46 protein-coding genes and 2 pseudogenes (2 of these 48 running past the window's edge) are annotated in these 57,671 nt (G+C 35.5%); 6 read left to right on the top strand and 42 right to left on the bottom strand.

The genetic code is table 11. The features are described 5' to 3' along the window. The 11 genes and pseudogenes from OH814_RS04500 to OH814_RS04450 all read right to left on the bottom strand — a co-directional run. Nucleotides 1-2,363 carry the 5' portion of a hypothetical protein gene (locus tag OH814_RS04500; protein ID WP_308827273.1) on the bottom strand. It extends 1,717 nt beyond the left edge of the window, so only the first 2,363 of its 4,080 coding nucleotides appear in the window; its start codon is at nucleotides 2,361-2,363; its stop codon lies beyond the left edge, outside the window. 250 nt (nucleotides 2,364-2,613) lie between these two features. Continuing rightward, a complete protein-coding gene (locus OH814_RS04495; RefSeq protein WP_308827272.1) occupies nucleotides 2,614-3,471 on the bottom strand; it encodes a hypothetical protein in 858 nt (285 codons plus the stop codon). A 501-nt stretch (nucleotides 3,472-3,972) separates the two neighbouring features. Then, on the bottom strand, nucleotides 3,973-4,383 hold the full coding sequence (locus OH814_RS04490; protein ID WP_123887341.1) for a 5-fold beta-flower protein: 411 nt from the start codon (nucleotides 4,381-4,383) through the stop codon (nucleotides 3,973-3,975). A 1,041-nt stretch (nucleotides 4,384-5,424) separates the two neighbouring features. Continuing rightward, nucleotides 5,425-6,303 (bottom strand): immunity 49 family protein, encoded by an 879-nt coding sequence (locus OH814_RS04485; protein ID WP_308827271.1) that lies wholly within the window; start codon nucleotides 6,301-6,303, stop codon nucleotides 5,425-5,427. A 379-nt stretch (nucleotides 6,304-6,682) separates the two neighbouring features. Next, nucleotides 6,683-7,246, bottom strand: coding sequence for a hypothetical protein (locus OH814_RS04480; RefSeq protein WP_308827270.1), 564 nt, complete (start codon nucleotides 7,244-7,246; stop codon nucleotides 6,683-6,685). Between the two features lie 404 nt (nucleotides 7,247-7,650). Then, nucleotides 7,651-8,852: pseudogene (locus tag OH814_RS04475) on the bottom strand (IS256 family transposase). Nucleotides 8,853-9,020: 168 nt separating this feature from the next. Further along, nucleotides 9,021-9,560 carry a hypothetical protein gene (locus OH814_RS04470; protein ID WP_308827269.1) on the bottom strand — a complete coding sequence of 180 codons (540 nt, stop codon included), beginning with the start codon at nucleotides 9,558-9,560 and terminating at the stop codon, nucleotides 9,021-9,023. A gap of 6 nt (nucleotides 9,561-9,566) precedes the next feature. After that, nucleotides 9,567-13,607: a DNA/RNA non-specific endonuclease gene (locus OH814_RS04465; RefSeq protein WP_308827268.1), complete on the bottom strand. Its 4,041-nt coding sequence runs from the start codon at nucleotides 13,605-13,607 to the stop codon at nucleotides 9,567-9,569. Between the two features lie 435 nt (nucleotides 13,608-14,042). Further along, nucleotides 14,043-14,423 carry a hypothetical protein gene (locus OH814_RS04460; protein ID WP_123887329.1) on the bottom strand — a complete coding sequence of 127 codons (381 nt, stop codon included), beginning with the start codon at nucleotides 14,421-14,423 and terminating at the stop codon, nucleotides 14,043-14,045. A 58-nt stretch (nucleotides 14,424-14,481) separates the two neighbouring features. Beyond that, nucleotides 14,482-14,649, bottom strand: a complete 168-nt coding sequence (locus OH814_RS04455) for a hypothetical protein (RefSeq protein ID WP_164463166.1) — start codon at nucleotides 14,647-14,649, stop codon at nucleotides 14,482-14,484. 300 nt (nucleotides 14,650-14,949) lie between these two features. After that, complete coding sequence (locus OH814_RS04450; protein WP_159436372.1) at nucleotides 14,950-15,108, bottom strand: hypothetical protein; 159 nt, start codon at nucleotides 15,106-15,108, stop codon at nucleotides 14,950-14,952. Between the two features lie 904 nt (nucleotides 15,109-16,012). On the opposite strand from OH814_RS04450, the gene OH814_RS04445 reads away from it, so the two are divergent. Beyond that, nucleotides 16,013-16,675, top strand: coding sequence for a S24 family peptidase (locus OH814_RS04445; RefSeq protein WP_076560855.1), 663 nt, complete (start codon nucleotides 16,013-16,015; stop codon nucleotides 16,673-16,675). 67 nt (nucleotides 16,676-16,742) lie between these two features. On the opposite strand, the gene OH814_RS04440 is transcribed toward OH814_RS04445, so the two are convergent. The 17 genes from OH814_RS04440 to OH814_RS04360 all read right to left on the bottom strand — a co-directional run bounded on the left by OH814_RS04440 (nucleotide 16,743) and on the right by OH814_RS04360 (nucleotide 40,199). Next, nucleotides 16,743-17,654 carry a hypothetical protein gene (locus OH814_RS04440; protein ID WP_308827267.1) on the bottom strand — a complete coding sequence of 304 codons (912 nt, stop codon included), beginning with the start codon at nucleotides 17,652-17,654 and terminating at the stop codon, nucleotides 16,743-16,745. 89 nt (nucleotides 17,655-17,743) lie between these two features. After that, nucleotides 17,744-20,326, bottom strand: coding sequence for a hypothetical protein (locus tag OH814_RS04435; RefSeq protein WP_308827266.1), 2,583 nt, complete (start codon nucleotides 20,324-20,326; stop codon nucleotides 17,744-17,746). A 122-nt stretch (nucleotides 20,327-20,448) separates the two neighbouring features. Then, a complete protein-coding gene (locus tag OH814_RS04430) occupies nucleotides 20,449-23,691 on the bottom strand; it encodes an Ig-like domain-containing protein (RefSeq protein WP_308827265.1) in 3,243 nt (1,080 codons plus the stop codon). An 11-nt stretch (nucleotides 23,692-23,702) separates the two neighbouring features. Beyond that, entirely contained in the window at nucleotides 23,703-26,537 is a 2,835-nt protein-coding gene (locus OH814_RS04425; RefSeq protein ID WP_308827264.1) for a hypothetical protein, read from the bottom strand. A 24-nt stretch (nucleotides 26,538-26,561) separates the two neighbouring features. Continuing rightward, nucleotides 26,562-29,612 (bottom strand): baseplate J/gp47 family protein, encoded by a 3,051-nt coding sequence (locus tag OH814_RS04420; protein WP_308827263.1) that lies wholly within the window; start codon nucleotides 29,610-29,612, stop codon nucleotides 26,562-26,564. An 88-nt stretch (nucleotides 29,613-29,700) separates the two neighbouring features. Further along, a complete protein-coding gene (locus OH814_RS04415; protein WP_123887319.1) occupies nucleotides 29,701-30,111 on the bottom strand; it encodes a GPW/gp25 family protein in 411 nt (136 codons plus the stop codon). 153 nt (nucleotides 30,112-30,264) lie between these two features. After that, nucleotides 30,265-30,555: a PAAR domain-containing protein gene (locus tag OH814_RS04410; protein ID WP_201133783.1), complete on the bottom strand. Its 291-nt coding sequence runs from the start codon at nucleotides 30,553-30,555 to the stop codon at nucleotides 30,265-30,267. 2 nt (nucleotides 30,556-30,557) lie between these two features. After that, the gene (vgrG, locus tag OH814_RS04405) at nucleotides 30,558-32,303 is read right to left on the bottom strand and encodes a type VI secretion system tip protein VgrG (RefSeq protein ID WP_308827262.1); all 1,746 of its coding nucleotides are present in this window, start codon (nucleotides 32,301-32,303) and stop codon (nucleotides 30,558-30,560) included. A gap of 1 nt (nucleotide 32,304) precedes the next feature. Further along, nucleotides 32,305-33,024 carry a LysM peptidoglycan-binding domain-containing protein gene (locus OH814_RS04400; RefSeq protein ID WP_279197310.1) on the bottom strand — a complete coding sequence of 240 codons (720 nt, stop codon included), beginning with the start codon at nucleotides 33,022-33,024 and terminating at the stop codon, nucleotides 32,305-32,307. Beyond that, nucleotides 33,024-33,185, bottom strand: a complete 162-nt coding sequence (locus tag OH814_RS04395; protein WP_164462484.1) for a DUF5908 family protein — start codon at nucleotides 33,183-33,185, stop codon at nucleotides 33,024-33,026. Before OH814_RS04395 ends, OH814_RS04400 begins: the two co-directional genes overlap by 1 nt. A 194-nt stretch (nucleotides 33,186-33,379) precedes the next feature. Further along, entirely contained in the window at nucleotides 33,380-33,847 is a 468-nt protein-coding gene (locus OH814_RS04390; RefSeq protein ID WP_076560829.1) for a phage tail protein, read from the bottom strand. A gap of 2 nt (nucleotides 33,848-33,849) precedes the next feature. Then, nucleotides 33,850-34,281 carry a phage tail protein gene (locus OH814_RS04385; RefSeq protein ID WP_308827261.1) on the bottom strand — a complete coding sequence of 144 codons (432 nt, stop codon included), beginning with the start codon at nucleotides 34,279-34,281 and terminating at the stop codon, nucleotides 33,850-33,852. Between the two features lie 34 nt (nucleotides 34,282-34,315). Then, the gene (locus tag OH814_RS04380; protein WP_308827260.1) at nucleotides 34,316-35,668 is read right to left on the bottom strand and encodes a phage tail sheath C-terminal domain-containing protein; all 1,353 of its coding nucleotides are present in this window, start codon (nucleotides 35,666-35,668) and stop codon (nucleotides 34,316-34,318) included. A 24-nt stretch (nucleotides 35,669-35,692) separates the two neighbouring features. After that, complete coding sequence (locus OH814_RS04375) at nucleotides 35,693-36,124, bottom strand: phage tail protein (RefSeq protein WP_076560825.1); 432 nt, start codon at nucleotides 36,122-36,124, stop codon at nucleotides 35,693-35,695. A gap of 34 nt (nucleotides 36,125-36,158) precedes the next feature. Beyond that, nucleotides 36,159-37,742, bottom strand: a complete 1,584-nt coding sequence (locus tag OH814_RS04370) for a phage tail sheath C-terminal domain-containing protein (RefSeq protein WP_308827259.1) — start codon at nucleotides 37,740-37,742, stop codon at nucleotides 36,159-36,161. Nucleotides 37,743-37,819: 77 nt separating this feature from the next. Continuing rightward, complete coding sequence (locus OH814_RS04365) at nucleotides 37,820-39,586, bottom strand: phage tail sheath C-terminal domain-containing protein (RefSeq protein WP_308827258.1); 1,767 nt, start codon at nucleotides 39,584-39,586, stop codon at nucleotides 37,820-37,822. Nucleotides 39,587-39,629: 43 nt separating this feature from the next. Continuing rightward, a complete protein-coding gene (locus tag OH814_RS04360) occupies nucleotides 39,630-40,199 on the bottom strand; it encodes a DUF4255 domain-containing protein (RefSeq protein ID WP_308827257.1) in 570 nt (189 codons plus the stop codon). A gap of 712 nt (nucleotides 40,200-40,911) precedes the next feature. On the opposite strand from OH814_RS04360, the gene OH814_RS04355 reads away from it, so the two are divergent. Together OH814_RS04355 and OH814_RS04350 are read left to right on the top strand one after the other, a co-directional pair. Beyond that, nucleotides 40,912-41,226, top strand: a complete 315-nt coding sequence (locus OH814_RS04355; protein WP_308827256.1) for a hypothetical protein — start codon at nucleotides 40,912-40,914, stop codon at nucleotides 41,224-41,226. A gap of 50 nt (nucleotides 41,227-41,276) precedes the next feature. Next, entirely contained in the window at nucleotides 41,277-42,749 is a 1,473-nt protein-coding gene (locus OH814_RS04350) for a contractile injection system tape measure protein (protein ID WP_308827255.1), read from the top strand. A gap of 95 nt (nucleotides 42,750-42,844) precedes the next feature. On the opposite strand, the gene OH814_RS04345 is transcribed toward OH814_RS04350, so the two are convergent. The 14 genes from OH814_RS04345 to OH814_RS04280 form a co-directional block, all read right to left on the bottom strand. Beyond that, complete coding sequence (locus OH814_RS04345; RefSeq protein ID WP_308827254.1) at nucleotides 42,845-43,594, bottom strand: M17 family peptidase N-terminal domain-containing protein; 750 nt, start codon at nucleotides 43,592-43,594, stop codon at nucleotides 42,845-42,847. A 175-nt stretch (nucleotides 43,595-43,769) separates the two neighbouring features. Further along, complete coding sequence (locus OH814_RS04340) at nucleotides 43,770-45,140, bottom strand: alginate export family protein (protein ID WP_308827253.1); 1,371 nt, start codon at nucleotides 45,138-45,140, stop codon at nucleotides 43,770-43,772. Continuing rightward, nucleotides 45,141-45,566, bottom strand: a complete 426-nt coding sequence (locus tag OH814_RS04335; protein WP_308827252.1) for a DoxX family protein — start codon at nucleotides 45,564-45,566, stop codon at nucleotides 45,141-45,143. It lies immediately after the preceding gene. 141 nt (nucleotides 45,567-45,707) lie between these two features. Next, nucleotides 45,708-47,480, bottom strand: a complete 1,773-nt coding sequence (locus OH814_RS04330; protein WP_308827251.1) for an amidohydrolase — start codon at nucleotides 47,478-47,480, stop codon at nucleotides 45,708-45,710. Between the two features lie 66 nt (nucleotides 47,481-47,546). Next, a complete protein-coding gene (locus OH814_RS04325) occupies nucleotides 47,547-48,236 on the bottom strand; it encodes a hydrolase (protein WP_308827250.1) in 690 nt (229 codons plus the stop codon). Nucleotides 48,237-48,604: 368 nt separating this feature from the next. Further along, complete coding sequence (locus OH814_RS04320; protein ID WP_308827249.1) at nucleotides 48,605-49,480, bottom strand: pirin family protein; 876 nt, start codon at nucleotides 49,478-49,480, stop codon at nucleotides 48,605-48,607. 265 nt (nucleotides 49,481-49,745) lie between these two features. Next, on the bottom strand, nucleotides 49,746-50,330 hold the full coding sequence (locus OH814_RS04315; protein ID WP_308827248.1) for a Crp/Fnr family transcriptional regulator: 585 nt from the start codon (nucleotides 50,328-50,330) through the stop codon (nucleotides 49,746-49,748). Between the two features lie 9 nt (nucleotides 50,331-50,339). Beyond that, nucleotides 50,340-50,651: a hypothetical protein gene (locus tag OH814_RS04310; protein WP_123887291.1), complete on the bottom strand. Its 312-nt coding sequence runs from the start codon at nucleotides 50,649-50,651 to the stop codon at nucleotides 50,340-50,342. A 31-nt stretch (nucleotides 50,652-50,682) separates the two neighbouring features. Further along, entirely contained in the window at nucleotides 50,683-52,293 is a 1,611-nt protein-coding gene (locus OH814_RS04305; RefSeq protein ID WP_123887290.1) for a Na+/H+ antiporter, read from the bottom strand. A gap of 88 nt (nucleotides 52,294-52,381) precedes the next feature. Next, a complete protein-coding gene (locus OH814_RS04300; RefSeq protein WP_308827247.1) occupies nucleotides 52,382-52,729 on the bottom strand; it encodes a hypothetical protein in 348 nt (115 codons plus the stop codon). Nucleotides 52,730-52,799: 70 nt separating this feature from the next. After that, a complete protein-coding gene (locus tag OH814_RS04295) occupies nucleotides 52,800-53,420 on the bottom strand; it encodes a dienelactone hydrolase family protein (protein ID WP_308827246.1) in 621 nt (206 codons plus the stop codon). 4 nt (nucleotides 53,421-53,424) lie between these two features. Beyond that, on the bottom strand, nucleotides 53,425-54,378 hold the full coding sequence (locus tag OH814_RS04290; RefSeq protein ID WP_308827245.1) for a ring-cleaving dioxygenase: 954 nt from the start codon (nucleotides 54,376-54,378) through the stop codon (nucleotides 53,425-53,427). A 31-nt stretch (nucleotides 54,379-54,409) separates the two neighbouring features. Further along, entirely contained in the window at nucleotides 54,410-54,703 is a 294-nt protein-coding gene (locus OH814_RS04285) for a GNAT family N-acetyltransferase (RefSeq protein ID WP_201133764.1), read from the bottom strand. Nucleotides 54,704-54,762: 59 nt separating this feature from the next. Further along, on the bottom strand, nucleotides 54,763-55,695 hold the full coding sequence (locus OH814_RS04280) for a ring-cleaving dioxygenase (RefSeq protein WP_308827244.1): 933 nt from the start codon (nucleotides 55,693-55,695) through the stop codon (nucleotides 54,763-54,765). Nucleotides 55,696-55,860: 165 nt separating this feature from the next. On the opposite strand from OH814_RS04280, the pseudogene OH814_RS04275 reads away from it, so the two are divergent. The 3 genes and pseudogenes from OH814_RS04275 to OH814_RS04265 all read left to right on the top strand — a co-directional run. Further along, nucleotides 55,861-56,202: pseudogene (locus OH814_RS04275) on the top strand (alpha/beta fold hydrolase); the annotation flags it as partial. Between the two features lie 424 nt (nucleotides 56,203-56,626). Next, on the top strand, nucleotides 56,627-57,070 hold the full coding sequence (locus tag OH814_RS04270; protein WP_308827242.1) for a sugar dehydrogenase complex small subunit: 444 nt from the start codon (nucleotides 56,627-56,629) through the stop codon (nucleotides 57,068-57,070). After that, nucleotides 57,067-57,671 carry the beginning of a GMC family oxidoreductase gene (locus OH814_RS04265; RefSeq protein ID WP_308827241.1) on the top strand. It continues 1,459 nt past the right edge of the window, so the window shows 605 of its 2,064 coding nt (coding positions 1-605); the start codon lies at nucleotides 57,067-57,069; its stop codon lies off the right edge, out of view. The genes OH814_RS04270 and OH814_RS04265 overlap by 4 nt, the downstream gene beginning before the upstream one ends.

The raw sequence follows: 57,671 nt of genomic DNA, 5'->3' as shown, positions 1-57,671 counted from the left end.
TCAACTAATCCATCTTCGACAACTTTTATTCGGTTCACTTCCTGCTGAAGCGTAAGTTTATCGGCTTTAGATTCAAGATCGGCGGTGAAGGTGCCGAATTGCTCAAGAACTGTTGCTTTATCCGCTTTAATGGCAAGATTGGTACTCACATCAACTAACCCATCTTCGACAACTTTTATTCTGTTTACCTCCTGCTGAAGGGTAAGTTTGTCGGCTTTAGATTCAAGATCGGTGGTGAAAGTGCCGAATTGCTCAAGAACTGTGGCTTTGTCTGCTTTAATTGCAAGATTGGTATTCACATCAGCTAATCCATCTTCAAGAAATTTTATTCGGTTCACTTCCTGCTGAAGGATGAGTTTATCGGCTTTAGATTGAAGATCGGTGGTGAAGATGCCGAATTGCTCAAGAACTGTTGCTTTATCCGCTTTAATGGCAAGATTAGTATTCACATCAATCAATCCATCTTCAAGAAATTTTATTCGGTTCACTTCCTGCTGAAGGATGAGTTTATCGGCTTTAGATTCAAGATCGGTTGTGAAAGTGCCGAATTGCTCAAGAACTGTTGCTTTATCCGCTTTAATGGCAAGATTAGTATTCACATCAATTAATTCCTCTTCAATAACTTTTATTCGGTTCACTTCCTGCTGAAGTGTGAGTTTATCGGCTTTAGATTGGAGATCGGTGGTGAAAGTGCCGAATTGCTCAAGAACTGTTGCTTTATCCGCTTTAATGGCAAGATTGGTATTCACATCAACTAATCCATCTTCAACAACTTTTATCCGGTTTACTTCCTGCTGAAGCGTAAGTTTATCCGCTTTAGATTCAAGATCGGTAGTGAAAGTGCCGAATTGCTCAAGAACTGTTGCTTTATCCGCTTTAATGGCAAGATTGGTACTCACATCAACTAATCCATCTTCGACAACTTTTATTCGGTTCACTTCCTGCTGAAGGGTAAGGTTATCAGCTTTAGATTGAAGATCGGTGGTGAAGGTACCAAATTGCTCAAGAACTGTAGCTTTATCCGCTTTAATGGCAAGATTAGAATTCACATCAATTAATCCATCTTCAAGAAATTTTATTTTATTCAGTTCTGGTTCAATCGTAGCTTTATCGGCTTTTAATCCTAAATTAATATTAACACCATTCAACTGCTCAAGAACTGTGGCTTTGTCTGCTTTAATGGCAAGATTGCTATTCAAATCAACTAATCCATCTTCAACAACTTTTATTCGGTTCACCTCCTGCTGAAGCGTAAGTTTATCCGCTTTAGATTGAAGATCGGTGGTGAAGGTGCCGAATTGCTCAAGAACTGTTGCTTTATCCGCTTTAATGGCAAGATTGGTATTTACATCAATCAATCCATCTTCAACAACTTTTATTCGGCTCACTTCCTGTTGAAGGGTAAGTTTGTCGGCTTTAGATTCAAGATCGGTGGTGAAGGTGCCGAATTGCTCAAGAACTGTGGCTTTGTCCGCTTTAATGGCAAGATTGGTATTCACATCAACTAATCCATCTTCAACAACTTTTATTCTGTTCACTTCCTGCTGAAGCGTAAGTTTATCGGCTTTTAATCCTAAATTAATATTAACACCGTTGAATTGCTCAAGAACAGTAGCTTTATCCGCTTTAATTGCAAGACTGGAACTCAGATTGGTTAATCCGTCCTGAACAATTTTTATTTTATTAAGTTCGCTTTGAAGACCTTCTACCATTCCGATTGTAATATTCGAAAGCCCGGTTGAGAGATAATTACTTTTATCATTTTTTGCGCCGCCTTTAAATAGATAAAGAGAATAATTCTCATCATTCACCGGAATAGCAATGAAGTCGTTATCCTCAAAATTATAAGTGTCTGAATGGTTTGCAAAATCAGAAATTGTAGTCTCAACGGCTTCAATTAAGGTCGTTAAACCTAAAGCCTCTATCTTTTCAGCCAGTATATTTCCGTTGCTGTCTGTGTAATCTCGAAGAGATATGAATGTATCATGACTCTGGTTCTTCGTATAGACATTTCCAAATTCAGAAATATTGCCAAGCTCATCAAAATCATCAACAGTGGCAGTATTAGAAGGAAAATTCCCTACTTCAAGCATTGTTTTCCAGGACTGTACATTGTCACTATTCAGATTAGATGCGTCTCTTTTGGCTAAAAATAAAGTGTGCGCATTGGCATCTGCCAAATGGAGCTCATACCTGTTTTTGTCAACTTTATTTTGCAGCAAGCTATCTAATCCTGCAATTTTATTTGTAGGAACAGGCTCATCTTTATGCCAAAATGATGACCAAGATTCTTTAAACTGTTCCTGAGTCGGGAAATCACCGGTTTCAAAGTAGGTGTATATTGTATCTAAAGGTATTGACATATCGTTTATTAATTTTTGGTTAGTATTATAAAGTTGTGTTTCAGCAATAGCATACCCTCACAGGCTTATCGGTCGAGAATTAGCCATAATATAATATCGTCGAAATAATAGGGGTTTGCTGTTCCGGTATGGGTTGCTACAATTTCTATTTTAATCAAATAAAAGGGAATGCAATCTGAACAGCTTGTTGAATAATGACTGATTGTTTGTTATCTATACTTTTTGTTCCTGAGCTCTTTTTACCGTTTGTTTATTTTTCACCTGCAGAATAATAACATTCGATTCTTACATTTCTTACTTCCACTACCTGACCTCCATTCCAAGAGGTTTGATTTTGTCCTGCATGTAAATAGCCTGTCGTTAAGAGTTTACCATTATCCTCATCATAGATATCACACTGTATTGACTGATCGGCTTTCCTAAGATCTGCATTGTAATAAAAAGCTAAATAATCTCCAATATCATAATGATCGGTAACGGTGTCTTCATCTCTGTATCTATCACTCCATCCAGCGGCTTCAATTCTATATTGAATAGAGACTTCTGTCTTGTTAACGAACTTAACGCTTGTGTTTACAACGTTTATTTTCCTTCCATAATCTCCTTTTGAAATTTGTATGGGTAAACCAATATTATCCAGCTCTCCAAATTCAAATCCTTCAGGAATTGTATTAAGATTATTCCCGAACAATCTATAGATGAAATAATTCTGATTTAATTGATATTCCAAGCCATAATATTCTGTTTCTTTTAGATTTCCTTCTGAGATTTTTTTTGTTTTAAATGTATAAGGAGCACTGCCTAATAAGAATTGCTTTACCCTGAGACTATTGGTTTCTTGTATTGTGATCACCTGATCTTCTTCATCCTGTGAACTTATAACTATAGGAAATTTTAAATTTTCAATGTTATTTGTAAAATAGTAAATGAATGCATTATCAATAGACGCCAATCTATTGGCAAGAATTATCGCTTCTCTATTGATCATTACATCTTCTTTAAGTGTGAAAGAATCTATCAAATCCGAAAATTGGCTTTGTGTAGGATATTTACCTGTTTCAAAATATGTTTTTAACTGATCTCGTGTTGTTAATTCTTCTATTTCCATAATATTTTAATATTCTTTACCTCTTATTTTCTTAGAAAATACTGTTCTGTTCTTATTGTTATTTGTTTTTTAAGCTTAAAACTTATCTTTTTCGTTTACGTATAAAAATTGCGTTTCCGTTGTGTGGTTTCAGAAGATATATTCTTTTTTAAACAGATGAGTTTTTACTTAATTTTAAGGTTCAAAATTCACATTTTTTTTATTCTTAAAAAAGTTTTGAGGCCCCTGAGATCTGTAGTTTCAACAATCTTTATTGTATTCAGAATCAGATAAATAATTGTTAGATTTTAAAACCCCAAAATTCATCCTTTTTTCATTCTTAGGAAAGTTTTCGAACCGCTCTGATTGGTAGTTGCAGTAACTTAGCATGAAATATTGAAACAAACCATGCTGATTTTAAATTGGAATCTAATATTAGAATTACACGCACAAAAAAAGCCTGAATTATAAAATCCAGGCTTTACTTTTTAATTTAGTATCCCCAATGGGACAGTTTATCTTTTAATCTAATTTAAAAAAGAAAAAAGCTACCGCTGCCCACTCTTTTTTAATTCCACTGGCATAGCCAATAGTACCATGACTACTGCCTTCTACCGTTCCATTGTCTTTGATGTAACCAATGGTTGAGTGGCTGCTGTTTTCTACCGTACCGTCTTTTTTTACATACCCGACAGTAGAGCCACTTTTGTTTTCTATCGTTCCATCGCTTTTGATGCGACCAATCGTGCTGTGACTTTTATTTTCGATTGTACCGTCGCTTTTGATGTATCCTACTGTAGAATGACTCTTGTTTTCTATAGTTCCGTCACTTTTGATATACCCTGCAGTATTACGACTTCCGGATTCTATCGTTTGTGCGCTTACAATAGAGAGACTGAACAAAAGGGAACAGATGAATAGTGTTTTTTTCATGGTTTAAAGTTTTAATAAGTTTTTTTTATTGATTAAAATATTAATTAACTGAGTTCGGGTTAAGCAATAATGGTAAAATATTAATTTTGAGTCTATTATACATTTAACGCAAAGGTTGATTTTATTCTTTTATAATAAAGTTAGCAAAGAAGAACCAACAAATTGATTTTGTAAAGCTTTTGCTCAAGCTTTGCGAAGCGCATTTATTTGCCTTTGCTTTCTAAAATAAATAGTTTAATTATAAAATCTTTGCGTTTAATGATTTAAAAACATTATCAGAATCTCTTATCCCGAACTGAGGTTAATTAGGATTTTCGAAAGACAATGATTCAAAATGCACAACGTTTTATTTAGATATTATTACCTGTTTAAAGATAAAGAGTTTTTTGAATACACAAAACTGAAAATTCTAAAATGCAGATATTTCTCTTCAATAATTTTCGGACTGTTGGTCTGTACAATTAACAAGCATCATAAATAATTCATGCGACAGTTAAGAAAAAACAACGTACTCATCCGGGAAACCATCTGATCACTTCGAAAAATGATTGTACACCTTCGAAAAGTCATCTAACTAGTTCCGGAAATCATCTGACTGGGTCGGAAAACCTTCCTGCTGCTTAAAATAAACCTCTAACCGATCCGCAAAGCCATCTGAGTATTGTGGGAATTCAGCTGTCTGTTCCGCAAGATCATCTGACTGGTTCGGAAAGCCTTCTTGCTACTTAAAGCAAACATCTAACCGATCCGCAAAGCTTTCTGAGTATTGTGGGAATTCAGCTGTCTGTTCCGCAAAATCATCTGACTGGTTCGGAAAGCCTTCTTGCTGCTTCGGAAAACCATCTGACCAATTCGAGAAGCTGACTGTCTGATGCAAAATGTCAACTGACTGTTTTATATTAGAAAAATGTATTTAAAATACGGTTTTTCCTGATCTTTTGTAAAAATTGGTGCGGCAGGGTGGGAATTTAAAACGTCATATAATTTAACAATAAAAGCATCCCGATAACGAGATGCTTATTATTGAAATAAAAATAATTTTTACTTATTTATAGAGCCATCAATCATAAAACTTGGCATATAATCCGACTCAACTTCAAGTTTCCAGCCTTTATCATGAGCCATAGCTGCTAAAGCTGTACAGCCCCACGATAAAAACCCTTCGTTTTCTCTGCATAATGGAGTTCCACCACGATTTAAAGCTTTCTTTTGACTCCAGACCTCTTTATGTGCCTGAATTGCTTTAATTAAATTCTGATTGAATTCTGCTTCATTATCATCAACTAAAGATTTGAAAGCGATAACATATGGATGAATATAATATAACGTTTGATTTGTATCAACACTAATTTTAGCCTGAATACTATATTGGTTTTTATTATAAATATCAATCAAACTCTCGTAATAATCCCAATTAAAATTACCTGTTAAACTGTGTTCAATTTCTAATTTAGTCAGTATATTTATGTACTCATGGTTAAATGTTAAGTTTCTATCTAAATTTAATAGATCAAGTGGCAGGTTTGCAATTATCTTTTCTTTCTCCTTATCTCTTGCAATGCGAGCCAATTGAATTGGTTTTCTAACTCCTTGAAGTTCACCTAAACTTTCCACTTTAATGGAAAAAAAACCATCTTCATCTACCTGGGCTTCTCTTATTTCATTAGGAAAATGAGCTAAACGACAAAATTCACTAATGCAATTAAGACTATAAGTAAACAAGTACTTTTGTAGGGATAATTCAGGTTTCTCTAAAAAAGCCATTTGCAATAGTTCTGAAGAATCTCTATATACATAAAACAGAAACCTAAACATTTCTTTTGATTTATTAATAGATTTATGTAATTTTCCGTTTAACCAATCATAATTTTCTTTGATTACATCAGGCAAATCAACCTTATGCAAATTAATGTTTTCCATGTTTTATTTTGTTATATCAAATTCTTTAATTGTAATTGTCCTATATCATCAGCTTTTGTAAACCTTTGTTGTACTACCATGTATTTAACTTTTCCTCTCACAGCTACTGCACGAATCCTTTCGTGTGGTTTAACATTATAAGCCAGGCATTTTAAACAAAAATATAATTTAAATTTTTAAAAACATCCAGCTAACATACAAAAGCAAAATTGTCAAATATAATTCTTGAATAGTGGAACTTATGGTTGCAACTCATCAATTATATTTTTATAAAATAAACTTTTAAGAAAGTGATTAGAAAATAAAAGCCACACGAAAGGATTCGTGCGGCAGTATGGAAAACTTCTAAGAAATTTCGCTTTAAATAATATTTAGATTTTTATTTATCCTTTAAATACTCTTCAAGTGAAAAGTTATCTCGATTACCTGGTTCAGAATAACGTTCTGTTTCAATAAATTTACCTAGTTTTTTAATATCTAAATCTGAAGGATTATGAATACCAGCTTTCCAACCTGTTACAACCATATTTAGACGGCTAGTATTTATTATCATTTTTCCTATGATTTTCAATTCATTTTCAATTTCACAAATAATAAAACCTTCAAAAAATACACTTTTATTAATCTCTCTTCTCGGATTAGTATTTGAAACATACGCGACCCATATATCACCATAAATTTTGTTTTTATAGGCGCTTAATTTATATAGATAACGAGGTTTGTTAATTAATGGATTTTCTGTTATTTCTTTTTCAGTTCTCTTAAAAATGCCAAAATCAGTCCTTTCAGAAATTCCTAAATTTTTTTCAACTCCTTCTATTGCCATGTTACGGAACTCTCGCACCGATTTATTAAAAGCATTTAAATCATTCAAATTTAAATTAGTCCAGCATTCAGCTTCTTTGGCTAAAAATTCTTCAATAAATTCTTTAATTTTTTTCATAAGTCTTTTATTTAGTTCCAAATAGTAAATCTGATTCAGTTATATTAAAGGTTGACGTTTTAGTAATCTGTTTTGATCATCAAAAAGAGTTACAATATATTTTAACCCCGCTACCGAACGAATCCTTTCGTGTGGTTTAACATTATAAGTCAGACATTTTAAACAAAAATATGATTTAAGTTTTTAAAAACATTCAGCTAACATACAAAAGCAAAATTGTGAAATATAATTCTTGAATAGTGGAACTTATAGTTACAATCATCAATTATTTTTTTATAAAATAAACTTTTAAGAAAGTGATTAGAAAATAAAAAAGCCACACGAAAGGATTCGTGCGGCAGGGAGGAAAATAAAAAAGACACTATCCCACGAAGTGTGTAAGTTGAAAAGTCAGGGCTTAGATTTTATAATCTGAGCCTTTTTTCAAAAATAAGCATAAATTGATTTAAAACCAATCCCCAATTTTGGATTGGCATCGTCCACTTTTTAGTAGATTCTTTTAAAGCAAGGTAAACCGATTTTAAAACGGCATCATCGGTAGGAAAAGACATTTTGTTTTTGGTGTATTTTCTAATCTTCCCATTGAGATTTTCAATTAAATTGGTCGTTTAAATGATTTTCCTAATCTCGATTGGAAATTCAAAAAAGACGGTTAATTCGTCCCAATTATTTCTCCAGGATTGAATAGCGTATAAATATTTGCTTTCCCATTTGGTGGCAAAGTCGTCCAAAGCTGCTTTTGCCGCTTCTTTTGTGGGAGCGGTATAAATGTGTTTCATATCTGCAGAGAATTCTTTTCTGTCCTTCCAGACAACATATTTACAGGCATTTCTAATTTGGTGAACGACACAGATTTGGGTTTGAGACTCTGGAAAAACAGAGCGGATGGTCTGGGTAAATCCGTTCAGATTATCGGTTGCCGTGATGAGAATATCCTCAACACCACGGGCTTTTAAATCGGTTAGAACACTCATCCAAAAACTTGAACTTTCATTCTTTCCAAGCCACATCCCGAGCACATCTTTTTTACCTTCCCGATTTAAGCCCACTGCAAGATAAACCGTTTTATTGATGACTTTTGAGTTTTCTCTCACTTTAAAAACGATTCCGTCCATCCAAACAATCAGATACAGATCGTCTAATGGTCGGTTCTGCCAAGCCACAACTTCACTGGCAACCGCACTGGTTATTCGCGAGATGGTCGAGGTAGAAACATCAAAATCATACATTTCACGGATTTGTTCCTCAATGTCTGACACGCTCATTCCCTTGGCATATAATGAGATAATGATGTTTTCTAAACCATCAATAATATTGTGTCTTTTGGGAACTAAAACCGGTTCAAAACTGCCTTCTCTGTCTCTGGGTACTTTAATTTCAGATTCACCAAAAGAGGATTTTATCTTCTTGGTTCCGTGACCGTTTCGATAATTTCCGTTAGCAGTTTTTTCATGTTTTGATTATCCAGATGGCTGTCTAGTTCAGCATCAAGCATGTGTTCTACTGCTTTTTTATGCAGTTCTTTAAAGAATGAGGTCAAATCTTCCCCGTTCTTAAAGGACTTATAAAAATCCTTATTGTTTAATAATTCTTCTTTGTCGATCATAACTATGTAGGTTAAAAATAGTAAAAAGTTATTTCCGAAAAATTTTTTGAGCTTTGAGGACTCACAATTTTTCAGAATAACTTTTCAACTTACACAGTTAATGAGATACTACCATAAAAAACGAAATTTCTTAAAATAGAAACTTCGTTTTTTATCGTAATTACAGAATTAAATATCTTTTAAATAATGTTCCATACTATCTTTGTCATCTATAGGCTCTAAATATCGCTCTATGTGTATTGGCTTTTTTAAGGTTTTAAAAGAAATATCTCTTAAACCCTCGCTAGCTTCAAATTTATATTTTACTAACAATTCATCTCCAAAAGTATAACTTTTTATAATTTTCAATTCACTATCTATACATGCTACAAATAAACACTCACCATAAAGAAAAATCTCGATATCAGGATTACTCTCAGAAATGTATGCTACATAAACTTCGCCATATTTATCATCTTTATAATGGCTGATTTTATATATGTGTCTTATATTTGATGAATCTTCATCTTTCCATCTTTCATAAAATTCTTCACTTTTTAACTCGTTGTGGGGTATCATTCCAAATTTATTGTGTAATTCTTCTACACAAAAGCTGTTCATGAAATTTAGTTTTTGGTTGTAGTCCTCTAAAGTTGGTTTAATAGAAGCATTAGATGCTTCAACTTCTGCTTTTAAAAATGCAGTTATAAAATTTCTTACTTCTTCCATATTTAATTATTTAAGTATTTTCTGTAATGTCTCGTCTGCGCCAATTTCTATTGGTCTAATATTATGTCTAACCTCTTTAGTTCCATTAAGTTTTACTAGCATAACTTCGTACACCACACTTTGTACAAGCTTAGGATCAACATTTTTAGTTAAAATCTTATGCATACTCTCTAATAGTGCTTTGTCTGTATTTGGATTTAGCTTTACCAATTCAGATGTTATCGCATTATCTACTAATTCTTTCCATGTAGCAGTTACTTTGATGTCAAAAGTAATATAATTTTTACTATCTCTATCTTTATAAATTTTTTCAGTACGATTTAAAGCAAGGGTTAATCTATCTTCAGCCCTTCTCATTGTTTCTTTATTGTAATGCCCAGAAGCTGTTACGAGATTTAATGCAGCTTTATAACCCGAACCTAAAAACTGATCTGCCAATATGTGAGAGGCATTAAATTCTATTTGTTCTGCCGGGTTTTTCTTTAAGTGTTTAATGGCTTCATTAGCTTCAGCCTGATTAGCAGATTCTGTATAACTTCTACTTCCTATTTCTTTTGTGACAAGATTATTTCCTATTGTTTGTTGATGTACTAAATTATTTCCTGCTAATTTAAAACTACCTTCAAATGTTCTTGTCGCATTTTTGCCATTAACTTCAACATCATAAAAATATTTTATAGTAATTTGTTTTTCCCCTGCATGAAATTCTATTTTTTCTGGTTTGTACTTTGTCTTTTTAGACGAAGCTATTAAATCTTCCAGTTTAAATCTAGCCCCAAAATCGTAGATATTCTTGCTTAAACTATCAAATTTATCTTGTGCTTTTTCTATTTTATTTGCTTTATCTGGGTTGGTATCTACAAGTTTATTAGCATTTGTCAATTCTCTTTTTACATTTTGATTTTTTGTTTGTAACTCATCTATGCCGCTCAAAATTTCAGATCCCTTTCCTTCAAATTCATCAGCATCGGTTTTTTTACTTACATAATTTTTAAACTTAGTAAGTTTACTTGTTAATGATCCTTTCTCACTCGCCATATAAATTTCCCCTTTTTCAAAGGTCAAGGTATGTGCTTCGCCATTCATTGTAAATGGTTCTGGAACAATTTCAGAATCCATATTATTTATGTGCTTCCTATCAACTTTTTCCTTTTTCTTATCTTTCTTGCCTCCAATACCTATTTTGCTTAATAGTTTACCGCTTTTTGCTTTCACAAAAGTCCAGAACCTGGTAATCGCTTTCACAATACGCCCTCGTATTTTTTGAATTACACCAATAACTTTATCAGCCAATCCGCCAATACCTAATAATGATGCTAAAAATCCAATTAATACAGGAATAGCTCTGCCCAATGCATTTTCTATCGATTTGGCTACGGCACCTACATTTCCGCTGGCAATTGCTTTTATACTTTCGGTAAAGGCTTTTACCAATTCCATGATTTGTGCTGCTCGCTGGATGAAGAATTTCACGACATCTATAATCGCCATTGCGGCTTTTATAAACGCTCCTACCGGAGTCATTAATCCCATAATCCATTTGATACCCGCTTGTATTACCTGTGATTGGATGATATCCATAATGGCATCCATTACCGTTTCTTTCAGATCGGCAAATTGATCTTTTAAATGTTCCCAAAGCCCGGCAACGCCGTCTTTACGAACGATCTGTACCATTTCAAAACCTGTCTCCAAAACTTTCATTACAGGCTCTCCTACTACTTTAGCACCGATATCTCTGATGCCATTCCAAGTTAAACCAAGCATCTGAGTCGTGATTGAGAAAATTCCTTTTAAAGAGAATATATCTTCCGGCATGGTGATAGAAACATTTTTCATTGCTCCTGTCAGCCATCCGAAGAAGCCTGTTTTCAGGTGTGTCCAGATATTGGCTCCGAAATTGGTAAACCCTTGCGAAACTCCGGCAATAAGATTTGATAAGAAATCAATCGGATGTGCAATAATTGATAAAATCACATCTACTGCGCCCGAAAGTAGATCGGTAAGCGTTTTTTTGATATTTTGTATGGTTTCCCAAACTCCTAATGTTGCGTCTTTTAAAGCACTTAAGAATCCCTGGTTACGTTTTTTAAATTCGTCAACCATATCATCAACTTCTTTCAGCGTATTGTTGTATTTGGTTACCAATGAATCAATTAATGAAGATTCTTTTTCACTTATCGAATTTTCAAGTTGTTTAAATTGTCCCTGAATAGCATCGATATCACCTTTGATGGCTTTTTTAACATCAGCAGGCAGATTTTTGATAAATGTCGTAACCTTTTGACGACCAGAAGTAATTGCAGCTTTAGCTTTATTTAATCGGTCAGTTACCAAATTAGCAATAAGATTAATCGTTCCGTCTAATTTTGCTAAGAATAACTTTCGCCCTTCAGTAAAAAATACATTTACTTCGTCTGGCAATTTTCCGTTCCAGCCATCTTTTATACGTTTACCATATCCACGTACATCGTACCAGCTTCCGTATCGTTTTTCTTTGTAGTCGTCTGTTTTTTTGGTAACATACTTTTCAAAGGTATCTTTAGCAACTTTAGCACCTGCATCAAATAGCTGGGTTACTTTGGTTTCCAGGTCGTTCAGCTGGGCATCGACAGATTTTTTAGTATCCGAATAAATTTGATTCAACTGAGCGACAACATCCTGATGTTTGCCTGTATTTTTCTCACCGGCTTTGTGTTGTTTTTGAGTTACACCATCCAGCATTTCTTTTCTGCTGTGATGCATACCTTCCATCGTGTTGTTGGTTTTGCCTTGTGCATCTTGTTTAGAAGATTCCAACTTTTTGCTTTCAGCTGCTTTAAATTCCCCAGGTGTATTTTCGGCATTCTCCTTCGCCGCTTTTTTGGCATTAAGCGCATTAATAAAAGTAGGCTCGTTTGAGCTCGCCAACTGCTCATCGGTAATATTATTTTTTTCAAACTGCTGCTCAACTGCTTTGTAGCCTTTGGTAACAGGTTCGCTTAATTCAGCGTCACCTCTTCTACCGGGTACGGTTGCTTTTATATTAACTTTCGAGCCTATTTTCGGATCAGGTAATGATGTCGCTATACGTTGCTGAATTTGTGATTCGCTTGGCTCTTGTTTGGCAACTTTTTCAATACTTCCTGTTACATTATTTTTGGATGCAACGACGTCTGCTCCGGCTAATTGATTAACCTTTGCAATATTGTTATGCGCTTCAAAATTCTCGACCTCTTTTTCATTGGTCGGCAATTGCATCTTATCGACTCTACTTTTTAATTTTGTTTTGAAATCGGAAGGTTTGAAAGGATTTGCCTTTTGTTGATCGAGTTTTTCTACCTGTTGACCTCTTGCTTTTGATTTTCGTTCTCCACCCGGCACCTTTGCTGCTGCATTTGCCTGATTTTCAGCTTTCTCTTTAGTAGTATGAGTTCGTTTTGCTTTGGCGGTATTTTTAACTAAACTTACCGTTTGATTGAATTGCGGATCACTATGCGGATCGGTTGGGGTAGTTCTCACTGCGACGTCTTCCTGCTCAGCAGGTAAAACCAACCCTTCACTTGCATCTGGTGTGAAAGTAGAATTTTGTACAGGATCTACCAAAACACCAGAGTCTGAATTTGGTGAAGTTGATGCTTCAGGATTACTGTTGACATTCTGAACCATTGCAGCCTGTTCTTCCACCGTCTTTGGCAGATACGTTTCCGATTTTAGGTCGTTATAATCGCGTGCCTGATCTATACTCAGGGTGGTCATATATCCTTTTTCTATGTTTTTGGTATCCGGATGATTGATATCTCCGGTTTCGGCAAGGCTCTCCTGATGTTTTTGGTACATTATTTCTGAACCCTGATCGTAGATAGTTTGTGAACCATGAACGGCTGCAGTGCTGCCATTGAGGTTTGCTGACCCTGATTTGGTGGCCGAATCCTCAGTTTTTTGTATCTGTGCACCGATTACTTCTGTCTCAGACAGAAGTATGAACGATGGCTCTTTCTGCCTTTGGTTTTTGCCCTGGTTTTGCTGGACTTTATTGTCTTTTTCTACAGGTGTTGCTGCTTTCATTGACTTAGTTTTTTGATTACATATTATTTTAAAATGTATATAAAGCACAACCCTATGTGTTGTGCTTTTTTATACTTACCTGTTGGAGTGAAAAATCAGACCGTGATATGGCCGATTTTTTTTAAAGAATTTGAGTAATTAGAAGTGGTTAATCAACTTTGTGATGAGAAACAGGTAATGCTGAGCCACTTATAGTTTTTCCTTTTCTTGTCTCTTGAGTTCCAAGTTTTCAAGTTCAAAATTCAGTCTTTTTCTCGAGAATTATTTGATTTTTAAGGGATGGATTCTGTAGTTGCAGTGAAGTGTCTTTTTTAAATATCTATTACTGCAATGTTCTAAGCTTTTAGATAAATCATCTGCTGAACGCATGTCTCAATTGATTAATTTTAATGACACACGTGACCCAAAATTATTTTTTCTTTATTTCTTACTTATCTACGGAATCAGATCATCTTTCTTTTCTTCTTCTACATGAGTATGTCTATCTGTTTTAACGCCATATCGGGTTTCAATAAAAAGGCTCACTGAGGTGTCAATCCAATAAGGAAGATTGGTAGTGATCATTTTCAAAAATTTATCATAGCCATAGCCCAGCACAAACAGGACTCCTGTAGAATACCACTTGTCATGCAAATCGGCTCTGTTCATTAAATAACTCATGGTAAAACCAACAATGACAACTATCGCAAGTGTGACAAAATGTTCCCATAATTGTTTTTTCTCTTTGTTTTGTATAGAAACCAGTACCCGCAATAATCCTCCTGAAAATGCAATTGCAGTTCCGATTAACAGAGCTTTTATACCATCTAAATTCATTATATTTTATCTATTATTTATTTAAATTCGATTGTCTAAAAGCTTCTCAGGTGTTTGATCAATCCTGATCAAGTATGTATATATCATCTAAAAATCTTTTGCTTTTTCGAATATTTTCATTTTCATTTACATAAGCCAATTCGTCGATAAGAGCACTGATGTCTTTGTTTGGCTTTTGAAGTTTTTCATTATTTTTCTTATTTTTTTTCTTCTCTTTTTTTTTCATGGTTTCTAAAATTTAATTAAATGAGCTATTGTTTTTTTTATCTTTTAAATTGATATTCCGGTAATCCGGGATCAAATAGTTTCCTGCTTTTCGGGGTTCATGGTTTCGTCTGAAACAATCGAACTAAAAAGCAAAAAACCATTTTCACCTCAGTATTTTGCATACAAATCTGAAATTGTGTAAGATGACAGGACAACCCTCTTTTTTAATATGATTGATGGGTGAGTTATTGAAGTATAATAACTTTGAATCCTTTTCTATCTTTTAGAATATATAAGTCTGAAGTCACTATTGCACCGACTAAGCCTGCAGAAGGATGTTATATATCGTTCTTTCCGACAAAAACAACATCTCCGTCAATTCGGTTACAATTACTTTCATCTGTTTATTTTGATTACGCTTTACATATTCAATAACAAAATCTTTTCTTTTCTCTACTAATTCTTTACTACGTTTCATTTTTTTATGGTTAAAGTTTTTATGGTTAAAAGTTTTTTTTTGAACTAGAAAAGTTTCCGTTTTGCTTAATTTTTTCTGTTTAATTTTAGCCAACAAGAAACCTCTAAAGGCCTATTTTAAAGCCTTTAAACGAATGTCTAATTATATTATTTAATTTTGGTTTTTAAGAAGCCAGTACCGGGTATTTTTCTACAGATACAAATCCCAACTTCTTCTCCTAAATCTCACTTTTGGCGAATACGATATTGGTGTTTACAAAGAATCGATTTTTTATAAACCGTTCAATAACGAATATTCACTTAAAGTAATTGCCAGTAAATGAGTGCAGCATTTTACTTTTAAATTCCTTTAAAAATAAGTGCGCTTTTCACAAATCTGTCTTGCGTTTTGAGATGTATTCACCGTATTACTGATAGCTATAATTAATCGATATTTTATATACTAAACAGTAGCGCTAAACAACATTTTGGTTTTTTGGCAAAACAGAGAGCTAAATAATGTTTAATTTGAATACCTTTCAAAATAAACGCATTTTTTTCATTATTAAGATTATTAAAAACGAACAAATAACTTTTATACCGATCCATAAAACGTAATTTTCGCATCTTTTATAGTAAAAAATTATATTTTCATTCAAATTAGCGCTTGATAAAATAAAAAGATAAAATTCTATTACACGATACAATATTTACGAAAACAACATCTAACTATTTGATTTAAAGTATTAAATTAATTCCAACTAATTATTTAAATATTAAAATAACCTTAAATCATTAATATATTTTTGTATATTTGTACCGTTCGTCCTTAACAACGAAACAAATATACGAACATTGTTCGTTTTTCAAAATAAAAATGTGATTATTTTTCGTATATTTTTATAAATAATTATAAACGTATCAAAATGAACTATTTAGAATTCAAAGAAATCAGAAAGAAACTAAAGATGAAGCAGGCTGATATTGCAAAATCTATAGGTGTTGGCACCAGAGCCGTACAATATTGGGAAAAAGGCGAACGAAAAATACCAGAAACAACTGCTTATTTCGTAACCAACTTACTGGAGGAACAACAAAAGAAGCTTAATATCGGCGCCTCGCCTGTTGTTTTCTCAGATCTTAAGATCATGAATGTTCCGCTTGCGAATCAATATGCACAAGCCGGCTATCTGCATAATTTTGCAGATGAAGAATATATAGAAAGCTTACCTACAATTCCTTTTACTGACGATGTAGAGCACCGAGGCGAATACATGTGTTTTGAAATAAAAGGCGACAGCATGGATAACGGATCGTACGAAAGCTATCTGGAAGGCGACATTATTCTGTGCAGAAATATAAGACAAGATTACTGGATGAGCAAGCTGCATTACGACAAATGGGATTTTGTGATCGTTCACAAAGAGAAAGGAATTCTGGTAAAGCGAATCGTTAACCACGATGTTGAAAGAGGTATTATCACTCTTCATTCTTTAAATGAATATTACGAGGATTTTGATATCCACCTTCAGGATGTCGCAAAACTTTTTAATATTATTAGTACAAGACGAAAAAACAACAGAAGATAATTAAAGAATTGCTTAACTGAATAAAATCCTCAATATTTGAGGATTTTATTAGTTTTCAGACTCATGATTAGCTCTCACAATAAGACGAAATATCGATGATCTTACCAATTTTTGGGTCTACATTATAAATTATACTCCAGTCAGGCGCTTCAAATCTGATCCATCTTATTCCATGCTGATTAAACCCAACAGGATTATCACTTTCAAATTCTCTTAAATTTCCCGGTATAGCAGAGGTTATTCCATCAATCAGGAAAATTAAGCTTCCTGCCCGTGGTTCGGGTGTATCAAGAATGACCTGCTTTTTCCAGACACCTCCTGTCTGACAGATACTTTTTTTATCAAGATCATAGTTAGCAGGTAAGCAATAGGCTTCTAAAACTTTTCGAACGCCCCATTTTCCTGATCTGAATCCAAATACATTCGACCAATCTGAAACTACAGATTTTGAACAGTGTCTTCTGGCTCTGATGTAATAAGCAGTTTCATTGATAATAGTACCATCATTCATCTCAATAAATTCGATCGGTGTATAATCGCTTCCCATGATTACCCGTACCTGAACAATATTAGTAAATTTATCATCGGTCGCGATCTGATATTCTATCGCATAAAGATCTGCTTCATCTACTGGATAATCCATTATTATCTGATCACCTTCTCCCAGATACACGCTCTTTATGACAGGGATTTCACAAGCCGGAGGAGTACATTTTTCTACATTAAAAGTACCTGTATGAGTATCTGACACTCCATTTGCTGATAACTCTAATATATATTCATATTCACCGCTAACCTGAATATTCGGGATACTTATCGTCCCTCCACTTGCGGGTACAGAAGTTATATCGTACTGAGTATAAGAGCCTGTAGAATCTTTTATTTTATATCTAAAAGAAGCAGTAGCACCCGTTGTCGGTATAGAAGAAGTATAATATATTTGAAATGAAATATTACATTTCGTTGTTGCCGTTGCCATTATATTATGTTTTTATTGTTATTATATTATTCATTGATGTATAAGGGATGATTTTATAATCATAAAACCACCCCTTTCTACAGTATTCATTATTTATCCTCAACATATACCCTCACTCCTATTTCGGCATTATCAAATACACCGCTTTCAGCATGAAGAACTGTAAGCCTGAACGCATAATCTCCTTCAGCCAGATTGGTAACTTTCAGATTAGCCTGATTGGCTCCGATAAGCTGTGCTGCAGGACCTTTTATCTTTGTCCAAGAATACATAAGCGTTGCCGGCCCACTGCCCTTTCCTACTAATATAAATTCTCTCGCAGATAAAGGGACATCTGTAGATCCTTCTATTCCGGCATTAATAACAGGAATAATATTTTCACAGCAATTTTCTCGTGAAAAATCAACACTATCGATGGCAACAGTCGGAGCAGCAGGAGCATCATACCAATCTTCTATAATGATATTCTGAGTACAGCCGTTAAGACTTACATTAACTCTTATCGTCGGAATTATTTTTGGATTCAGGTCTCGGAAAATGTAACTAACATTTCCTTCAGCATCCGGATTTAAATTAACCCAATTACCATTATCCCAGAAATCCCAGGTATAAGTGTAATTTACAAAGCCGCTTCCTGAAACTTTAAAGTTTACCTTTGTTTCTCTGGAACCAGCAGGCGGATAGATAATAGTACCAACCACTACATTCATGTAAGATTGCGGGATAACTCTGATACTGCAATTGGTAGGTTTTCCGTTGACCGTAAAACTTATATCTTTATTATACAAAGCCTCACTTACATTTGACGGATTGAAGAAATATTTACCTTCTTTCACCTCTACACCTCCATCTAAACCTGCATCAACAACAGCTTTTACATCGCCGTTCATAGGAAATACCGTAAAAGGTACAGGCGCCGCTTTGGAACAGATAACAGGATCTGGTAACGTTAATTTCACATCAACTTTTGGTGTACAACAGATGTACGGAAGCGAAAAATCTGCAACGACTCTTGACTCTTCGTCAATTTTATCATAAACAATTATAAAGCTGCCTCCGTGCTCGACTCCGCGTTTATGCTCTAATCCCGGATGTTTCTCTACATACTCATTAAAATAAGCTTTAAACATGTCTTTGTTATCGGCTAGTTCTTGTAAAGAGACCCCCATAACATCAAATCCCAGCTGTTTCTTATCTCTGATTTGCTTGATCTGTTCAAAAGCATCCTGATAAAGCATTCCCTGATGACCTTCAATATTATAGAAAGAATTATTATCGATATTAAAATTCAAAGGAGTCTGTATATGCTTATCGGCAGACAGCAGACTACTGTCATATCCTAAATTATCTTTAAAAACCCGATTATTCGTTTTATCAAAATTCCAGGTTTTTAAAAACTCTTCTGTAACCTGATAATAAAAAGGAACTGCTTTATTGCTAAGAGGATTAAGCTCTTTTGACGGCGTAATTTTAATCTGCGCCTCATTTTCAAAACTATCAGAATATCTGAAATTTTGCGCCTGTTGCCTAAAACGATTGATGAGTACTTTTACTTTGTGGGTCTCTTTGTCATGATCTAAAACAGGCGAATTATAAAACTGATGTCTTGAAGAATCCAACTGCTTGTCTGAGATTAATTTTCCGAGCATTACATGTTTAGGAAAAGAAACTAAATCAGGAAAACACTTGGTAAATGATTTTGGCAGCAACTTTATGATTTCAGAATAGGTATCCATCAAATCTTTCACTACATCGTAAGCATACTGAAAGCCTGTTTTTTGAGCAAGACATTCGTTAAGTAAAGCTTTAAATCCCGTATGATCCACTGCTGGAATCCCTATGATTTGAGCAATTGCATTAATTCTGTCGAAGACTATTTTACCAAAATTATTTTTTTCTAAAACATCCTGATACATTTCTTTGAGATCAGAAGAATAAAATGGTTTTTCAGCTCCTCTTTCCAAAATAAGCCTTTCAACAATCACTCTTTCCTGACTTACAGCACCCAAAACCCCATCTATAAACAAAGGATGTTTTTGAATCTTATCGCTTTGAAGAATATTTTCAATTCCTGCAGCTGTAGTAAGCAGTACTTTGAGATTTCGGATCTGCTGCACTCCGTGATTGTCACAATCAACTCCTCTACAAGGTTTAATTTCTTTTTCATCACTTTCCAAATACAGCAAAAGGTATTTGTCTTCCAGATTTGAGAGCCTTTCAACAGACTGAAAATCGGAATTTGATTCTTCGCTTGCTGCCAGCTCCCAAAGATCGATCTGACTGTCTGTTCCGATCGTAAATGCAGGATATTTTATTTTAGAATTATCATACACTTTAAAATGTGTAAAATCCTTACTGTCTATCTTGATCGTTTTAAGATCGCTCATAAACAGTTCTGTACTTACTTCACTTGTTTTATTTAAGGTCAGCAAATCTCCGTCGGTCGTAAGAGCGACACCCTGAGAAAGCTGTACACTATTCAAAAGACCTTCTATATAAATAGGTTTTGGTTTGAGACCACACACAATACCTACTCCCTGCAACAGTACTCTGGACAAACGATCCTGATCTTCAAAAAAATCTAAAAACTCATTGAATTGGGGAGATTTTACATATTGTCCTTTTGTGAATTTGCGGTATTGGGTTGATATATTTTTTAATTGATTATCCATTATGATTCATTTTTTAATGATTTTAAGGTGATTTTCATAAACTTCTCAGGCAGATTACTCTACCCAAGAAGCATGTTTATCTCTACAGAATATATTATTCTACATGGTGAGATATTTTTACATTATTTTGTACCGCCACAACCATTTATAATTGCAGATTGAATAGCACTTGCATTGTAACTTGAGTTCCAAGAACCACCTGTACCATCAGCCAATTCTTTCCAAATAAATTTCCCATCTATTTTTTCATTAACACCACTTCCAAGCACAATAACTTTAATTGATTTTGCTAAGCAAACATTTTTCAACCTGGTCATTTCTGCAACATCAAGACTGTTGGCATTATCATCATTACCTCCAGGAACAGCATCTGTAATTAGTATAATATATTTTGCTACATTATTTCTAAATGCTCCGGCAAAATTATGTTCCACAACTCTGCTTAATGCCATATCTGTTGGTTCCGGGGTTCCATATCCAGATCCAAGACTCAATCCGCCTCCAGGATTATTCAATTTATTAAGCTGATCAGTAAAAGTACCACTGTTATTATCAGACATTACTTCCATTGCGGTTATCCATTGGAACCTTGCTCCCACTCCGGTATTTATAAATTTCTGAGATGCAGGTAAGCTTGTATACGCTGGCGCAGTATGATAAGCAGAAGCAGTTCCCGAACCATATTCGTCTGCCAGTACAAGACCCAATCTATAAGCTTTACTACCAGATTGTGTTGCAATAGTTGATATAATACTATTTGCGCCAGTCTTAGCAGCTCCAATTTGAGATGACATACTGCCTGTATAATCAAATATGAATACTACATCCATACCCGAATCACATGGAGGAGGTGCGATCGTGATTGTTACCGTTGCGATATTACTGTCTAATTCACCATCGTTTATATAATATGTAAATGAATCTGTAGTGTTTGATGAACCATTATGTGTATATCTGATTGTACCATCAGCATTTAGAGTTGCTGTTCCATAAGTTGGTTGTGTTTTAATAAATACAGTTAATGGTGTATTTCCTAAATCATAATCGTTATCCTTAACGGCTATATCAACATATTCTCTAATTTGTGTAGTAGCATGATCATTTATTGCTACCGGAGCAGATTTAACAGCGATAGATACCGTGGCAATATTACTGTCGTCTCTACCATCATTCACACAATAAGTAAATGAATCTGAAAGATTAGATGAACCGTCATGGGTATAAGTGAACGTATTGTCACTGTTTAAGACAACGGTTCCGTGAGCTGGATCTGTTTTTTTAATAACAGTTAAGATGTCATTGTCTGCATCATAATCATTACTCAAAACAGGAATAACTACTGTTTTACCAAGCATACAAGACGCTTTATCGTCCAGAGCAATCGGCGGAACATTTGGTTTTTCTTTTGAGCAACACAAGTATGGCAATGAGAAATCTGCAAGAACCTGATTGTTTGCATTCGATCCGCAGATCAATACAAAGGTTCCGCCCCTTTTAACCCCTGCCAAGTGCTCTAACCCTGATTTCCTTTCTAAAAACTCGCTCAGAAGTTCGCTTGCAATTTCTTTTTTTCTAGGATCTTCTTTTACAATCGTTACCTCTTCTTTTGACGGATCTGCAGCTCTTGCAAAGTCTACCTTATTTAATAACTTTAATTGACTATCTAGTTTTGATAAGTTTAATAAAGCTGTTTTCGCATCGCCTTTTTCTTTGCTGATATCGCTAGAAATTGACACCAATTGTTTTCTAAGCTCATCAATCGATACTGTTTTTGCCTCAGTGGTAAGCACCGCATCACCTTTCCCGTCTTTTCGCAAAAGAAGTACAATGACATCAAAAGCCAATCCGTATTGTTTTTTGAGATCGTTGATGTTTTGATATGCCGTATCAAAAGGCATCCCGAGATGACCTTCAATTCTATAGAAGTCGTTGTTATCAATATTGTAATTCAACGGATTCTGCACAAAGTCTTCTCCTGCCAAATTGGTCGTGTGATAACTTAAATTGTAGGTTTCTCTGTCGGTTTTTGTTTTTTCAAAATTCCATTGCGTTAATAATGGTTTATCTACATTATAGTAATATGGAATTGCTTTGTCGCCCAATCTTACATTAAGATTAGAAGGAGTAATTTTAACAGGTCCGATATATGATTGAAATCCGTTGATCTTTTGTACAAAACGATTGGCAAGCATTACGATTCTCTCGTAATTTTCGTCGTCATTTGTAGTTACCGGCGAATTGTAAAAATGGTGACGGTAAAGAGTACGTTCTCCCAATTCTAATTTAGCTCCCACAGAACCTAGCATAAGGTGTTTTGGGAATGAAGTTACACTTGGGCAGCAGTCAACATTCAGATGCAAGATCAATCCTTTTATTTCATTATAGGTATCAATTAAATCTTTTAGTAAGTCATATCGATATTGATAATCTACTCTTGATCCTCTCGGATACAGTAAAGCATTCAACTTATCAATAAGCACCTGCCCGCCAAAATTAAGATTCACCTTAAATACATCGGCAATCGCATCAAATCCACTGCTTAGTTGGGCAGCAACATTATTGGCTTTTTGAAATCTGCTTACTAATTCAAGTTCTGTTACAACAGTGGGATCAAGAATAACTCTTGGCGCCTCTATTTTTGGTAAAACCTCGTACAGTTTCTCATACGCATCGTGAGCCTTGTAAACCGTATCTTTTGCATCGCTTTTATCAATAAGATTTAAAACAGATTCTGAATCTGCCAAAAGTACTTTAAGATTAGAAACCTGCTCTGCACCAGCATTGTCACAATCTGCATCCTGACATGGTGATTCTTCATTAGAATAACTTTCCAGATACAGAATGATTACTTTTTTGTATATATTTTTGCTGCCAATGTCACTTAATGGTTTAAAACCTTCACTATTAGTACCCAAAGCTTTATACTCATCTTCTGTAACCAATTCTAAAAGAGGCACCTGCTTACCATCAATACGAAAATGCTCGTATCCTGTTTCGTCTTTATAGTCTCTGTAATATTTGTAATTTCTAGCCCCAAAGTCTATGGTAGCTTCTGATGATGTACTTCCTTTCTTGCGCAGCGTTACCAAGTCTCCGTCTGTGGTAACACCGCTGCCCTGTGTAATCTCAATGGTATGAAGCAAAGAAGTATCTTCTGCTCTTGCCAAAATTTCGGGCTGGAGTGTTACATCTATATAAGTTGATTTAAAACCACACACTACACCCACGCCACTAAGACGGGTTCTCGAAAGCCTATCCTGATCTTCGAAATAGTCTATAAATTCGTTTAACTGACCTTCCGTTAAGACTTGATTTGCGTTAAACTTTCTATATTGGGTTGTTATATTATTTAATTTAGCATTCATTGTTTAGATTTTTATATGTTTGATTGTCCTAATATTATTTTTCCGTCTGAGTTTTCATCATCCTCCGCTGCACAATCCAGAAGTTTTCCTGGTCTGTAAATATTGTTTAAGAAAGTAAGTGCGTCAACTAAATCACGGATACTGTTTCCTAAAATTGCAGTATTGTTTTTTGCTTTATCTGAAAGATATTTTTTTAGGGCAACTTCAAATCTTTCTAAGTCTTCCTGTGCGGTTTCTGTTTCGCTCATCCTGTCACCAACCCAGCAGATTTTTGCTAAAACATGAGCCGGAATTTCCTGCCTGATAACCGTCTCGGCATATCGTCTGAAATCAGGATCCTGGAAACGATATGCAAAACCGGGAAAAACAACGCTTATACGGTAAGAATAAGGATCGTAAACATCTATTTCGCAATCATCTTCACAAGAAGTCATGAAGGTTTCCGAGACTTTTACAGGATCTTTTTGTATAGGAGCCTCTTCCTCAAGATCATAGGCTATTCTAAAAGTTTCACCAATCGACATACAGCCGATACCGCCCATGAGTTTGTAATCTTTTGTAGTTGGCTTTAGTAATAAGTGCTCAACAAGGAAAATACCCTCTTCTGTAAACTCATATTTTAAATATTTTACCAATTTCACAATTCCTGTTTTCAATTCTTCGAGTGTAGAATAAGGATTTGTTTTTTTGTGGGCAGCAATTACATTTTGTTCAACGGAATCATCTACAATCTCCAGATAGAAGTTATCATTCAATGAAACACGGATTTTTATATTTCCGATCAAGCAGAAATTCTTTTCACATTTTTTTAATTCATCAATGGTTTTCTCAGGATTTTTCTCGTCTAATTTTTCTAAGGCATTGTTGAGATCTTCGAGGTCTATCTGAATGGTCTGATAAATCGCTTCATTCAGATTTTTGGTTGCAGCATATTCGATTTTGTAGGGCTTTACAGACGATAAAATAATATTGTTTTCGGCGTCTTTTATCTTCCAAGTATAGCTGTATTTACCATCATCATTCTTTGTTTTAATGATTGTAACAGGTGATTGAGATAAACTCCGCTGGGTATAATCTTTTAACCCCAACAGACGCGCTATTCTTTTCTGAACACCGGAAATATTATTGGTATTCCAAATATCTGAATCTGAAAACAATGTATAATTGTATCCAGTTCCCCGGTCTTTACTTAATGATGTATACTCTTTTAGGAAATTCTCTTTGTTGTTTAAAACAATTTCGTCCGCAGAATTTCCATACAATGATTTCATCAAGAACGTATAATCGCTGAATGTTTCAGCAAAACGGGAAATCAAATGATCTAAAACTTCATTTCGGCGTTCCACACTGTTATCCAGCTCTTCGTATAACGAATCTGTAAGTTGATCATCGTTTTCAATGTCATAATCAGAAACCAATTCATCAAAACCTTTGATATTTTTAAGTGCCTGCGTAAAATAGGTTCTCGTGACACCTCCATTTACGCTCAATACTTCTTTTACTTTTTCAAGATGTTTGAAATAACTGGCAAGAATCTGATCAAAAAACAACAAATAACCTTTTAATTGTTTTGCAAGAGCTTCTCTTTCGGGATTATGATTTCCTATAATTCCTGACATTCCCACTCCATACGTATCGGGGAATTCATTCAGAATAGTAGCATAGTTTGCAATATCGTATGAAGTTCCCTGTGGTACAGCCAGTTCTTTATTTTGTCTCGCATCATCTCTCAATACTTCTTCTTCTCTTTTAAGAGTTTCTAAGTAATCCTGAACTTTTTGCTCATTGATATTTAGCGGAAGCGCACCTTTACTGTAGCTGAAAGAACTCAATTCGCAAAGCTCCGGTTTTCTGCCTTTTTCAATACAGATCAGCCAGTCGTTATTCTGTTTTACTACACTGTCGCAACCGGCAATAGAAATTTCATGAATTTCTTTAATTCCATCAATTTTCATGATTTCACTGATGATATCCGAAAGACGAACTTCTTTTCTCAGTTGGCTGTTTTTCAGTTCTTCAGTATCAATAAAGCCATTATCCAAAAGCGGACCTTCAAAAATCTGATCTGTCGACAAACCTTTGTCCAGCATTTGCTGCAGTGAATAAAAATGAACTTCCGGAGATAAGTAATTGTTGATCGCTCTGATTACTTTAGCATGCACCAATTCTTCATCAGCTTTATTGACAAGTCCGATACGGGCACACACGGCAACTTTTTGGGTTTCAACCTGTTTAATTTCAGCTAAATCTTCACAAAGACTTCTGTTGGCGTGATAACGTTCCAGAATCATCGCTTTAACGCTGGAATCTCCGCATCCGATATCACTGGTATCAATATCTTCAGCATAATCTACATAAAGATCATACAGCCCTTTTACGTTGAAATCTTTTGTCTTTTCCCCGATCGGTACAAAGTCTAGATTTCCATTTTCGCAATCAACATACAGCTTTTCAGTTTTAGGAACCAGCCAGCAATTGCGGATTGGTCTTTTGGGTCCTGAAATCATGTTGATATCGATAAATAATTTCCTGTAGTCAAGCTCAGTTAAAGGTCTTGAAGGCAGAATCTCTGTAGCTTTTAAAAACTGTGTATGAATATTTTTCTCTTCGTCTTCAGATGCTAAGATATCTTCCATATTAAGATTCATTCTCATCCCAAGATCTGTGATGGCGTAACTTAAAACTTCCAGCGTGGTAATCCCGGGATCATGAGAATTGTAATCGGTCCAGAGTTTCCCTCCTAATTTTTCGATGTATTCAATACCTGTTTTTCTTAGAAAATGAAAATCATTCTGGTCTTCGGTTTCTATATTTTTGGGTATACTTATGTGCTTATTTTCTGACATGATTATGTTTTCTTCTATTTATTATTAAATACATACTTGATTGGTAATACTCACGTTGTGTTGTTTGGCAGAGACCAAAATTGATTTTGGATCTACCTCGATCAGAGCTTGTTTTTGTATCACATTATTCACCAATATTTTCACCTCATCGATGTAATCTACATAATGCAGCTGCTCGAGGTAGGTAACAAGCTGATTAACATTCAGCACCACATTAAAATCAATATCTTTTGCATCTGTAAAAGCCCAGGGCGATATGTATTTTTTGATATCTTCGTCTAGTTGCTTGAGGTAAAATGTTTCGTCATACTGCTCAAAGAATTTCACCTTTGTTTCTACTTTTGCTTCTTTATAATTTGGGTTAATCACCTGAGCGGTAACATGCATCGTATTTAATTCATTTACATAATTTTGAATTCTATTTAAACTTGCTCTGCTTACTCTAGGCTGATAAATGTCGAAAGCATTTTTATTTTTAATATTAGGAACCACCATCAAGGTTACATATCCCGGAGCCATGTAAGATTTTTCGGAAGTATGATTTAAACATTTCACTTTAAAAACCTCCGGAAATTCCTGTAACACCAAATGCTCATAATCCCATTGTGTAATCGCTCTGTGTTTGTGTCTCAATCGTTCACTTACACGTCTGTAAAACTCTGTATCTGTTTCTTTGTATTTACCGTCAAATGAATTGTAAGGCTGGCTCACCGATTTTACCTGAGGAACTCTTGTGATGAGTTTAGAAATGGTGTTTGCAGCCAATCCGTTGTTTAAATGAGAAAGATCATTATCCTGATTCTGGAAGGTTGCCAAAACAGCCTGTGTGTATATTCCCTGAATCTTACATACCGCATCATAACTTCTTTTTGATTTCGCTCTTATCCAGACCAATCCGTCAGTAAATCTTGTATGATTGGTGTCGATATCTTTAGAAATTTTAAACTTCACAATACCGGATTCCAAAAATTTTCTGGTTTCATTTTGTAGTATATTACCCGACAGATCGATCCATGTATTGCCTGAAAGGATGCTCCATTCTATGAATTCTTTTTCGTCGAAAGTATCAACAAGTGCGTTTTCACTTCCTTCCAGCATTTGAATTAATAGAGAAACTGTAGTTTGTGGTGTAGCTTCCAGACCGATGTATAATTCGCCTCCATTTTCGTGTACGGGAACAATATTCGGTGTTTTTACTTCTTTTTCGTATTGCCCAAATGCATCTTCATGATACAATTGTACATCTTCACTTTTTGAAAAGTCTCCTTCAGAATCTTTTCTTAAATAAGAGTAAGCACTTTCTTTTGCGCTGTAATTGAGTTCGATATCTTCGGCAAACGGAATATAAGGTTCATTCGGGATCAGTTTTCCCAGTCCAGAATCACTTGATAATGCCAACGTATACAATTTGGGATATACATCCTGTAATGATGATTGGTTGAACGTCAATCTGATCGACTCACCTGTCCCTGATTTATCACTTACATTCCTGATAGAAAATTGAGTTTGATACCCGTTTTCTACTTTTTTAAATACATCAATATTATTAGCTTCCGGATACCAAATTTCTTTGTCTAACAGCGCTGTATCTGCTTTAAAATAAGCATCAGAACCTACCACCGGAGTTTTTAATGCCTGATAATCTGTTAAGCTAACAGTTTGATTAGGTTTAATAACATATCCGTTGTATAAATCTTTTATAGATTCCGGAGTGTTCTTCCAGTTGATGATAACGTCTGCGTTTTGCCATTTTTTGGAAAACATTTCAGGACATTTAATATAAAAATTGGATCCTTTAATCGGCTGTGCAGTAAATGGATAATAAGGTTTCTCTGAGTTTAAAACGCCATTATCGTTTTCTATCTGAATAGATTTTACTCCTTTTACATCAACCGATATTTCTATGTTTTTTATTAGTTTTTCTGAAAGAGCTTCGTAAATATCGTAGTAATTTTCCCCTTCAATCATAAACCTTACAACCGGAAAGTTCGTTTGAAACGTTTCTAAAAGTACTTTCTTATTGTATTGTACAACTGCAGGGAAATCTTTTGGTAATGTAAAAGAAAGTTCTAATTGATCTTCTTCATTTTTAAGACATTTTAAAAAAATTCCCGATAGCCATTCTTTTTCACCACTACAAAGCACTTTGATATTATTTTGAATATCTCCTGTAGGAATCTTTTGTAATTTCTGACTAGAATTTTTATTAAAATCAATTTTTAAAGTGACCGTTCTTTCACCTTCTTTCAGATCAAATAATGATGAAGCCACCGAGAAACCCAGTTTAGCTTTTGGAAGCTCTTTATAAATAGATTTTTTTTCAGGAACTGTTTCGTCAGAATTATATCCAAAAGGCCACCAATAATTGCTGTCTTCCGGTAATTTATCACCCAGACCATCTGCTGTATTTGCTTTCGGAGCCATTTTCAGCTCTCTTTTTTTGACATCGTTTAAAAAACTTTTTATCTCGACTACTTTTGCCTGATTGGCAATAAGGTCATCATCTGTTTTGTAAACTAGTTTTTTTCCCGTAGCATCTTTATCGCCATCCAGCAATGTGCCGCCGGGAATTTTTTCCTGAATTGCTTTTTTTGCCAATTCAAAAATCACATACGCTTTGTCTGATTGGGCATCGTTTTTTTCAATTTGAAGTATTTCGTTATAATAGAAATCCAAATGCCTTTTCGTCAAATTATTGAAGGCTTTTTTTGAGAAATCTAATAATTTTAAAAAGCAAACAAATAATGTTAAATGAGGTGTCAAGTTGCTGTCTTGTTCAAACTGGGACATCAGATCTGCAACCTGTTTTTTCATACTTTTATACTCAACACTTTCTCTGCGTGGGATAGCATTGGCATCATCACCCAGGAAGAAGTTTCCCCAATTCCCTTTTGGTTTTGTATTATCATCTTTATCAAAATAGTTTACACGATTAGCAAAATTATTTGCGAATAACAGCCAATCAAACAGATCGAAATCGTGTAATTCAAGATTGCCCGGATCTAATTCTGCTAAAAAGCGCTGCATTTGTGATTTTCCTTCACGATAATGTGAAAATGTATCTGTTTTTTTCATTTGTTTATATTTATCTTTCTATGGTCAGATGCAATACTTATTGTAATGTTGGTAGTATTCAAAGTGGCTACAGACATCCCGTAATTCATTATATTTCAGTAGCTTCACCTTTATAAAAAGGAAAAACCATATTGCTTCTTGTATTCGTATTTCTTACTTCGTAGTCAATGTGTATCAAAACTTCTCCTTCAAGCTCGTCCTGAGTATCAATTTCAATACTTAAAATGTTTATTCTAGGCTCATGGTATAAAATAGCACGCTCAACGATTCCTTTCATTTGAGTGATCAGCGTTAAGTCTAGAGGTTTGAAGAGCATTTCCTGCAAATCGCATCCGTAATCCGGGAACATTACCCGTTCGCCTGGTCTCGTTGACAATAAAATAATAAGACTGTTATTGATGTCTTCTACATCGGTGGTCATTGCCAGTTTTCCTTCAGTCTCATTAAACTCAGGCGGAAAACTCCAGCCTATTCCCAAAAAATCTGTATTTATTTTCATACGTTATTTGTATTATATTTAGTTATAGCATCTTGCATCTGTAACATAGAGTTTTAGTTTTTCTAACTGTTTTGTTATGGATGTTTTACATTTTATTTTAGTTGAATGTTATTTAAATGCGGTTTATCATCGTGTAAAACTTGTCTTTAAACATCATCCACCAATTAAAACAGTAGCTTCACCAGCACTTATTACACCTCCATGAGCTGTAGAATCTCCCATTCTTGCTGCTGGTTTTCCGCCTATCATAACACTTGAAGATCCTGATGCGATAGTATCTGGAGGGCCTGTACATACTGCTTTGTCTCCTACTCTCGCTGCCGGTTTTCCTCCGATCAACACAGTCGGTTCCCCTGCCGGAATGATGGGACCTCCAACGTGTGGAGTTGTTCCCGTTACCATGGGACAGGTATGCATGTCTGTAATTCTTGCTGCCGGTTTCATGATTAATTAATTTTTACTTGAGATCCTTTTACGACTGTTACTGCTCCCGATTTAAGCTCAGAACCAGAGCTTCCTTCTGCTTTCAGCTGAGCACTGGCTTTAATGTTGATATTGGTGCCTTCCATAGTAATGTCGCCTTTTGCCTTGATTTTGATGTCTTTTCCGCTTTCGATACTGATTCCGTCTTTATTAAGCGTAAGAATATTAGAATGCTCATCTTCAATTTTAATAACATCGGCATCTTCATCCAAAATCACTTTTTTGCCTTTTGGGGTTTCCAGCGTGTATGAAATTTTATCGTCATTAAAGATCATTTTCATTTCGCTTCGGGTTACAAATCCTTTTTCGTGATTATCATCAGAAGCTACAATGGGAGCCGGTTTTGCACTGCTGTTTAACATTCCAAGCACCACTGCATCATTCGGGTCGTCATTGATGAATCCGATGATGACCTCATCTCCGATTTCCGGTCTGAAAAACGAACCTCTGTTTTCTCCTGCATCCAGCGTAGCCACTCTCGCCCAAATTCCTTCTTCTTCGTTATTGATGATTGGAATTTGTACTAAAATTCTGTCTTCGCCATCCGGATCTGATTCTAATTGTGAAACAACGCCAATGTGCAATCCACTTATTGAAGGAATAATCCCTGAACCAGGCATTTCGCTCACATCATAAGTTTCTGAAAACCATGTTGGAGAAAGCCCAAACTGAGCATCAACCAGCCAATTTCCATCGGCAATTTCGTGACGGACACCTGTAACGTATATTTTTCCGTTGAATCTGTTTCCTACTCCCTGAAGTGTTAATGAAACTCCCGGTATTACCTCTGGAATTCCCTGAAATTGCACCCTTCCTCTCGTTCTTGCCAGCTGTTGGAAAGTTGCTTTTGCATCACTCCAATCTTGTAGTTCGTTTTGGGTAAGATTTCCGCCGTGTTTCAGTTGCAGATCTTCAATTCCGAAAACTTTTGCCAAATCTCCTGACGTAAGATTTCCATTGAGATTAATTGCCGGATCCTGAGCTTCAACTTCTGTTAATTCCTGATCGGTATAACTCCATGTTTTGGCTGTGATTTTATTGAACTGATCTCTTGCGTCAATCTCTCCGTCAAATTCATGTACAGATGATCCGTAGACTACTGTTTCTACTTCTTTTCCACTAAAATCTGGCTTAGCAACTTTTATGGTTCCGTTTTCAACAAAACAAAGTTTACCGTTGGCTTGTGCTCTGGTTAGCATAAAATCCCAATCTGAAGATTGGTACTGCACCAGTTCTTTATGTGAATTTGAAGTCGCTTCTACATCGGCAGTTGCACCGCTGTTACCAATCAATTCTTCAATGATATCGCTGTCTTTACTGTCGTAGAAATACTTACTTTTTCTTCCTAAAGTCATTTTTACTGCCTTATCTCTGCATTCGATAATGAGATAAGAAGAGCCGTTTCTAACTTTTATGTTATGCTTTACAACAACTCCTTTAAAAATGGTTTCCTCTTCAGAATGGTATCCGGCAGTAATTTCAATTTCTTTTCCCGGAATTAAAAGGTCTTCATTACTTAATTTGAAATCTTGTTCTGGTACACTTCCATCTAAAATCACAATGCGGGCATAAGGAATTCTGTTGACTTCTTTTTCTACCACTATGCTTTTTACACCATATTTACCTGGCAATTCGGTACCTCCGGACATCACTTTAAAAGTAATCAGGTCTGGATTTTTTGCTGTTTTTATGTATCCGCTATTGTTCATGTTATGATATTTTATCTAGGGGTGGAAAGTATACTTCACTTCCTGGTTTTAACTGTCTGAAGTTGACCAATCCATTTACTTTAGCTACTTCCAAATAGTATTTAGAATCTCCATAGATTCTTTCGGTCATTAATGGTAGTGTGTCTCCATCTTGTACTATTCTCTTGTGTGTAAGATCCGGAGAAGATGCTTTTACCTCTTTTGCTGCAAGTTCTTGACTAATTGATTCACTAAATTTCGCTTTCCCAATGGCTCGTAATGGCCGCCCTTCATTGTCAAACAATTTATACTCGACAGTAAATTCTGCTAATACTCCTTTAAATTCAAAATCCCCCCAGTTAAGAATAACATTATAAGGTTTATGAATAAGACCATCAACCTGCCCTGTAGCTATATAAAAAGCTTCGACTTGCTTTTTTACTGATGTTTTTTCAAAAAATTTCCCTTTTATTTTATTGATAAGTTTATTGCCAGAAAAAGCTTCTGTTACACCTGTACCATCAAATAGAAATTCTAACTGTAAATCTGTTGAAGGTGACGCGACATATTTTTTAGTCTCTTTAGGCGCTCCTAATGGTTGACCAGGTTCAAGTTCTGTTTTATATGTAACGGAATAACCAGTAGGATTTATAAAAGCTGTAAAAGCTCCACTATCAACTCTTTTTTTATAATCAGAGTCTTCATATGTTCCTATTGTAAGTTTTTGAATTGCTCCTCTCATTATCTTTCTTTTTTACGTTTTTCAATATTTACTACTTGCTCTACGCTTTCGCTGATTGCCCGCATAATTTGTGCTTCATCTACCGATGCGGTAGTTGTCGTTGCTTCTGCTTTTTCGTCCACATTTATTTTAATGTGAAGCTCTTTTATTTCTATTGGCATTTCGTTTGTTTTTAATCAATTATTAATATTCAAAACACTAATAACCAATGATTTAACATGTATATTTTTAAAAATCTAAGCACACAAAGAGTGCATTCAGTCTTGTTATAGACCAATCTTTTTTATCTGAAAAATTTTGCTGAATGTTATCTGAAAACTAACACACTTCCAGGTGCTTAGATTAGATTTAGAAATTACAAGCCTAAGCTTGCTAACGATGAAGGTATTGTGAAATATCTATATTTCAGTTCTATTGTTTCAATAGCAAGTTTGCTTTCTTCTGCGTTGAATTCTGAAACGTTCCATTTTACAGGATATGCCCCAACTACATTCCAAACCATTAAAGGTGCTGTAGATTGTAGGCCTCCTGAAAGAGTAATGATAAGGTCTCTGGGTTCAAACTCAAAGTTTTCCATTGCATTTCTGCACCAGCTTATCAATCCTGAACTTACGATTAAACCACGCTTAAGAACTAAATTTTCATATTTTGGTCTCAAAGGAAGCTGATGAAGAAATCTGTTTTCGCCTCCTTCGGCATATTCTTCAGTTACAATTTCTGTTGATAAACCAGATATAGACTGAAATCTGGAGTCAATACCCTCTGTTGTTGAAATCCCATTAACAATAAAAGAGAAACTAGTTGGAGGATATAAAAGAGCCATGATTAGTTATTTTCGATCGTTAATCCTTCGTGTGCAATTTCCAGAGTTTCAATAGCGACCTCATTACCTTCTGCCTTCAAATCTGTTGCATTTACTTTAAGCGGGAATGCATTTTTTACTTTCCAGGTAACTGCCGGCACTCCGTTTTCGTCTAAAAGTGAGATGGTAATTGATCTTCTCTCTACCGTATTTAACTGAATTGATTGGAACCAAGTAAAAAACTCGTTATCGCTTTTGAAAGTTCCTCTCTTTAAAGTAATGTTGCTGAAAGTTTTCAGTCCCGGCATTTTAATTTTGCTGAAATCCGGACTTGCGCCATGTCTGTATTCGATTAAAGCTGCTTCGGCATTTAAACCACTCACCTCCTGAAAACCTACTTTTGTTCCGCCCCAATCTACTTCAAAGGCAAATTTTACTAATGGATATGTATTCATAATTATTTATATTTAATTTGTTGTTTTAATTATTTTATGCTTCTTGTAGCTTGTGTGAAAAACGAAGCACGATAAACTCAGCAGGACGTACCGCAGCCATACCCACTTCAATGACCATTCTGCCTTCCAGAATATCCTGAGCTGACATTGTTTTATTCAAACCAACGCTTACGTAATAAGCTTCTTCTGGCTTGCTTCCTGCCAATGCACCGTCTTGCCATTGTTGGTTAAGGAAATTCTCGATCATTGTTTGTACACGAATCCATGTATTAGCTGTATTCGGTTCGAAAACGAAACGCTCTGTAGCTTTTTTTACAGACTCTTCTACCATATTGAAGAAACGACGTACAGAGATATATCTCCATTCATTGCTGTTTCCGTCTAATGTTCTTGCACCCCAAACTAATGTTCCTTTTCCGGTAAAAGTTCTGATCGCATTGATTGATTTACCAGCCGTTGCATCTACATTAAGATTTTCCTGATCTTCGTGAGAAATTTTAATTTTGGGTTCTTGTACGAAGTTCAGTCCTACATTTGCCGGTGATTTCCATACTCCTGAAGTACTGTCTACTTTAGCGTATACTCCGGCCATTGCTGATGATGGAGTCATTACTACTTTTTTAGACTCAATTGCTGCTTTAGCTAAGTTGTATAGTTCAGAATCATGCGTTTTCCAGTACTCTAGAGTATGCTCAGCAATCATAACGGTTGGATCATAACTGTAAGTTAAAACCGTTTCTAATTTTGGGTAATAGGCAGCTCCATATTTTAAACGCTCTCCACTAGGGCCAGATCCAACATTATCTCTGAAATCCTTAACTGCATCAGCAGTATTTCCGACAACATCCATAATGACAAATCTGTCTTTTAATAATTCTGCCTGATCTAAAGCTAATTCATATAAATCATAAGCTTTTAGTCCATCCAAACCTTCAGCATCCGGGAAAACAATAAGAGTTGGCTCGTCTTCTTTTTCTAAAGTAGCAAGACCAGCTTTCAACTCATCCAAATCTACTGCATCTACTCCAGTTGGATAACCTACAGCGCTTCCTACAGAAACGATATAACATGGTCCACCACCATTGGCAAAATACATTTGCATCGCATAATACATTTTGAAAGGACTAGGTGCTAAAGTCGCAGTAACAGCTCTGGGTTTAACTGTTGGAGTCGTAGTCGCTGGAACTTCAGTAAGTGAAAAAGTTTCAGCTTTTGCTTTTCCAAAAATCGTTTCGTATTCCAACATAGAAGAGATTCTTGTTGGTTCATTTCTTGGGCCTTCTGCTGTATATCCGATAAAAGCAGGGATAGCCGTTTCTACTTGTGCTACAGATGGTGGGAATTTTGCAATTTCCTCAACGTAGACTCCAGGTGTTTTGTAATTCATTTTTTTTAAATTTAAAAGTTAATATTAGTTATTTTCAATAGTTAATCCTTCGTGTGCAATTTCCAGAGTTTCAATAGCGACCTCATTACCTTCAGCCTTCAAATCTGTTGCATTTACTTTAAGCGGGAATGCATTTTTTACTTTCCAGGTAACTGCCGGCTCTCCGTTCTCATCTAAAAGTGAGATGGTGATTGATCTTCTTTCTACCGTATTTAACTGAATTGATTGGAACCAAGTAAAAAACTCGTTATCGCTTTTGAAAGTTCCTCTCTTTAAAGTAATGTTGCTGAAAGTCTTCAGTCCCGGCATTTTAATTTTGCTAAAATCCGGACTTGCGCCATGTCTGTATTCAATTAAAGCTGCTTCGGCATTCAAACCGCTTACTTCCTGAAAGCCTACTTTTGTTCCGCCCCAATCTACTTCAAAGGCAAATTTTACTAATGGATATGTATTCATAATTATTTATATTTAGTTTGTTGTTTTAATTATTTTATGCTTCTTGTAGCTTGTGTGAAAAACGTAGCACAATAAACTCAGCAGGGCGTACCGCAGCCATACCCACTTCAATGACCATTCTGCCTTCCAGAATATCCTGAGCCGACATTGTTTTATTCAAACCTACGCTTACGTAATACGCTTCTTCAGGTTTGCTTCCTGCCAATGCACCTTCCTGCCATTGTTGGTTAAGGAAATTCTCAATCATTGTTTGTACACGGATCCAGGTATTAGCAGTATTCGGTTCGAAAACGAAACGTTCTGTTGCTTTTTTCACAGACTCTTCTACCATATTGAAGAAACGACGTACAGAGATATATCTCCACTCATTGCTGTTTCCGTCTAATGTTCTTGCACCCCAAACTAATGTTCCTTTTCCGGTAAAAGTTCTGATCGCATTGATTGATTTTCCACCATTTGAATCGATATTAAGAGCATCCTGATCTCTATCAGAAATTTTAATTGTCGGCTCCTGTACGAAGCTCAATCCTACATTTGCCGGCGATTTCCATACTCCTGAAGTACTGTCTACTTTAGCGTATACTCCGGCCATTGCTGATGATGGAGCCAATACTACTGGTTTAGATTCGATTGCTTTTTTAGCTTGATTGTAAAATTCTGAATTTGAAGTTTTCAGCTCTGCTAAATTTGTTACACCAGAAACACCCATCACAGAAACATTTGCGTCTTTGAAATCATAGCTCAACACTGTTTTTAATTTTGGATAATATGCTGCTCCGTATTTTAAGCGTTCACCACTTTGTCCGGAAGAAGAACCTGAATCTCCTTTAAATGCAGAAATTTCTCCAAGAACATCCATAATGACGAATCTGTCTTTTAATAACTCTGACTGATCTAAAGCCAGATTATATAAATTATAAGCATTAGCAGCTGCATCGTTGGAGTTTGCAGTAATGACCTTTGTTAAATTAGTGTTAGCAATCGTAGCAATTGAATTAGCTGTTAAAGCATCAGCTTTAGCATCAATCAAAACTTTGTTAGCTTGATCCAATTCTTCAGGCGTACCGTTATCTTCTGCATCATCAAATACAGCCTGAGCAGCTACAACTGCTGTATTTGCAAGTGTAAGTTCGTGTTGAGCAAGATCTTTAATCCTTTGTGCAGCAACTACATCAGCCGAACTAGCAACCAAACCTTGAAGATCAGGGAAAACGATCAATGTAGGCTCGTCTTCTTTTTTTAATAAGTCGAGACCTGCTTGTAATTCAGCTAAACTTACTGCTAAATAATAAACATTCTCCGCTCCTACAGAAACGATATAACAAGCGCCACCACCATTGGCAAAATACATTTGCATGGCATAGTACATTTTAAAATCGCTTACCTTAGTTTGTGTTGCTGTTGCAACGCCGTCTTTGAAAGCTACAGCAAAAGTTTCAGGGTTTGCTTTTCCAAAAAGTGCTTCGTACTCCAACATTGAAGAGATTCTTGTCGGCTTATTTTTTGGTCCATCAGCGGTATATCCAATAAAAGCGGGAATAGCTGTTTCAACTTGCGCTACGGAAGGTGGGAATTTTGCCTGTTCCTCCACATAGACTCCAGGGGTTTTGTAATTCATTTGTTAAAAATTTAAAATTAATATTAATTATTCCTCGAAGTAAAAACTTCGAATGTTCATTCGTGATCGATTGAGTTTTAGGATTGTTGTAATTTGTGTGAGAACTTAAGGATGATAAACTCTGCCGGGCGTACCAATGCTATTTTGATTTCCACATTCATCGTATTGGTAATATTTTCAGTGATTGGATCTTTGCTGCCGTAGACTTTTACTTCATACGCTTCTTTCGGAGTATTACCCGCCAATGCGCCTTCCATCCATTGCTGATTAAGAAAATTCTCCAACATTGTTTTTGCTCGTAACCAGGTGTAGGACGTGTTGGGCTCGTTAATAAATTTTGCCAGCGCATCACTTATCGATTGATTAATCATCTTATAATATCGACGTACATGCACATATTTCCATTCATTGTCTTTATTCTCTTTTTTGTCTTTCGCATCGAGGGTTCTGGCTCCCCAAACTAAGGTTCCTTTTCCTGTAAATGTTCGGATTGCATTAATTGATTTTCCGGAATCGTGAATGTTGAGGTCTGACTGTTCCTGATCAGAAATTTTTTCTGTTGGGTTGATTACATAACTAAGACTTACGTTGGCCGGAGCTTTCCAAACTCCTCTTGTACTGTCTATTCTTGCATACACGCCTGCCATTGCTGATGATGGTGGCACAACAACTTTTAAAGATTTTATAGCTTCTTTTATCTCACTGTATAATAAAGAATCGGATGATTGCAAATTTTTAAGTAGTATTCCGTTTGCATTTCCTTTTTGATCTTTTACGTTGAGGATAGCATTTTTTAATCCTTCGAATTCTCCACTAAAAATAGGTGCACTTTCGTCTAAATCTTCTGGTACAATAAAATCATCAATTGTCCCATCATATATAGCTTCCAACACTACTTTTGCTTCATTTATTGCCTCTTTTAAATCAGCTTTTGCATTCACTGTTTCATCGGTTGATTCATCAGCTGTTGCAATAACCTCTTGCGCAATTGCAATAGCTTGTCCCAATAAATCAGCCAGGACAAAACCATTTGCGGAGCCACCGGAAATCTCATCACTTGCCAAATTTTTCAGTTCATCTAAAGCGGCAATCTCACCGGCATAATAAACAGCACTATCTTGCCCTAATTCCTGTAAACCAGCATGTACAATCGGCGTTTCATCCTCATCGAAAGAGTAATTCAAAATAGTTTTAAGATGCGGAAAATAAGCTGCAGCATGGTTGGTCGGGTTGACTTCTCTTCTGAAATTTCCAATGGTATTCAGACCATTTGACATCGTTGCAGAATTTCCTTCGTAAGTATCTAAAATGGCAAACCTATTTTTCGTCTCTAGCTTTCCTATCGTATAATTATAAAGCTCATAAAAATCGGATTCTGCTAAAGATACTGCGTCAGGATAAAGAATAAGGATCGGATCTTTAATAGCTTTTAAGGTTTCGATCTTGTCTAATCCGTTTTTCAGTGAAGATAACTGTACTCCTGCAGAAGCCGAAGCATAAGTGCCCACAGAAATAATATAGCATGGGCCACCGCCATTGGCAAAATACATCTGAAGCGAATAGTACATTAAAAACTGTACCTGCGGTTCTACAACAGTTACTCCTTTACCTTCTACATCTTTTAGCTGAAGTTTTTCTTTTTTAGCTTTTCCGAACTTATCTTCATAGTCTAAAAGAGAACTGATTTTAAGCTTTTTATTCTCGTTATCATTAATATCATAACCTTCGGGTATTTGCTCAGTATACCCAATGAATACAGGTATAGCGGTATCTACTAATGTGACTGAATACGGAAGTTTTGTAATTTCTTCAACCGAAACACCTGGTGTTGTTGGATTTAGCATGTTTAAAAATTTGAAAAATGGTTATTAGTTTTTGTTTTTATGGTCAATTAATTTTAATGCTTTGTACATTAATGTTATTTATTAGTTCAATGGAAGTTTCCTCTTTAGCCACAATTTTTATCACACTGATTTTATACAAGACAGAAGGCATCACCTTTCCGCCCAATAATCCCCAGATATAACTTAGCTGATCAAAAGGAACAGAGTGTAATTCGATCCTGAATTTAAAATCATTTTCTCTGTTGTCTTGTGGATCGATATATTCTAAAACGTTGTTGGTCTGAAACACCTCGATAACTTTTGAAATATTTGCTAAAGCATTCGCATAAGTCGATCTGTTGGCAGAAATCATCACATATAAGTTTAAATAAGCCGGCGGACTCTCCATTTTCATATCAAACTGAGTCGGGTTTTCACTTATCACTTTATTGTATCGTGATCTGTTTTTTAATGTTGATTCTTCCTCAACGTTGAGTAGACTGATTACCACCTTATTGTCGAGACCTGAAGTGTCATCATCATGTTTTGCTATGTCATCAACAACAGCAATATCAACTAAACCTTCCGAATCATTCAGTTGATCTTTTAAAATTGTCAATACTTCGTTTATCATAATTTCTGTTCTTAATTATTATGCTGCAAACATACAATCATCGCCAACCAAAAGACAAATATTTCGGGGGCTCTAACCTGTCTTTGCAGTAAATTATATTTTCACTTAGTTTTGAAAATATTAAAAAATAATCAAATTAAAATACTGAATATCAATTTATTAAAACATAAATTAAAAAGCAAAACTTAAATAAAAATTATTTTAATCTAATCATAGTGAAATTTAAGCTTGGGAATTAGGTTATTTTTTTTGTGAAAATTATTGTATTTAAAGATCAGATTGATGAAAGAATTAAATGCGAATTTTTGTGATTTCAGATCTGTTTTTTTCGAAATTAATATTTCAATCTATTATCACAAAGCTGTAGTTAATTTTCGTGTCAGAATCTTTTGTGGACGACAACTTTTTAGATATTTCCTACTGTTTAGATAAACGACAAAAATCCTAGCCCCGATTGCAATGAAAATCCTTTTTTGCAAAAAAAGATTGTAATGAAAAGCGGGATAAAGCTTCAAAAAACTAATAAAGTCTAATGTTTTGTTAGTAAAAGCGTCCCCAATTTCGTCAAAATACTTTCAAAAATTGCAAAACCGCATCATCAGGAAATAATATTTTGCTTTTACTGCAAAGACTGAATAGAGCTGCTTTATAATTCGTAAAATGTCTTTTGTTCGTCTAATTTTGACCCCAGTAATTTTAAAACTTTAATCACATGAATATCAAAAAACTTTTTATCAAGCGAAACGAAATCATCGGAGGCCATTTCAATGAATTACGATCAAAAATTGGCTTGGCGAATCAAACCGAAGAATATGTTTTTTCTGTAAGAGAAGAAATCTGTAACCAATGCCCTTTAAAAAACGGCAACAATTGCAATGCCATGAAATGGCTAAATCCCAGCACATTGGAAGTTGCAGACCATCCAAAAGATGGTTTTATCAGAGGCTGCGGATGCAGATTGAGTGCAAAACAAAGATCAACATTAAGCCATTGTCCGGCAGGTTTTTGGGGAGGAGAATTCGACTAAAAACAACGCAATTTACGGTGTCTTATTTTTTATAATTAAAACTATTTAGTGTGAATCAGGATCATATCATTCAGAAAGTTTTTGTTGAAATTACCATCAACAACAAAGAAAAAGCATTTAGCATAAAAGAAGATATTAATAGCTTTTTGGCTATTGACATTTTTCCGGAAATAGAAAAGTATATCAATGCTTTAGAATATAATTTTTCTGATCACACCCTTCAAATTCCCCGGTTAGAATTGAATTTGGAGGTGAAAAATAGCTCACTAAATACGGAATTAAAAGATAAAATCACTCAGCTCTTTCAGGAAGAGCTTTCTGAAATGACGAAACCGGTTGAGAATTTGGATCAAGAAACAGAAAGCGACTCTAAATCCTATCTAATTGACAATGAAAGAAAATTAGTACAAACTTTTATCTATTTTTTAGAAAATGGCTACATGCCGTGGTGGAATTCAAATAAAAAAAGTATTGCCTTTTTGGAACCAAAAATATTTGAAACTTTGATTCTGGTTAAGGATTTTAAGAAAAGTATCATTCCTGTTTTGTCGAAACAGAATGTTCAGGAACGAATTATCAGCCAACTTTCAAACGAACAGATTGCGGGATTATGTTTATCTATTTTAAAAGACAATGAATTAAAAATCAATTTAAATGTTGATATCATACAACATATCTCAACACTGAATCATGCTGAAAGACAAATCGTCTGGCATCTGGTTTTGAATGTTTTATCTGAACACTTTAACTCATCAAATAATGATCTCAAGGAATATCTTCTGCAACTAATTTTAAAGACAGAATCAGCTTCAACTTTTTTATCACACGCAAAAAACAAGCTTCAGAATCTGAAAACAGTCATTGAAATATTTCCTTTTATAAAAGAAGATGAGATTCTTGAAAGCATTAGAAATAATTCAGAAGATAGCAGTGAAGATGCAAGAACGTCAATAGATACAACACATGAAAAGAATGATGCAACAAACCGGGAAGATATAATTCAAAAAGATAAAGATTTAATTCAAAATGATGCGCAATATGTTCAGAATGGAGGACTTATTTTAATACATCCATTCATTAAAACCCTTTTTGAACATTGTAATCTTTTGCATCCGGAAACTCAGCAACTTACTGATCCTGAATTGTGTGCCCATTTATTACATTATATCGCTACCGGAAAAACTAACACTCCTGAATATGATCTGGTTTTTGAAAAATTCTTGTGTAACATACCGACAAACCAAACCATTAACAGACACATCAAGCTTTCGAGAAAACATAAAGCAGAAGCCAAAAATGTAATTGAAAGTGTACAGCACAACTGGAATTCAATGAGAAAATCATCTGTTGCACTCTTACAAAACGAGTTTTTTCAACGCTCGGGTAAATTGGTTGCCACCAATCATGAGTATACCCTGACGGTCGAACGAAAAACACAAGACATTTTGCTTGAAAATTTGGGTTGGGGAATTGGTCTTGTAAAACTACCGTGGCAGGAAAAATTCATATTTGTAAACTGGTAGTCAAAAATTATTATATTGCATTGAAATTACAGCCAAAATAAATTGCGCCACTTGTTTTAAAGTGGCGCAATCTGTTGATATAGTTAAAAAATCTATTATTTTTTATTCATTTCTGCGATTGCAGCCTGGATTCCGCCACCTGCAACTTCAAAGAAAGCCGGACCAGCCAATAAATATACTTTCTCCAGTTTTTTTGTTTTGGAAAGATTATGTTCTCTTAAATAAATTTCTGAACGATTCGCCAAGACAACACCTTTTACCACATTTCCTGCAACGAGAGCAGTTGGAGAATCTATTCCGGCATCTTTTAAATCACTTGCAAACGCAAAATTGTTCACTCCCAATCTCAAAGCTTCTCTGGTAGCCACTTCTGCTACGGAAGTCATCAGTTCGGGAGTAAAGTTGTTACGATCCCCTAAACCAATTAATAACAATTTTTTTGCTGACATAGAACCATCGGGAGGCGTAATCAATAAGGTTTCCAAAGAATGCCCTTTGAACTGCCCCGACTGTCTGATTTTAGTAAATTCACCTTTCAAAGCGTCGTCCAAATGTACCAAACCATTTAAATTAGCCGGTAAAGCCTGAGCGCTGTGAATGTCGTTATCTGTATATTCGAAAACACAGGCAACCTGCAGTTCGGCATCGGCCGAAGATGGCCCTTGAACCAATCCAATCATTGAAATTCCGTCCACTGAACCCCAGTTTTTGGATGTTCCGATGGCTGTGGTTTTTGCAGTCGCGTTTGCTGTTGTTGTAGCAGTTTGCGCAAATGTAATAGTTGAAAATGCTAATCCTGCGATTAATAATGATTTTCTTAAGGTATTTTTTACGATATTTTTCATAATATTTTTTGTTTTTAGCTTTTAGCAGTTTACTATTGGCCGATGCACTTTTGTTAATTTATTTTTGTTTTAATGTTATTCAAAGGTAGTTTTAGAAATAAAATTTGCCATTGATCTGAGATAAGTAATGAGACTAATTTTCAAATTGCCACATTCTCAAATTTCAAATTAATTTTTAAAACTTAAATACAATTCTTGAGTTGATAAACAATCCGTCTTTGTCATTTTCAATAATATCATCCACAAATTCTCCGGTTTTGAAGTACTGAATCCCTGTATTAAAGGTGAAAGATTTATTGATTTTATAATTAAAGCTTCCTAAAAAAGCGGTTCCGATGTATTTCTTTTTAGAGTTCATCGAAGTCAGATTTAAAGAACCACTCGGTCTGTAAACGCCGTCCTGCGTAGAATATCTCCAGTTGAAAACAACATCGGCCTGAACCGTCATTTTACTATTCAAATCCACGGTTGCATACGGATGAATGTCAATTAAATTCACAGGTCCTATTTGCGGATTGAATCCAAAGTAACCACCTTTTGGATATAATGGATTGAAAGTTCCCAATTTTCCATCTTCTCTGTTTCGGTCTCCGGAAATGTAATCGTTTCTAAGATTGATGGTTGGTTTTCCTTTCACATTTTCGAATAGATATCCAATATCTGCAGAAGCTGTCCACGCACTGATGGTTGCTTTGTTAAAATTCCCAAACTGATAAGCGCCTTCAAAATTGTAAATAAATCCGCCGCCATATCTGTAGAATCTTCCGCCCAAAGTGTGTCTCGTCTCATCTCCTATTTCGTCTTCGAAACGGGTTTCATTGCGGTGAATTCCTAAATAATACAATTCCAGATTTCCGCTTTTCGGTAGTACTAAAGTGTTGTAACTTCCCCAAAAATTGACCGATTTTGAGGGTTTATTATCGAAAACTCCGGTACCAATTTCACTCGCCATCATTATAAACGCATCCGATTTGAAGTTTCCTCTTTTGTACATCAGTTTCAGTCCGTCAAAATAAAGTCTCAAATTCGGACCTTCACGCACAGAAATAAGTCTTCCGCTTCCGTAATCCAACTCCTGCCTTCCGGCACGAACAGTCAATTTTTCTTTTTCATTATTAATGGCATCAACGTCGATGAAAAGGTTTTGAATATTCAAATGATCTTCATCAATCGGTCTCGGTCCATTTTTTCTACCATTTTCCCACGCACTTCTCAACTGTCCGAAAACTCTTACCCTTGAACCTAAATGCAAATCTGCGTGTAGAGCATATCTCTGAATTAAAAACGGATTGCTTCCGATTCTCAATCTTCCCCAGTCTTCATTATTAAATTCTACAAACTCTGCTCTCGCCTCTCCGCCTAAGGATAAATATGTATTATTATTTTTTTCGGAAATCGGAATGTATTTGATGGAATTATAAAATGTGTCTGCAGAATCTTTGTAATTTGAATAATCTTCATCAAACCTCATCAATTTAAATTGACCTGAAACTACTGCTGGTAGCATAATCTGGACAATCAATACTATCTTAATCAGATTTTTCATTTAAATTTTTCTTAAATATTGATCGATTGAATATTTTCCGGGACCTACGAAAAATAGAAACAGATAACACAGGCTATACATAAACGGCGTGTCTTTTATCAGCAAAGCATCGTTCCAGTGAAGGATAAAATATCCGGTCAAAGTCACCGCCAAAATTGGCAGAACTGCTATTCTTGTGAACAATCCGAATACAACAAATACAGGAAATACCAGGTTGGCTGCGTCTGCAAAAAGACTGTTGAATGCTTCCGGAAGGTGTAAAGGATTCGGAACCTGTTCTGCTTCTGCAACGCCTACTCCGAGTTTTTTCAGTCCGTGTGCTACGATTAATTCTAAGGATAATGCAATTCTGAAAACGAATAATGCCAAGTGAATTAATTTTCCTTCGAGGCTTGTATTGATGATAGTTTGGATGAGCTTTTTCATTGTTTTTAGGTTTGAGTTTTCGGGAGTTTATTGAGTTATTTTGAGTGTCAGGTTAAACCACCCCGTCAAAAATTCTTTGAATTTTCGCCACCCCTTCAGAGGAGGGGAATTTTGTGCGAAATTATTTTGTTTAAATCTTAGTTATTTTGTTTGGTATCCGCCGTAGTATTTTACAGGAGACCATTCTGGAAGTACCGGAAGTGCAGCTGGAGAAACATTTTTGTAGGTTTCGTCTCCATAAACAACCTTTCCGTCAACGATGGTGAGTTTTGAAGTGATGTCTTTGATTTCTTCTTCATCAACACTGAAATAATCTTTGTCTAAAATTGTAAGGTCTGCAAAATATCCTTTTTTGATTTTTCCTTTTTCATAATCCTTTATCAATTCATATCCCCCAAAAGTAGAAAGTGACAAAGCCGTTTTTCTGTCTAAGGTATTTTCTTTTGCCATCACCTGAGTTCCGCCCAAAGTTTTCCCTGAAGTTATCCAGTACAAAGCGACCCACGGATTATAACTTGCTACTCTGGTTCCGTCTGTTCCCAATCCTACAGGAATTCCCATCTCGAGCATTTTCTTTACCGGCGGAGAGGCCAAAGCCGCTTTTTTTCCATAACGGTGGATGAAACTTTCACCTTGATACGCCATTCTGTGCTGCACTGCAATACCGCCGTTTAAAGCTTTGATGCGTTTCATATTATCTTCAGAAACCGTTTCTGCGTGGTCAAAAAACCAAACCAATCCGTTCAAAGGCGTTTCTTTATTCACTTCTTCAATAACATTTAAAAATCTTGTGATGCTTTCGTTATACGTCGCGTGGATTCTGAAAGGCCATCTTTTTTTCACCAAAAGACTTACAACTTCTTTCATACTTTTCTCCATTGTTGCAGGCAATTCGGGTCTTGGGAAAAGGAAATTTTCAAAATCAGCACCATCTGAAACCAGATTTTCGCCGCCACCTTCTACGTGATAATCAATTCCATTGTGGTCGTTGTGGCCGTGGTCATCGATATCAACCATTCCTGTCCATTTCGTGTAATCTGCGAGTTCAGAACCTTTTTTCTGAGCAAACAAATAGTAAGGTAAACGAACCGTAATTTTTCCTTTTTTGTTCAAGGCATCGGTTGTTCCGTAATCATCTGGAAAGTTTTGAAAACCGCCGCCCGCATCCATTATCGCCGTCACACCAAGACGATTCAGTTCAGTCATATATTGCAATGTAGAATTTTCTTTTTCCGCTTCGGTCAGCTCTGGTAATTTTGCTAAAGTTGAATAAAGGATAAATGCATTCGGCTCTGCAACCAAAAGACCTGTCGGGTCGCCGTTGTTGTCTTTTTCAATTAGACCCTGAGCCGGATTTGGCGTTTCACCAGTGATATTTAATTGTTTCAAACCTGATTTATTCAGCCAAGCTTTTCCGTAGAGATACATTACGAAAGCCGGAACATCGCCTGTTGCTTCGTTGATTTCTGCTATTGTCGGAAGTCTTTTTTCTTCAAACTGATATTCATTCCAACCGCCAATGACTCTTACCCACTGTCCTTTTGGTGTTCTCTGAGCCTGTTCTTTCAACATTTCCAAAGCTCTTTTCAAAGTTTTTACACCGTCCCAGCGAAGTTCTGTATTGTAAAATCTCCCGCCACGAATGACGTGCAAATGACTGTCAAACAATCCCGGAATCACACGATTTCCTTTAGCATCAATGATTTTTGTAGCGCTTCCTTTCAGTTTTAAAATCTGGGCATTTGTTCCGGTCTGGAAAATTTTATTGTCCTTAATGGCAACCGCCTGAACTTCCGGATTATTATCATCCATTGTGGTGATTTTTCCGTTAGTGACAATTAAATCTGCCTTCTGAGCGTTGAACAATCCGGCACCTAAGACGAATGAGAATAGAATTTTATGGAGTGGTTTCATAATGTACTTTTTAATGGGTTGAAGAAAAAAGGCAGGTCGGTTTTCAACCTGCCGTTGTTGAATTGTTTAGTGTTTAAGCATATCCTGAGCATACTGAATTCCCAATCCGTAAGCACCACCATATTTTTTCATTAAATCATTGACCGGTTTGTACGTTTCTTTTCTAGACCAATCTCTCTGTAATTCAAGAACATACTGAACTGAGGTAATCGGATGTACACCAGCCTGAACCATTCTTGTAACAGCCTGGTCGTGAGCTTCTTTTGAAATATCACCCGAAGCATCCGTAATCACATACACTTCATAACCTTCGTCGATGGCCGATAAAGCCGGACCCACGATACAAACGCTCGTCCATAATCCTGCGAAAACCAATTTCTTTTTATTTTTTCCGGTAATCGCTTTGTGAGCATTAAGATCTTCCCAAGTGTTCATCGTGGTTCTGTCTACATATCCGCTCGTCGCTTCAGGATAAGCTTCTGAGATTTCCGGGAAAACAGGTCCTGCAAACGATTTTTCTGCTACTGTTGTTACCACAGTCGGAATGTTGAAGATTTTTGAACCGCCTGCAATCAAAGCCACATTGTTTCTCAATTCTTCCATACTGATGCTTTTTGTTGCGAATGCCATTTGCCCTTCGCGGTCAATTAAAACCAAAGCGTGATTGGTAGGATTCAACATCAATTTTCCAGGTTTCTGAGCGAATGCTGTTACTGATAATACTACTGTTGCAAATGTTAAGATTAATTTTTTCATAATGTTTAATTTTTAAATGTTGTTGTTTATTTTTATTGATAATTAAATTCTGTATGAAGTATTTCCTTGATTTTGATATGACAAATTTAGGACGATGAGAAACCCTGCACATTTAACTAGTTTAATAAATCACATTTCTGAAAAAAAAAATTTAATCTTTTTATCTTTCATTATATACAGATAATTTTAAATCGATAAAAAAACATTTATATAGCATATTAATATTCTAATAATCAATTACTTAAATAAATAAAACTTAACATAAGATTTAGTTTAAAACAAAAAAAAATAGACTCAGATAATAAAATCCAAGCCTATTTTCTATAAACATTTCACTCTCCTAAAAGTGACTGTTTAATTTTTTTCAACTACATCGTCATCGGAACTTCCATCAATAAAATTTCTGTTCCTTCTGTTGTTGATTTGATATTTAGATCTGCAATATCCCAAACTCCGAAACCGTCTCTCGTTTCCACTTTTTGTCCTTCGATTTCTGCGCTTCCTTTTAAAATAAAAGCATACACACCGTTTCCTTTTTTCTTGATTTGATAGTTGGTTTCAATGTTATTTTCGAAGTTTCCTAAATGAAACCACGCATCCTGATGAATCCAAACTCCTTCGTCATCTACGTTGGGAGAAAGAATCTGCTGAAATTTATTCTGACCTTTTGTTTTGTCTAAAGTAATCTGGTCATATCTTGGCGTCACGTTTCTTTTGTTTGGATACACCCAGATTTGGAGAAACTTCACCAAACTGTCATTATTTTTATTGAATTCGCTGTGCATAATTCCGGTTCCGGCGCTCATCACCTGAATGTCTCCACTCTTGATAATCGCCGAATTTCCCATACTGTCCTTATGCTCCAAATCGCCTTCCAACGGAATACTGATGATTTCCATATTGTCGTGCGGATGCGTTCCGAAACCTCTTCCCGCCTCTACTTTATCGTCATTCAAAACTCTGAGAACACCAAAGTGCATTCTCTCCGGATTATGATAATTCGCAAAGCTAAAAGTGTGATTGCTCACCAACCAGCCATGGTCTGCTTTTCCTCTGGAATCTGCTTTGTGAATTACAGAATTGTCTTTGATTTTTGAATCGGTATTCGGTAAATGATTGTATCCAATCGGTTCCAATGGCTCGATTTCGTCAATCTCATTTTTCATTGTATTTCCCAGCGATGCTGATGCTACAAACATTCCTGTTCCGAGTAACCCTTTCTTTAAAAAATCTTTTCTGTCCATATCTGTTTTGTTGTTTATTCGTTATTGATAGGACAAATTTATGGTGATGAGAATTGCTGTGCATTTAACTAGTTTAATAAATGACTTTAAAGCAAAAAAATATGGAGCGAAAATTCCCCTTCTATCAAGGGGCGATTCTTTGTGAAACAAAAAGACGGGGTAGTTTATACATAACGCATAAACCACCCCGTCAAAAATTCTTTGAATTTTCGCCACCCCTCCAGAGGAGGGGAATTTTTTGCGTATTATTATTTAATTATAGAAATTATTTCTCTTTCGTTGCTAAACGTTTTCTGATCGTACTAACAAATTCTTTAGAAACGCCCAGATAAGAAGCAATATAATACTGCGCAACCCGCTGTGGAATTGTAGGATAAACTTTGATAAACTCGAGATATCGGTCAGATGCACTTTTTGAAATGGTATTTACCAAACGGTTTTGAAGCGTAAAAAGGTTTCTTTGAACCAACATCCTGAAAACCCTTTCGAATTTCGGAATTTCCTGCAACAGCTTTTCTTTGGTAGCCGGATTCAGCATAAATATTTCTGAATCTTCAATCGTTTCAATATATAAATTGGAAGGTTTTTGATCCTGAAATGAAGCAATATCGCTGATCCACCAATCTTCGATAGCAAACAAAATCGTCACTTCAAAACCATTATCATCAAGATAGTAAGCTCTCAAACAACCTTTGTGAATGAAGCCTTCAAACTGGCAAATTTCGCCTTCGCGTAATAAAATTGTTTTTTTGGGAACCGATTCACAAACCAGTAAATCGGTAAATATTTTTTCTTCCTCACTACTCAAAGTGATAAAACGGGTAACGTTCCTGATGATATTTTCAAACATAAAATAAGTTTACGGCTGCAAATTAGGGAAAAGTGCGTAAACTTCATTCTTTAAAAGCCCGCTTCCGCCGCCGTAATGGTCGATAACCTTCACTTCTTTATCTAAATTTTCACAAAATATTTTAATATTATTCTCAAATTCCTGATCTAATCCTGAACTCAGAAGAACGATATCTACCTGATTTTCTTTTATATAATCATAACAAACGCTTTCATCGTCTAGAATTTCAGCCGTCCAGCCTTCATTATTTTCGATAATTCTTTTTAAGGTATCCAGAATTTCCTGATTTTTCCCAATGACTAAAAAGTGTAATTTTTTCATTTCTTCAAATATTAATTGCGACTGATTTACTTTATAAATGTTTGTTGCCTGTAATTTTCAATTCATTTAAATCTAATTGCGATTCTGCTTTTCGGATTTCGTCGTCACTGAATTGTTTTTCACGTTTTATTTTGAATAATTCTTTTCTCTGTAAAGCAAAAATATCGAGCATGATTTTGTGATATTCATGTAAATCATTTCTCCTGTTTGTGCATGTTTCTAAAGATTCTAGATGACTTTGCTGCTGCGAAATATCGTTTTCGATGGTGTTTTTAAAATTTTCAACTAAGCTATTTGTTTCTAAATTTGATTGATATTTTTCGTTTAATCTTTCCACTGCAAGATTATCTAATCTGATCTGGATGTTTGCCTGTTGCTCATGTGACGGCAAAATAGGATCAAGTTCATCGATTTTAGTCCATTTAATAATTAAAGGAAGCGTTAAACCCTGAAAAACCAATGTCACAAAAATAACTACAAACGTGATGAAAATAATTAAATTTCTGTGTGGAAATGTTGATTGCTCATTCATCATCACCGGAATTGATAAAGCAGTTGCCAAAGAAACTACGCCTCGCATTCCTGCCCAGCCAATAATCAGCGGATTTTTCCATCCCGGACTTGGATCTTTGCGTATTTTTTTACTGAACCATCGCGGGACGTGCGCCACAGGATAAATCCACAACAGACGAACAACAATTACAATGAGACTGATAATCAATCCGTATTTTATCCCTTCCATGACCGATGTTTCGCCCAAACCGTTGATAATATCGGGAAGTTCTAATCCTATTAAAACAAAAACCAGCGCATTCATCACAAAAATCAGCGTATTCCAGACACCTGTCATATTGATTCTTGTAGTTCCTGTTTTAAATATTTCGTGAGAACGGAATGACATAAACAATCCGCCGCTTACTACCGCCATTACTCCTGAATAATGAAAATGTTCTGCTGAAAGAAATAAAATATAAGGCGTCATTACCGTTAAAGCAGCATCAATTGCGGGTGTTGTTGGTAAAAATCTGTGAATAGCATAAAAAATATGAGCGCCTACAATTCCGACTACTACTCCCATTCCTGCAACCAGGAAAAACTGTCCAGTTGCTTCCTGCATAGAAAATACACCTGTCATCACGGCGGCTAAAGCAAATCTGAAAACAATAAGTGAAGAAGCATCGTTGATAAGACTTTCACCCTCCAACATTGCGATGGTACGTTTTGGCACTTTCAGACCTTTCAAAACGGTTGTTGCTGCAATTGCGTCTGGTGGCGAAACAATTCCTCCTAACAGAAAGCCCATTGCCAATGTAAATCCAGGAATTAAAGCCTGTGAAGCAAATGCCACGACAATAGATGTCAGGAAAACCAATCCGAAAGCCAATAATCCGATGGTGCGTTTCCATTTCCAGAAATCGTTCCACGAGGTGTACCAGGCTGCTTCATATAAAAGTGGTGGTAAAAAAATCAGGAAAATAATTTCAGGATCTAATTTCAAAACCGGAACTCCCGGAATAAGGCTGATCCCCAATCCCGCCAATACTAAAAAAATGGGATAGGCAATTTTGATACGCTGCGCCAGCATGACTAGCAACATGACGATCAGTAAGAGTCCGAGTATAAGTAGTAAATCTTCGTGCATAGTTGTTTTTTTTTAGATGTTAGAGGCTAGATATTAGAAGTTAGATTACAAATAGAGGTTTATGCTCAACATCTTTATCTTTTACCTTTTATAAATGAATAAAAAGTGATGTTCTCTCCTTCTTTTCAAGGTTTTTTGTTTTGTGACCTTTTCCGGAAACATCTTCCACCAAAAGTATTTCGCCTGTTTGAAATTTCCGGACTTCGCCAAGAGAAGTCTCAATCTCGACACCACCATCCAAAAGTACAATATATTGTTTTTGTGGAGCGCAATGGAAATCATAATTATAGTCTTCGGAAACCTTTCTGAACTGTAATTTCTTAACAGCTATATTTTTTGATAAAAATCCGATCTCGCCTTGATTAATTAGCGGAATTTCGACTTCTTCAAAATGAGACTCGCCGTTGTCGTCACTGAATATTTTTGTGATTTTCATAATACTTTTTTTAACCACGAATGCACGAATATTAAATTTAATTTTTTATTCGTGTAGTCGTGGCTATGAATTATTTAAAAATAATAGAATTTGCTAATTCAATTTCCTCCTGATTGATAGAATGTCCGAAGTTAGCATACACTTTTTCGGTAACATCGGCATTCATTTCCTTTAAGATATTTGCCGTAGCATATACCCTTTCTACCGGAACGTGGAAATCGGGATTACTTGTTCCTAAAAAAATCGGAGTCTGTGCAAAATCTCCTTTATAATTTTCACGATTAATTTTATCTCCGATTACGCCACCGATAATCGCCGCAGCGCCACCAAAACTTTGAGCATTTCTTGCTAAAAACTCCAGTGTAAGACATGCTCCTTGCGAAAATCCGAAGAAATAAATATTTTCAGCTTTAATTCCAGAATCCAAAGCAGTTTGAACTGTCTTTCCGATAGTCTCAATAGCTGATGACAACCAAGGTTCGTTCTGCTCAACGGGAGCAATGAAGGATAAAGGGTACCACGATCCATTGGTTGCTTGTGGCGCCAGTAAGGCATAATCTTCTACATTCAGATGCTGCGATAAACTCAAAATATCGTCTGCACTTCCACCTCGCCCGTGAATCATTATTAAAGCTTTCTCAGTTTCAGTAATAGATTTTCCTGCTGTTTTTATATCTAAAATATGACTCATTATTTTATCTGTATTTTTCTGTTGGATAATTAAATTTTGGAAGAACATCATTTAAATGTTCTCTCTTTTCTTCAAATTGTTCTGGCAAACTCAGGCTTTCACCCAAAGATGCAAGCTCTTCATCTACATCGAATCCCGGCCCCGAAGTAGCTATTTCAAATAAAACTCCGCCCGGTTCTTTAAAATATACGGAAGTAAAATACTTTCTGTCTTTTACCTCGGTATGCTCCAAACCGAATTTGTTTAATTTTTCTATCATTTCAAGCTGAGTTTCAGCATTAGGAGTTGCAAAAGCCACGTGATGAACAGTTCCCCGACCTGCAAGACCCTTTAGAGAATCTGGCGCAGCAACCAAATCAACATATTTTCCTGGAAAATCTTCTGTCCCAAGACGTACTCTGTTTGAAGATTCTGCAATGACTTTATGATCCATTTGAGTAGTCAAAAGTGCTGAGGTTCTTTCATAAGCATTCAGCCAAATCTCTACATGATGAATTCCTTTAATGGTATAATCTTTTGGAATAAAGCCATTATAGTAACCTTTCCGATCATCTTTATCATTAAAAACCAACTCTAGTCCCAATCCGTCAAAATCTTCGAGATAAATAAAAACTTCACCTGAAAACCTCTGTTGTGGCTGCTTGTAAGGAATATTAAACTGATCAAGACGATTAAGCCAATAATCTAATGCTTCGATCGAGGCTGAGAAAGCTGTTGTATTGAGCATTCCTTTTCCGTGTCTTCCGTTCACAAGATCTTTTCCGTAAGGGAAAGTGGTCATAATCGTTCCTGGAGTTCCGAATTCGTCTCCGAAGTAGAAATGATAAACATCTGAATAATCAAAATTAACGGTTTTCTTTACCAATCGAAGCCCTAAAACTCCTGTATAAAAGTCTATATTTTCCTGTGAGTTGCCAGTAATAGCGGTGACATGATGAAGTCCTGTGATGAGTGCCATAATTTTAGATTCTTGGTTGATAGTTGTTGGTTTAGTTTTCTTTAAGCCAAACATCATTATATTCTTCCGGATTGCGTTTGAACTGTGCGTGAACGTATGGACACAACGGCACAATTTTCAAATCGTTTTCTCTTGCATAAGAAACCAGTTTTTCTAATAATAATTTAGCAAAACCTTTTCCCGCATACTCTTCATCAACTTCCGTATGATAAACAGTTAACTTTTTTCCGATCACGGAAATATCCATTTTCCCGGCTTTATTATTGTCTGAGAAAAGTTGAATTTCTCCTTTTGCGTTTCCTAAAACTACTTCTGTTCTTTCCATTGTATTAATTTTTTTTTGATATTGCTAAATTAAGATGTCTTCTAAAATTAAATGATGACCTATGATAACTTCGGTAAGGCATTTTCAATTCTTTCTCGTAAAGCTTCGTGCTGTTTTGGAAGTTTTAAATTTTCCCCTAATTCGTTCAGGGGCTCATCAACAGTAAATCCCGGATTGTCGGTTGCTATTTCAAACAAAACGCCACCCGGCTCGCGGAAGTATAATGAATAGAAATAATCTCTGTCTATCTTCGGAGTAATGCTCAATCCTGCAGACATTACTTTCTCACGGAATTCCATCAAAACCTGATCATCTTTTACCCTGAATGCGACATGGTGATTGGTTCCGGCAGCATTTCTTCCAGCCTGAATCTTATCATTTTCAATAATGTCGACAAGATTTGCTGTTTCGATTGCATCGGTTGCAAAACGGTATCTTTCACCTTCTTGTTTTTGCAGGTCGTACCCAAAAATATCAGTTAATACTTTTATTGTAGGATCTGCTTTTTTCAATGTTAAAGTAATGTTGTGGAAACCTTTCAATCCATTTTCATCTTTAATATCATCTGTTGTCCATACTTTTCTGTCATCAGGAGTTGATGATTCTATGAACTGTAGCTGTAAACCGTCAGGATCTTTGAATGAAATCAATTTTTCGCCAAAAATTTCATTTTCTTCAACATTTATATCAAACTGTTGTAATCTGTTTTTCCAAAATTCTAAGCTTCCTTTCGGTACAGAATAGCCGATGTGAGTTGCCAAGCCGGTTCCGTTACTTCCTTTTCCGATTCCTTCCCAAGGGAAAAATGTTAAAATGGTTCCCGGAGTTCCTTCTTCATTTCCGAAATAAAAATGATACGTTCCCGGATCATCAAAATTTACCGTTTTCTTTACCAACCTTACTCCTAAAACCTGAGTATAAAAATCTAAATTTCTTTTTGCGTTGTCTGCAATTGCAGTGATGTGGTGCAGCCCTAATATTCTATTTTCCATTTTCTTTAATTTTGATATGACAAATTTAGGGTGATCAGAATTGCTGCACATTTAACTAGTTTAATAAATGATTTTTTTTAATCTTTAATAAAATTAAATCTCACTGAAAATCAATTATGATTAAATTGATCTTAAAATGCAAGCTTCATCTTTATTGATTTGACCATCCCTTTTTACGGGTACAACAGAGAAGGTGCCGATATAAAAGAAGGCGTGCAGAGAAATTGGTGGAGACAAGGCATGATGGGCGGAATTGTTGCTCATTACGACGGAATTAAAGCATTTTCTGAAACTGATTTTACAGATGATCTAAAGGCGGTCGATATTCAGGTTTTGGTTCTTCACGGTGAAGATGACCAGATTGTTCCTATTGAAAATTCTGCCATAAAATCAGCAAAGCTGTTGAAAAACGGAAAGCTGATTACCTATCCAGGCTTCCCTCACGGAATGCCTACGACAGAGCACCAAACTATTAATAAAGATCTTCTGGAATTTATTGAAGCATAAAAAATAAAACTTTTTATAATGTAAAGGCAAATCGTTGGATTTGCCTTTTGTGTTTGTAACTCATCAATACTTTTTAAGCACATTTAATAACCAAATTTAAACTCTAAAAAATCTCATAAAATAGAAATATTCTAAATTAAATTACAATAGATGACAAAAATTATTATTTAAAAAAGCTTTTCTGTAATCATTATAAATACCACATCAATATTTTATTGTAGTATAAATACTGAATTTCACTCAGAAAAAACTCAATAAATTTGGATAACTAAAACTAATAACCATGTCTAACTTAAAAAAACTTTGCAAAATTTCTATGCGGTCTGATCAAGACTAAAACCATGTCACCTTTTATTTTCGATTGTATTAATGTCTTCCTAAAATGATAAGAAGACCAGTTATTTTAACACCAAATTTCAACGAAATGATTATCCAAAAAATCTTCAACGTCGACGATTATTATTACGACGTGTTCATGGCTATCTCAGAATCTCTCACTGGATTTTCCGTGAACGAACTGCAATCTACAGGCTTAGTCGAGACTTATTACACGCATATTCTTCATCAGATAGAAAGTGTAACGTTTACAGAATTTCTGAATATTTCTAAAGATATTCTTGAAAATTCTACTACACAGAACCAACTCAATAATGCTATTTCTTCTGACATTCTTGCCAATCCAGCGACTCAGGATATTGCCAACAGCATTATCACGCTTTGGTACTTGGGAACTTGGGAAGGCGCTTACGTCAACGATTTATCTTACAAAGAAGGATTGGTCTGGAACGTAATGCAAGCTCATCCACCCGGAGCAAAACAGCCTGGCTTTAAATCTTGGGGCGTAAAACCTGTAAATAGCAACTCATGAATCAAAAAGAAAAACCACAACAGAAAAAAGATGTAATCATTGTAGGAACGGGAATTGCCGGATCGCTGATTGCAAAACTTTTAACCGATCATGTTTTTGATACAGAAAAGGGAAAAATGATCCACCGTTCTGAAATGAACGATTCAAAAACATATAAAGAATTATCTATTCTCATGTACGAAGCCGGGTTGGAAGCCGGAATAGAACTGGATTCCGCAACTTCTATGACGACTTACAACGATTACATTCGCAAGTTTTACATGGAAGAAGCCAAAGTTCCGAACTCGCCTTATCCGAATCTGAAACAGGCTCCTTCACCCAATGTTTTAGATATGGAACCTATTATTCCACCGTTTCCTGATAAAAAAGGATATTTGGTTCAGTTTGGTCCGATGCCTTTTGCGAGTGATGCCATAAGAGTTGGAGGCGGCACTACCCTTCACTGGTTGGGAACTACACCGAGAATGCTTCCGAATGATTTTAGATTAAAAGAAAAATACGGCCGAGCAATGGACTGGCCGATTGATTATGAAACTCTAAAGCCTTATTATGAAATGGCTGAGTTTGAAATAGGAGTTTCCGGAAATGTTTCTGCTCAGGA

The organism is Chryseobacterium sp. CFS15 (genome assembly GCF_031118795.1).
Classification (GTDB): domain Bacteria; phylum Bacteroidota; class Bacteroidia; order Flavobacteriales; family Weeksellaceae; genus Chryseobacterium; species Chryseobacterium indoltheticum.
The sequence above is the reverse complement of the archived record's forward strand: the minus strand, read 5'-3'. Positions and strand labels throughout refer to the sequence as shown.

Bases quoted from the DNA above. Each gene is read 5' to 3' on its own strand.
- OH814_RS04440 (WP_308827267.1), bottom strand. From the start codon at position 17,654: ATGGCAACGGCAACAACGAAATGTAATATTTCATTTCAAATATATTAT.
- OH814_RS04365 (WP_308827258.1), bottom strand. From the start codon at position 39,586: ATGCTAAATCCAACAACACCAGGTGTTTCGGTTGAAGAAATTACAAAA.
- OH814_RS04330 (WP_308827251.1), bottom strand. From the start codon at position 47,480: ATGAAACCACTCCATAAAATTCTATTCTCATTCGTCTTAGGTGCCGGA.
- OH814_RS04290 (WP_308827245.1), bottom strand. From the start codon at position 54,378: ATGGCACTCATCACAGGACTTCATCATGTCACCGCTATTACTGGCAAC.
- OH814_RS04485 (WP_308827271.1), bottom strand. From the start codon at position 6,303: ATGGAAAACATTAATTTGCATAAGGTTGATTTGCCTGATGTAATCAAA.
- OH814_RS04325 (WP_308827250.1), bottom strand. From the start codon at position 48,236: ATGAAAAAATTAATCTTAACATTTGCAACAGTAGTATTATCAGTAACA.
- OH814_RS04285 (WP_201133764.1), bottom strand. From the start codon at position 54,703: ATGGAAAGAACAGAAGTAGTTTTAGGAAACGCAAAAGGAGAAATTCAA.
- OH814_RS04320 (WP_308827249.1), bottom strand. From the start codon at position 49,480: ATGGACAGAAAAGATTTTTTAAAGAAAGGGTTACTCGGAACAGGAATG.
- OH814_RS04445 (WP_076560855.1), top strand. From the start codon at position 16,013: ATGAACTATTTAGAATTCAAAGAAATCAGAAAGAAACTAAAGATGAAG.
- OH814_RS04335 (WP_308827252.1), bottom strand. From the start codon at position 45,566: ATGAAAAAGCTCATCCAAACTATCATCAATACAAGCCTCGAAGGAAAA.
- OH814_RS04355 (WP_308827256.1), top strand. From the start codon at position 40,912: ATGAATATCAAAAAACTTTTTATCAAGCGAAACGAAATCATCGGAGGC.
- OH814_RS04425 (WP_308827264.1), bottom strand. From the start codon at position 26,537: ATGTCAGAAAATAAGCACATAAGTATACCCAAAAATATAGAAACCGAA.
- OH814_RS04280 (WP_308827244.1), bottom strand. From the start codon at position 55,695: ATGGAAAATAGAATATTAGGGCTGCACCACATCACTGCAATTGCAGAC.
- OH814_RS04340 (WP_308827253.1), bottom strand. From the start codon at position 45,140: ATGAAAAATCTGATTAAGATAGTATTGATTGTCCAGATTATGCTACCA.
- OH814_RS04430 (WP_308827265.1), bottom strand. From the start codon at position 23,691: ATGAATGCTAAATTAAATAATATAACAACCCAATATAGAAAGTTTAAC.
- OH814_RS04300 (WP_308827247.1), bottom strand. From the start codon at position 52,729: ATGAAAATCACAAAAATATTCAGTGACGACAACGGCGAGTCTCATTTT.
- OH814_RS04370 (WP_308827259.1), bottom strand. From the start codon at position 37,742: ATGAATTACAAAACCCCTGGAGTCTATGTGGAGGAACAGGCAAAATTC.
- OH814_RS04375 (WP_076560825.1), bottom strand. From the start codon at position 36,124: ATGAATACATATCCATTAGTAAAATTTGCCTTTGAAGTAGATTGGGGC.
- OH814_RS04305 (WP_123887290.1), bottom strand. From the start codon at position 52,293: ATGCACGAAGATTTACTACTTATACTCGGACTCTTACTGATCGTCATG.
- OH814_RS04310 (WP_123887291.1), bottom strand. From the start codon at position 50,651: ATGAAAAAATTACACTTTTTAGTCATTGGGAAAAATCAGGAAATTCTG.
- OH814_RS04470 (WP_308827269.1), bottom strand. From the start codon at position 9,560: ATGGAAGAAGTAAGAAATTTTATAACTGCATTTTTAAAAGCAGAAGTT.
- OH814_RS04490 (WP_123887341.1), bottom strand. From the start codon at position 4,383: ATGAAAAAAACACTATTCATCTGTTCCCTTTTGTTCAGTCTCTCTATT.
- OH814_RS04465 (WP_308827268.1), bottom strand. From the start codon at position 13,607: ATGAAAGCAGCAACACCTGTAGAAAAAGACAATAAAGTCCAGCAAAAC.
- OH814_RS04450 (WP_159436372.1), bottom strand. From the start codon at position 15,108: ATGAAACGTAGTAAAGAATTAGTAGAGAAAAGAAAAGATTTTGTTATT.
- OH814_RS04270 (WP_308827242.1), top strand. From the start codon at position 56,627: ATGATTATCCAAAAAATCTTCAACGTCGACGATTATTATTACGACGTG.
- OH814_RS04315 (WP_308827248.1), bottom strand. From the start codon at position 50,330: ATGTTTGAAAATATCATCAGGAACGTTACCCGTTTTATCACTTTGAGT.
- OH814_RS04460 (WP_123887329.1), bottom strand. From the start codon at position 14,423: ATGAATTTAGATGGTATAAAAGCTCTGTTAATCGGAACTGCAATTGCA.
- OH814_RS04455 (WP_164463166.1), bottom strand. From the start codon at position 14,649: ATGAAAAAAAAAGAGAAGAAAAAAAATAAGAAAAATAATGAAAAACTT.
- OH814_RS04380 (WP_308827260.1), bottom strand. From the start codon at position 35,668: ATGAATTACAAAACACCTGGAGTCTACGTTGAGGAAATTGCAAAATTC.
- OH814_RS04390 (WP_076560829.1), bottom strand. From the start codon at position 33,847: ATGGCTCTTTTATATCCTCCAACTAGTTTCTCTTTTATTGTTAATGGG.
- OH814_RS04360 (WP_308827257.1), bottom strand. From the start codon at position 40,199: ATGATAAACGAAGTATTGACAATTTTAAAAGATCAACTGAATGATTCG.
- OH814_RS04415 (WP_123887319.1), bottom strand. From the start codon at position 30,111: ATGAAAATAAATACAGATTTTTTGGGAATAGGCTGGAGTTTTCCGCCT.
- OH814_RS04480 (WP_308827270.1), bottom strand. From the start codon at position 7,246: ATGAAAAAAATTAAAGAATTTATTGAAGAATTTTTAGCCAAAGAAGCT.
- OH814_RS04400 (WP_279197310.1), bottom strand. From the start codon at position 33,024: ATGAGAGGAGCAATTCAAAAACTTACAATAGGAACATATGAAGACTCT.
- OH814_RS04435 (WP_308827266.1), bottom strand. From the start codon at position 20,326: ATGGATAATCAATTAAAAAATATATCAACCCAATACCGCAAATTCACA.
- vgrG (WP_308827262.1), bottom strand. From the start codon at position 32,303: ATGAACAATAGCGGATACATAAAAACAGCAAAAAATCCAGACCTGATT.
- OH814_RS04345 (WP_308827254.1), bottom strand. From the start codon at position 43,594: ATGAAAAATATCGTAAAAAATACCTTAAGAAAATCATTATTAATCGCA.
- OH814_RS04295 (WP_308827246.1), bottom strand. From the start codon at position 53,420: ATGAGTCATATTTTAGATATAAAAACAGCAGGAAAATCTATTACTGAA.
- OH814_RS04410 (WP_201133783.1), bottom strand. From the start codon at position 30,555: ATGAAACCGGCAGCAAGAATTACAGACATGCATACCTGTCCCATGGTA.
- OH814_RS04385 (WP_308827261.1), bottom strand. From the start codon at position 34,281: ATGAATACATATCCATTAGTAAAATTTGCCTTTGAAGTAGATTGGGGC.
- OH814_RS04420 (WP_308827263.1), bottom strand. From the start codon at position 29,612: ATGAAAAAAACAGATACATTTTCACATTATCGTGAAGGAAAATCACAA.
- OH814_RS04395 (WP_164462484.1), bottom strand. From the start codon at position 33,185: ATGCCAATAGAAATAAAAGAGCTTCACATTAAAATAAATGTGGACGAA.
- OH814_RS04495 (WP_308827272.1), bottom strand. From the start codon at position 3,471: ATGGAAATAGAAGAATTAACAACACGAGATCAGTTAAAAACATATTTT.